53 protein-coding genes, 1 tRNA gene and 1 pseudogene (1 of these 55 running past the window's edge) are annotated in these 56777 nt (G+C 72.7%); 28 read left to right on the top strand and 27 right to left on the bottom strand.

What is annotated here, in order from left to right; genetic code table 11:
- Positions 1 to 543, bottom strand: the 5' portion of a protein-coding gene (locus Plo01_RS36590) for an MFS transporter (RefSeq protein WP_203895364.1). The gene continues 735 nt to the left of window position 1, outside the view; only the first 543 of its 1278 coding nucleotides appear in the window; the start codon lies at positions 541 to 543; its stop codon lies beyond the left edge, outside the window.
- A 75-nt stretch (positions 544 to 618) separates the two neighbouring features.
- Between Plo01_RS36590 and Plo01_RS36585 the strand changes: the two genes are divergently transcribed.
- On the top strand, positions 619 to 1185 hold the full coding sequence (locus Plo01_RS36585; protein WP_203895363.1) for an ArsR/SmtB family transcription factor: 567 nt from the start codon (positions 619 to 621) through the stop codon (positions 1183 to 1185).
- A 64-nt stretch (positions 1186 to 1249) separates the two neighbouring features.
- The gene (locus tag Plo01_RS36580) at positions 1250 to 1654 is read left to right on the top strand and encodes a RidA family protein (protein WP_203895362.1); all 405 of its coding nucleotides are present in this window, start codon (positions 1250 to 1252) and stop codon (positions 1652 to 1654) included.
- Between the two features lie 5 nt (positions 1655 to 1659).
- On the opposite strand, the gene Plo01_RS36575 is transcribed toward Plo01_RS36580, so the two are convergent.
- The 5 genes from Plo01_RS36575 to Plo01_RS36555 all read right to left on the bottom strand — a co-directional run bounded on the left by Plo01_RS36575 (position 1660) and on the right by Plo01_RS36555 (position 7087).
- A complete protein-coding gene (locus Plo01_RS36575) occupies positions 1660 to 3108 on the bottom strand; it encodes an NADH-quinone oxidoreductase subunit NuoF family protein (RefSeq protein ID WP_203895361.1) in 1449 nt (482 codons plus the stop codon).
- Positions 3109 to 3151: 43 nt separating this feature from the next.
- On the bottom strand, positions 3152 to 4036 hold the full coding sequence (locus Plo01_RS36570; RefSeq protein ID WP_203895360.1) for a hypothetical protein: 885 nt from the start codon (positions 4034 to 4036) through the stop codon (positions 3152 to 3154).
- 567 nt (positions 4037 to 4603) lie between these two features.
- A complete protein-coding gene (locus Plo01_RS36565) occupies positions 4604 to 5818 on the bottom strand; it encodes a DUF1996 domain-containing protein (protein WP_203895359.1) in 1215 nt (404 codons plus the stop codon).
- A 29-nt stretch (positions 5819 to 5847) separates the two neighbouring features.
- On the bottom strand, positions 5848 to 6507 hold the full coding sequence (locus Plo01_RS36560) for a DUF4142 domain-containing protein (RefSeq protein WP_203895358.1): 660 nt from the start codon (positions 6505 to 6507) through the stop codon (positions 5848 to 5850).
- A gap of 13 nt (positions 6508 to 6520) precedes the next feature.
- Complete coding sequence (locus tag Plo01_RS36555; protein ID WP_203895357.1) at positions 6521 to 7087, bottom strand: COG4315 family predicted lipoprotein; 567 nt, start codon at positions 7085 to 7087, stop codon at positions 6521 to 6523.
- Positions 7088 to 7200: 113 nt separating this feature from the next.
- Between Plo01_RS36555 and Plo01_RS36550 the strand changes: the two genes are divergently transcribed.
- Together Plo01_RS36550 and Plo01_RS36545 are read left to right on the top strand one after the other, a co-directional pair.
- Positions 7201 to 7794 (top strand): sigma-70 family RNA polymerase sigma factor, encoded by a 594-nt coding sequence (locus Plo01_RS36550; RefSeq protein WP_239317788.1) that lies wholly within the window; start codon positions 7201 to 7203, stop codon positions 7792 to 7794.
- A 32-nt stretch (positions 7795 to 7826) separates the two neighbouring features.
- Entirely contained in the window at positions 7827 to 8018 is a 192-nt protein-coding gene (locus tag Plo01_RS36545) for a zf-HC2 domain-containing protein (RefSeq protein ID WP_239317786.1), read from the top strand.
- 104 nt (positions 8019 to 8122) lie between these two features.
- Here Plo01_RS36545 and Plo01_RS36540 read toward each other — a convergent pair whose 3' ends face one another.
- The 5 genes from Plo01_RS36540 to Plo01_RS36520 all read right to left on the bottom strand — a co-directional run bounded on the left by Plo01_RS36540 (position 8123) and on the right by Plo01_RS36520 (position 14333).
- Positions 8123 to 8941: an SDR family oxidoreductase gene (locus tag Plo01_RS36540; protein ID WP_203895355.1), complete on the bottom strand. Its 819-nt coding sequence runs from the start codon at positions 8939 to 8941 to the stop codon at positions 8123 to 8125.
- 93 nt (positions 8942 to 9034) lie between these two features.
- Entirely contained in the window at positions 9035 to 10432 is a 1398-nt protein-coding gene (locus tag Plo01_RS36535) for a phosphoribosyltransferase family protein (RefSeq protein ID WP_203895354.1), read from the bottom strand.
- A gap of 66 nt (positions 10433 to 10498) precedes the next feature.
- The gene (locus Plo01_RS36530; protein WP_203895353.1) at positions 10499 to 11974 is read right to left on the bottom strand and encodes a nitrilase-related carbon-nitrogen hydrolase; all 1476 of its coding nucleotides are present in this window, start codon (positions 11972 to 11974) and stop codon (positions 10499 to 10501) included.
- Positions 11975 to 12325: 351 nt separating this feature from the next.
- A complete protein-coding gene (locus Plo01_RS36525; RefSeq protein ID WP_203895352.1) occupies positions 12326 to 12991 on the bottom strand; it encodes a response regulator in 666 nt (221 codons plus the stop codon).
- Positions 12966 to 14333: a sensor histidine kinase gene (locus Plo01_RS36520; RefSeq protein WP_203895351.1), complete on the bottom strand. Its 1368-nt coding sequence runs from the start codon at positions 14331 to 14333 to the stop codon at positions 12966 to 12968. Before Plo01_RS36520 ends, Plo01_RS36525 begins: the two co-directional genes overlap by 26 nt.
- A 500-nt stretch (positions 14334 to 14833) precedes the next feature.
- Between Plo01_RS36520 and Plo01_RS36515 the strand changes: the two genes are divergently transcribed.
- The 6 genes from Plo01_RS36515 to Plo01_RS36490 all read left to right on the top strand — a co-directional run bounded on the left by Plo01_RS36515 (position 14834) and on the right by Plo01_RS36490 (position 19834).
- Entirely contained in the window at positions 14834 to 15427 is a 594-nt protein-coding gene (locus tag Plo01_RS36515) for a TetR/AcrR family transcriptional regulator (RefSeq protein ID WP_239317784.1), read from the top strand.
- A gap of 5 nt (positions 15428 to 15432) precedes the next feature.
- On the top strand, positions 15433 to 16683 hold the full coding sequence (locus tag Plo01_RS36510) for a cytochrome P450 (protein ID WP_203895349.1): 1251 nt from the start codon (positions 15433 to 15435) through the stop codon (positions 16681 to 16683).
- Positions 16684 to 16740: 57 nt separating this feature from the next.
- Positions 16741 to 17568 carry an SDR family oxidoreductase gene (locus tag Plo01_RS36505; protein WP_203895348.1) on the top strand — a complete coding sequence of 276 codons (828 nt, stop codon included), beginning with the start codon at positions 16741 to 16743 and terminating at the stop codon, positions 17566 to 17568.
- The gene (cyp51, locus tag Plo01_RS36500; protein ID WP_203895347.1) at positions 17565 to 18902 is read left to right on the top strand and encodes a lanosterol 14-alpha demethylase; all 1338 of its coding nucleotides are present in this window, start codon (positions 17565 to 17567) and stop codon (positions 18900 to 18902) included. The genes Plo01_RS36505 and cyp51 overlap by 4 nt, the downstream gene beginning before the upstream one ends.
- Before the next feature lie 37 nt (positions 18903 to 18939).
- A complete protein-coding gene (locus Plo01_RS36495; RefSeq protein ID WP_203895346.1) occupies positions 18940 to 19143 on the top strand; it encodes a ferredoxin in 204 nt (67 codons plus the stop codon).
- 139 nt (positions 19144 to 19282) lie between these two features.
- Positions 19283 to 19834 carry a Cif family virulence factor gene (locus tag Plo01_RS36490; RefSeq protein ID WP_239317782.1) on the top strand — a complete coding sequence of 184 codons (552 nt, stop codon included), beginning with the start codon at positions 19283 to 19285 and terminating at the stop codon, positions 19832 to 19834.
- A gap of 99 nt (positions 19835 to 19933) precedes the next feature.
- Here the strand turns inward: Plo01_RS36490 and Plo01_RS36485 are convergent, their stop codons facing one another.
- Positions 19934 to 20605, bottom strand: a complete 672-nt coding sequence (locus tag Plo01_RS36485; protein ID WP_203895345.1) for a hypothetical protein — start codon at positions 20603 to 20605, stop codon at positions 19934 to 19936.
- A 23-nt stretch (positions 20606 to 20628) separates the two neighbouring features.
- On the opposite strand from Plo01_RS36485, the gene Plo01_RS36480 reads away from it, so the two are divergent.
- From Plo01_RS36480 to Plo01_RS36445, 8 genes are all read left to right on the top strand, one after another.
- Entirely contained in the window at positions 20629 to 22125 is a 1497-nt protein-coding gene (locus Plo01_RS36480; RefSeq protein ID WP_239317780.1) for an aldehyde dehydrogenase, read from the top strand.
- The gene (locus tag Plo01_RS36475; protein ID WP_203895344.1) at positions 22122 to 22871 is read left to right on the top strand and encodes an SDR family oxidoreductase; all 750 of its coding nucleotides are present in this window, start codon (positions 22122 to 22124) and stop codon (positions 22869 to 22871) included. The genes Plo01_RS36480 and Plo01_RS36475 overlap by 4 nt, the downstream gene beginning before the upstream one ends.
- Positions 22868 to 23806 (top strand): NAD(P)-dependent oxidoreductase, encoded by a 939-nt coding sequence (locus Plo01_RS36470; RefSeq protein WP_203895343.1) that lies wholly within the window; start codon positions 22868 to 22870, stop codon positions 23804 to 23806. The genes Plo01_RS36475 and Plo01_RS36470 overlap by 4 nt, the downstream gene beginning before the upstream one ends.
- Positions 23799 to 24164, top strand: coding sequence for a carboxymuconolactone decarboxylase family protein (locus tag Plo01_RS36465; protein WP_239317778.1), 366 nt, complete (start codon positions 23799 to 23801; stop codon positions 24162 to 24164). The genes Plo01_RS36470 and Plo01_RS36465 overlap by 8 nt, the downstream gene beginning before the upstream one ends.
- A gap of 319 nt (positions 24165 to 24483) precedes the next feature.
- Positions 24484 to 25464, top strand: a complete 981-nt coding sequence (locus Plo01_RS36460) for a lysozyme (protein WP_239317776.1) — start codon at positions 24484 to 24486, stop codon at positions 25462 to 25464.
- A 112-nt stretch (positions 25465 to 25576) separates the two neighbouring features.
- Positions 25577 to 26173 carry a TetR/AcrR family transcriptional regulator gene (locus Plo01_RS36455; protein ID WP_203895341.1) on the top strand — a complete coding sequence of 199 codons (597 nt, stop codon included), beginning with the start codon at positions 25577 to 25579 and terminating at the stop codon, positions 26171 to 26173.
- 120 nt (positions 26174 to 26293) lie between these two features.
- Complete coding sequence (locus Plo01_RS36450; RefSeq protein ID WP_203895340.1) at positions 26294 to 26536, top strand: putative antibiotic biosynthesis monooxygenase; 243 nt, start codon at positions 26294 to 26296, stop codon at positions 26534 to 26536.
- Positions 26533 to 27126, top strand: a complete 594-nt coding sequence (locus Plo01_RS36445; protein WP_203895339.1) for an alpha/beta fold hydrolase — start codon at positions 26533 to 26535, stop codon at positions 27124 to 27126. Before Plo01_RS36450 ends, Plo01_RS36445 begins: the two co-directional genes overlap by 4 nt.
- A gap of 97 nt (positions 27127 to 27223) precedes the next feature.
- Here the strand turns inward: Plo01_RS36445 and Plo01_RS36440 are convergent, their stop codons facing one another.
- Complete coding sequence (locus tag Plo01_RS36440; RefSeq protein ID WP_203895338.1) at positions 27224 to 27967, bottom strand: SAM-dependent methyltransferase; 744 nt, start codon at positions 27965 to 27967, stop codon at positions 27224 to 27226.
- 233 nt (positions 27968 to 28200) lie between these two features.
- Between Plo01_RS36440 and Plo01_RS36435 the strand changes: the two genes are divergently transcribed.
- Positions 28201 to 29616: a S28 family serine protease gene (locus tag Plo01_RS36435; protein ID WP_203895337.1), complete on the top strand. Its 1416-nt coding sequence runs from the start codon at positions 28201 to 28203 to the stop codon at positions 29614 to 29616.
- Between the two features lie 129 nt (positions 29617 to 29745).
- Here Plo01_RS36435 and Plo01_RS36430 read toward each other — a convergent pair whose 3' ends face one another.
- Positions 29746 to 31521 (bottom strand): serine/threonine protein kinase, encoded by a 1776-nt coding sequence (locus tag Plo01_RS36430; RefSeq protein ID WP_203895336.1) that lies wholly within the window; start codon positions 31519 to 31521, stop codon positions 29746 to 29748.
- 178 nt (positions 31522 to 31699) lie between these two features.
- On the opposite strand from Plo01_RS36430, the gene Plo01_RS36425 reads away from it, so the two are divergent.
- Entirely contained in the window at positions 31700 to 32212 is a 513-nt protein-coding gene (locus tag Plo01_RS36425; protein WP_203895335.1) for an O-acetyl-ADP-ribose deacetylase, read from the top strand.
- Between the two features lies 1 nt (position 32213).
- Here the strand turns inward: Plo01_RS36425 and Plo01_RS40730 are convergent, their stop codons facing one another.
- On the bottom strand, positions 32214 to 32582 hold the full coding sequence (locus tag Plo01_RS40730) for a hypothetical protein (protein ID WP_239317774.1): 369 nt from the start codon (positions 32580 to 32582) through the stop codon (positions 32214 to 32216).
- A 356-nt stretch (positions 32583 to 32938) separates the two neighbouring features.
- Between Plo01_RS40730 and Plo01_RS40725 the strand changes: the two genes are divergently transcribed.
- The gene (locus tag Plo01_RS40725; protein ID WP_239317772.1) at positions 32939 to 33406 is read left to right on the top strand and encodes a hypothetical protein; all 468 of its coding nucleotides are present in this window, start codon (positions 32939 to 32941) and stop codon (positions 33404 to 33406) included.
- Between the two features lie 197 nt (positions 33407 to 33603).
- Here the strand turns inward: Plo01_RS40725 and Plo01_RS41465 are convergent.
- Positions 33604 to 34275: pseudogene (locus Plo01_RS41465) on the bottom strand (M48 family metalloprotease); the annotation flags it as partial.
- A 302-nt stretch (positions 34276 to 34577) separates the two neighbouring features.
- Entirely contained in the window at positions 34578 to 35006 is a 429-nt protein-coding gene (locus Plo01_RS36415; protein ID WP_203895333.1) for a hypothetical protein, read from the bottom strand.
- Between the two features lie 419 nt (positions 35007 to 35425).
- Here Plo01_RS36415 and Plo01_RS36410 point away from each other — a divergent pair.
- The 4 genes from Plo01_RS36410 to Plo01_RS36395 all read left to right on the top strand — a co-directional run bounded on the left by Plo01_RS36410 (position 35426) and on the right by Plo01_RS36395 (position 40881).
- Positions 35426 to 35498 (top strand) — tRNA-Pro (locus Plo01_RS36410).
- A 2-nt stretch (positions 35499 to 35500) separates the two neighbouring features.
- Positions 35501 to 37876: a transcriptional regulator gene (locus Plo01_RS36405; protein WP_203895332.1), complete on the top strand. Its 2376-nt coding sequence runs from the start codon at positions 35501 to 35503 to the stop codon at positions 37874 to 37876.
- Positions 37873 to 38508 (top strand): mycothiol-dependent nitroreductase Rv2466c family protein, encoded by a 636-nt coding sequence (locus Plo01_RS36400; protein WP_203895331.1) that lies wholly within the window; start codon positions 37873 to 37875, stop codon positions 38506 to 38508. The genes Plo01_RS36405 and Plo01_RS36400 overlap by 4 nt, the downstream gene beginning before the upstream one ends.
- A gap of 153 nt (positions 38509 to 38661) precedes the next feature.
- Entirely contained in the window at positions 38662 to 40881 is a 2220-nt protein-coding gene (locus Plo01_RS36395) for a DEAD/DEAH box helicase (protein ID WP_203895330.1), read from the top strand.
- A 111-nt stretch (positions 40882 to 40992) separates the two neighbouring features.
- On the opposite strand, the gene Plo01_RS36390 is transcribed toward Plo01_RS36395, so the two are convergent.
- Positions 40993 to 42171 (bottom strand): hypothetical protein, encoded by a 1179-nt coding sequence (locus Plo01_RS36390; protein ID WP_203895329.1) that lies wholly within the window; start codon positions 42169 to 42171, stop codon positions 40993 to 40995.
- A 173-nt stretch (positions 42172 to 42344) separates the two neighbouring features.
- Entirely contained in the window at positions 42345 to 43760 is a 1416-nt protein-coding gene (locus tag Plo01_RS36385) for a type I glutamate--ammonia ligase (protein ID WP_203895328.1), read from the bottom strand.
- 204 nt (positions 43761 to 43964) lie between these two features.
- On the opposite strand from Plo01_RS36385, the gene Plo01_RS36380 reads away from it, so the two are divergent.
- Entirely contained in the window at positions 43965 to 45119 is a 1155-nt protein-coding gene (locus Plo01_RS36380; protein WP_203895327.1) for an amidohydrolase family protein, read from the top strand.
- A gap of 254 nt (positions 45120 to 45373) precedes the next feature.
- Here the strand turns inward: Plo01_RS36380 and Plo01_RS36375 are convergent, their stop codons facing one another.
- A complete protein-coding gene (locus Plo01_RS36375) occupies positions 45374 to 46120 on the bottom strand; it encodes a restriction endonuclease (RefSeq protein ID WP_203895326.1) in 747 nt (248 codons plus the stop codon).
- A 225-nt stretch (positions 46121 to 46345) separates the two neighbouring features.
- On the opposite strand from Plo01_RS36375, the gene Plo01_RS36370 reads away from it, so the two are divergent.
- Positions 46346 to 47509 (top strand): DUF418 domain-containing protein, encoded by a 1164-nt coding sequence (locus Plo01_RS36370; protein ID WP_203895325.1) that lies wholly within the window; start codon positions 46346 to 46348, stop codon positions 47507 to 47509.
- Positions 47510 to 47705: 196 nt separating this feature from the next.
- Here the strand turns inward: Plo01_RS36370 and tsaA are convergent, their stop codons facing one another.
- The 5 genes from tsaA to Plo01_RS36345 all read right to left on the bottom strand — a co-directional run bounded on the left by tsaA (position 47706) and on the right by Plo01_RS36345 (position 54081).
- Entirely contained in the window at positions 47706 to 48107 is a 402-nt protein-coding gene (gene tsaA, locus Plo01_RS36365; protein ID WP_203895324.1) for a tRNA (N6-threonylcarbamoyladenosine(37)-N6)-methyltransferase TrmO, read from the bottom strand.
- Between the two features lie 75 nt (positions 48108 to 48182).
- Positions 48183 to 48533 (bottom strand): hypothetical protein, encoded by a 351-nt coding sequence (locus tag Plo01_RS36360; RefSeq protein ID WP_203895323.1) that lies wholly within the window; start codon positions 48531 to 48533, stop codon positions 48183 to 48185.
- Between the two features lie 110 nt (positions 48534 to 48643).
- Positions 48644 to 49030: an alpha-amylase inhibitor gene (locus Plo01_RS36355; protein WP_203895322.1), complete on the bottom strand. Its 387-nt coding sequence runs from the start codon at positions 49028 to 49030 to the stop codon at positions 48644 to 48646.
- A 168-nt stretch (positions 49031 to 49198) separates the two neighbouring features.
- Entirely contained in the window at positions 49199 to 53125 is a 3927-nt protein-coding gene (locus Plo01_RS36350; RefSeq protein WP_203895321.1) for a non-ribosomal peptide synthetase, read from the bottom strand.
- Positions 53126 to 53493: 368 nt separating this feature from the next.
- Positions 53494 to 54081 carry a YciI family protein gene (locus Plo01_RS36345; protein WP_239317769.1) on the bottom strand — a complete coding sequence of 196 codons (588 nt, stop codon included), beginning with the start codon at positions 54079 to 54081 and terminating at the stop codon, positions 53494 to 53496.
- 151 nt (positions 54082 to 54232) lie between these two features.
- Between Plo01_RS36345 and Plo01_RS36340 the strand changes: the two genes are divergently transcribed.
- A protein-coding gene (locus Plo01_RS36340) for an IS3 family transposase (RefSeq protein WP_373871760.1) occupies positions 54233 to 55349 on the top strand; the annotation gives its coding sequence in 2 pieces (ribosomal slippage) (positions 54233 to 54438 and positions 54437 to 55349; 1119 coding nt in all).
- Positions 55350 to 55421: 72 nt separating this feature from the next.
- Here the strand turns inward: Plo01_RS36340 and Plo01_RS36335 are convergent.
- Both Plo01_RS36335 and Plo01_RS36330 read right to left on the bottom strand, forming a co-directional pair.
- Positions 55422 to 55766, bottom strand: coding sequence for a hypothetical protein (locus tag Plo01_RS36335; RefSeq protein WP_203895319.1), 345 nt, complete (start codon positions 55764 to 55766; stop codon positions 55422 to 55424).
- A gap of 575 nt (positions 55767 to 56341) precedes the next feature.
- Positions 56342 to 56509: a hypothetical protein gene (locus Plo01_RS36330; RefSeq protein WP_203895318.1), complete on the bottom strand. Its 168-nt coding sequence runs from the start codon at positions 56507 to 56509 to the stop codon at positions 56342 to 56344.
- Positions 56510 to 56777: the final 268 nt, after the last annotated feature.

Here is a 56777-nt window from a genome sequence, read left to right as displayed (position 1 = left end):
GCCCGCCGCCACCAGGAAACCGCCCACGGGCGGGCCGACGAACTCGTTGGCGGTCAGCTCGGCGGCGTGCAGGCGCCCGTTGGCCCGCGAGAGCCGGTCACGCGGGACGACCTGCGGCAGGATCGACTGCGCCGAGGTGTCGTAGATCGTCTCGGTGACGCCGGCGCAGACCGCGACGGCGTAGAGCACCCAGATCGAGCCGGCGCCGGTCACGACGGCCAGCGTGAGCACCGCCAGCAGCACGGCCCGGACGACGTTGGCGCCCAGCATCGCGCGGCGGCGGTCGAGCCGGTCGGCCAGCGCTCCGGCGGGCAGCGCGAAGACCAGCCACGGGAGCGTCAGTGCGAAGGTCAGCCCCGCGATCAGGGCGGGAGAGTCCGTGAAGCGGATGGCCACCAGGGGCAGGGCCACCTTGAAGATGCCGTCGGCCAGGTTGGACAGGGCGGAGGAGGTCCACAGGCGCCAGAAGGCGGCCCCCAGTGGAGGCGGATCGGCACCGGACGCCTGCCGGTCGTCCGCCTGGAGACGGTCGTCGGTTGCCATGAATCGAGAGTTTCAGAGCGATTTAGAAAAATCAATCGATGTGACAGATATGAATCAGCCTCTTACGCTGTACCCATGAGCGAGCAGGGTGCCGGGCAGGAATCACCGGAGGCCGCCTCCCCCCACCCGCGGCAGCGGCGGGCGGCGACGGTCAAGGAGGCCAAGGCCCTCGCGCATCCGCTGCGCGTGCGCATCCTGCGGCTGTGCGCCCAGCGGGAGATGACGAACAAGCAGCTGGCCGACCGGCTCGGCAGCGACCCGGGCACGGTCTTCTACCACGTCCGCCAGCTGGTGGAGGCGGGCCTGCTGCACCAGGCGCCGGTGCGGACCGGCGAGAGCGGCGCCCTGGAGAAGCCCTACCGGTCCACGGGCCGCTCGTGGTGGCTGGACGACCCGCTGTCCGGCGAGGGGCCCGAGGCGTCCTTCGCGCCGATCCAGGCGTTCCAGGACGAGCTGCGCGAGGCGGGCCCGGAGTCCGTGCGGATGTTCAGCCGGTTCATGCTCCACCTGTCACCCGAGGAGATCGAGGAGCTGGACCGCCGCATCCTCGCGATCCTCGACGAGTACATCGAGACCGACGACCAGCGTCCCGACCGGCCCGCGTACGGCGGCATGGTCATCCTCCACCGGCTGGCGGAGTGAGGCCCGGCCGGCGAGCGGGTTGCGGGAGGGACCGACGCCCGACGGGCATCCGGAAGGAAGATCCATGAGCTCCATCGACTTCGGCACGCCCTCGACGCTGCCCCCGCCCAACGGCTACAGCCACGTCGCCAGCGTCCCTCCGGGCAGCAGGCTCGTCTGGACCTCGGGCCAGGTCCCGATCGCCGCCGACGGCACCCCGGCCCCCGCCGGCGACTGGGAGGCCCAGACGCGCCTGGTCATGCGGAACGTCGGGGCGGCGCTGGAGGCGGCCGGCGCGACGTGGGACGACGTGTTCAAGCTCACGATCTTCGTCGTCGACACCTCGGCCCTGCCCGTCGTCCGGGCGGTGCGCGACGAGTTCGTCAACCTGGAGCGGCCGCCGACCAGCTCGCTCGTCCAGGTCGCGGGCCTGTTCCGGCCGGACATCCTGATCGAGGTCGAGGCGGTCGCCGCGGTCCCCGCGGACTGACGGCCTCACGCCATCCGCAGGGCCAGGGCCGGGCACATCTCCACGGCCCGGCGGGCCAGGCGCCGCAGCTGCGGGGGTACGGCGTCGCGGGCGAAGACCGGGTAGCCGTGCTCGTCGAGGTGGACGAGGTCGGGGGCGAGCTTCGCGCACAGGCCGTGCCCCTGGCAGCGGGTCCAGTCGACGGTCAGACGGACCTCGGGCTCCGGCTCCCGCTCCGGGACGGGCAGCACGCCCAGGACCGGACGGCCGCAGCTCCCGCGGAGCAGGTGCTCCTGGATGTCGTCGGGGAACGCCGCCAGCGCCGACAGCACGAACCCGGACGTCCCGTCGGGATGGGAGCACGCGCCCCTGCCCCTGACCCCGGCCGCCCGGCGGCGCAGGCCGTCCAGGGCGGTGGCCGAACCCTCGACGAGGTCCGCCAGGGTGCGGGCGACGTCCGGCAACCCCAGCCGGCAGGGCCCGCACTGCCCCGACGACTGCGCGGCGAGATAGCGCGCCACCCTGAGCGTCTCGCCCAGCGGGCAGGTCTCACCGTCGAGCGGCAGCACGATCCCGGCGCCGAGCCGCCCGCCCGCCTCCTCGATCCCCTGCCGGGAGACCGGCGCGACGGCCGCGGCTCCGGGGTGGATCCACGCGCCGTGGTACCCGCCGACCAGCACGCCCTCGCCCGGCGACGCCCGGCACGCCTCCAGTACGGCGGGCAGCGGCGTCCCGGTCTCCACCTCCACCACCGCCGGAGCGACCGCCGAGCCGCCCACGGTGAGCAGGACGGTCCCGGGCTCCCGCGCGGTCCCGACGTCGGCGTAGTGCTCGGGCCCCAGGGTCGCGAGCACCGCGAGCTGGGCGAAGGTCTCGGCGTTCGACAACAGCGTGGGCAGGCCGTCCACCCCGCTGTCGCTGGCCCTGACCTTGCGGCCCGGCGGTGCGCCGCCGCGCCCGTTCACCGCCCTGACCAGCGCGCCGCCCTCGCCCGAGATGAACCGTTCGGGGATGGCCGCCACGCGGATCCGGTCCCCCGCCCCCCGCTCCTCGACCGCGGCGACCGCCGACGCGTGCCCCATCCCGCCCTCGGCGGCGGCGATCACGATCCGCCGCGCGCCGAGCGCGCCCGCGGCGAGCAGCGCGCCCTCGATGACCAGGTGCGGCGTCCTGGTGAGCAGCATCGTGTCCTTGCCGCTGGCCGGTTCGCCCTCGGCCGCGTTGACCAGGACGGCGCTCTCCGAACGGTGGGCGGCCACCGCCCGCAGCTTGCGGGCGAAGGGGAACGCCGCGCCGCCCCGGCCCCGCAGGTCCACGGCGTCCGCCAGCTCGGCCAGCTCCCGGGCGTCCAGCTTCGGCGCGGTGCCGTGCATGGCGCGATGCGCGGACAGGTCCATCCGGCGAGAGGCGTCCAGCCCGGCGGTGAGCCTGGCCGGTCCTACCCGTCTGACCTGGGGGACCCGGTAGGGGATCATCCCGTGCCTCCTGCCTGTTCGACCTGGGGGACCCGGTGAGAGCTCATCCCATGCCTCCGATCCGCCGGCGGGCCACCCGGCCCTCGGTGCCCGTCTGTCCTTCCGGACCGGCCCCGCTGTCCGTGCCGGTCCGGCTCCCCCGGGCCCGGCGCGGGACGCGGCCGACGATGCTCGTGAGCGAGGCCGGATCCGCCGCATTCGCCGTATTCATCGCCGTATTCATCGCTGTGTTCGCCGCTGTATTCGTCCGCGCCGCCGTACCGGATCGATCCGCGGTGGCACGCGCGACCGCGGGCTCGGCCGCGGGCTCGGCTCCGGCCGCGGCACGCCTGGTCTGCAGTACGGAGAGGACCCTGATCAGCAGTGCCGCGCCCACCGCCACCAGGCAGGCCACGTAGCTCCAGCTCACCCAGGAGGCGGGCGATCGGCCCGCGCTCAGCCCGTGCATGATCGCCGTAGGCCAGGCGAGGTAGGCGGAGCCGTGCAGCAACCGCCACACCCACGGCTTGCCGCTGTCCGCGAACCCGGCTCGGGCGATCCCGGTGGCGAAGATCAGCACCATCACGTCGGACGCGACCACGCCGAACCCGATCGCCATGGTCGGCGCGGACGTCGGGACCACCGCGGCCGCCGCGGGGGCCCGGCCTTCGGAGATCTTCATCAGGATGTGCGTGGCCAGGAACGCCATGCCGACCAGCGCCGCCGACCGGTGCAGGAGCTGGGTGCGGATCCTGCCCAGGGCCGGGAGGACGACCCGGTCGGCGGAGAACAGCCCGAGCGCGACGGTGGCGGTCAGCGCGACGAGCGCCAGCACACCGGAGAAGAAGGAGAGGAATCCCCACGCCGCCGCGGAGGCCCGCAGTCCCGCCTCGGTCCTGCCCATCATCAGCATGCCGACGGTGACCACCGTGATCCCCGCCCCGAGCATGACCCGGTTGGATCTCCGGTCGAGCCCCGACGCCTCCTGCCGGGAGTGCCGCGCCTGTCCGCGCCGCGGCCTGTCCGCGTCGCGTTCGCGCTCGTCCGGGACATCGGACTGTTCTCCCAGGACACGTTCCAGCCGGGTGCGTTCACTTCGGCTGTGTTCTACCGCGGCGTGTCCCACCTGGACGCGTTCACTCGCGAGGTGTGTTCCCGGGGCGTATCCCACCTGGACGCGTTCATTCCGGGGGTGTTCTGCCGGGCCCCGTTCACCCGGGAGGTGTTCTCTTCGAGCGCGTCCTCCCGCGGGATGCTCTCCCGGGGCGCCCGGCGGTTCGCCGATCCTGTGGACCGGCGTCCCCGTGTGTCGCACCGGCTCGTCGGGTCGTGCCGGTTCGTCCGGGCCGAGCGGCGGACCCTCCGGTTCGGCGACCGGCTCGCCCAGCCGGCGCGCCGGCCCGCCCAGGTAGTACACCGGAGCGTTCGTTCCGCGGGCCGCGTTCCAATCGGTGTCGTCCACTGTGCCTCCTCATCGTCCGAGCGGAGAGGGTGCCGCTCCGGGACGGGTACGAGGTCAGCAGCGACGGCCTTGGTTGATGCAGTTCACTACGGACCGCATGAGCCGGTCCGGCATCACGTTCGCGAAGTCGGCGTGATCGGTGACCGGGTTGTGCAGTTGCTCGGGGAAGGCGTCCAGCGCGAAGGAGGGGGTGGACGGCGCGGCGTAGGCCAGGGTCATCCGCAGCTGCGGAACGGCCCGCGTCCCGGCGGGACAGGCGCCGCTCTCATCGGGGAACAGGACGTGCGTGCGGTGGTTGGCGCTGTCGGTGTTCTGCCCGTCCCAGCAGCTCGGGAAGTCCAGGATCCGCATGACCAGGCTGCCCCGGGGACAGAGCGGATACTTGTCGGTCAGCACCCGGTTGGTGAACCCGCTGCAGGTCCACTGGGCCCGGGCGTTCGCACCGCCGTTGGTCGCGGCCTTGGCGTCACCGGTGATCAGCCTGAGGAACCGCGGCATCGCGGTGACCTTGGCCACCGGGTTCCCCCGGAACTGCATGATCGCCACGCGGGGGGTCAGGATGCGTCCCACGTTGCCGTCCGGGTCCTGGGTGTTGGCATCGACCGTACGGTCCCGCAGGACCGGCCAGAAGTAGGTCGAGCGGTCGCCGAACGCGCACGTCGTCCCCGCCGCCGCCAGGCTGGCGTCGGTGGAGAAGGCGTCGGTGGACAGGTTGCCGACGTAGTCGTGCACGTGGTGGGCGCCGTTGGTCACGCCCGGGGCGACGATGAAGTTGTCCGAGTTGCGGTGGCCGTTCTGGTTGCGGCCGCAGCGGGAGACGAAGCTCCCGGCGGAGCCTCCGCGCCGTGTCCGGGGCGTCTGGACGTTCGGCTGCGTCTGCCGGATGTCGACGAAATCCTGCGGGAACGGACCGAGATCCGCACAGTCCTCCGCCTGCCCGTCCTGCCCGTCCTGCCCGTCCTGCGGGTCCTGCGGATCCTCTGGACTCTGCTGGTTCTGCGAGCCCTGCTGGTTCTGCCGGCCGCTCTGACCCTGCCGGCCGTCCTGATCCTGCTGTTGCCGCTGGTCATTTTGGCCCTGCTGGCCGTCCTGGTCCTGCTGACCGTTCCGGCCTGACCGGTTGTCCTGGTTCTGCTGGCTGTCCTGGCCCTGTTCCGCGGGGTCGCAGTGGTCGGCGGCGGCTGGGCCCGTGGTGGCGGTCAGCGCCCCGGCCGCCAGGGCGAGCGCGGACAGCGGCACGTACAGGCGTCTCATGCGTTTGCGTTTCATGGGGTTCTCTCCTCACTGTGGCGCGGGAGTCACTTTGGCGCGGGAGGTTCGGGCAGGGCGGTGTAGTCGACCAGCCCCGTGCTCTCCAGCAGGGTCATGTGCTTCATGACCACCTCCACCGCCCGCTGGGCGAAGGATCGGATGAGATCGTTACGAGTGCCGGACCGTACGGCGGCAACCGCTGTGAAGACCTTCCCGTGAGCTTGGCGGAGCCGGTTGGCGAAGATCCGGTCGTATTCGGCGCCGAAGGCGGACGACAGCTCCCCCATCCAGCGCTGCTGGTCCGCGCTCGCCTGGCTGGGCAGCACCACGCCGAGCTGGCCGGCGACCGAGAGGACCTGGGCGTCGAGCTTGAGGTGGTCGGTCATCAGGTGCATGCCGACCTCCTTGACCCGCTTGCTGTCGGCGCGCTGCTGGGCCTGCTGCCCGGTGGGGATCTCCCAGAGGCCCGCCTGGCGGACCTTGACCAGGAAGTCGCGGTCGGCCGGGCTCAGCGGGCCGTACGGGGTGGAGACCCAGCCCTGGGGGGTGCCGCCCTCCGAGGCCGCGGGCAGCCCGCCGGACGGTGTGACCAGCACGACCGCCACCGCGGCGACCGCGAGGAAGGTCCCGAACAGCAGCAGCTCTCCGCTTCCGAAAGCGCCGGACCGGCCGGGACGGCGGGAGCGGCGCAACAGCGACCTGAACATGGCGTCGCCCGGGTCAGTAGTCGTCCGGAGCCTGCGTCCGCGCGGCATCCGGATCTTGTCTCCGCGCGGTGTCCGGAGCCTGCGTCGGGGCGCCGTCCGGGGACTGCGCCCGCTTCCCGTCCGGGGAGCTCGCGAACCACGTGCCACCGGCGCCGTGCCCTTTGAGGTCTCCCGGGATCTCGTCCCCGGAGAACCGGTAGAGCGGCCAGCCGCCGAGGGTCACCTGCAGGGTGCCGTCCTGCCGCTCGGCCGTGCCGACGAGGCCCTGGTCGATGCCCTCGACCATGACGTCGCCCGCGGTGACGACGGGCGGCCACGTGGCCGCGCACTCCCCGTCGCAGCTCGGCGCCGAGGGCTTGTCCTCGTCGAAGCGGTAGAGGGTCTGCCCCTGGGCGTCGACGACGACGCCCACCGCCGAGACCTTCAGGAAAGCGTGGCCGGCGTGCTCGTTCACCGCCTCCGACGTCGCGTAGGCCTGTCCGGAGTAGTCCTGCCCGGAGGCGCCGCCTCCGGCGCATCCGGACAGGGCCACGAGGGTGACAACAACCCCGGCCGGCCATAGGACGTGCCGTGTTGCCATGGTCGTTCCTTTCCGCAAGGGCCCGCCGATGCGGGCGCACTTGGTCGGAGGTACGCGACTGTCCGGAAGGCGGTTCACGGAAAGTAAGGAGATAGTCAGAAATAACTGGAGTTGTGGAAGTTGCATACGGGGCTGATAACGAAGGTGTAAAGATGTTGCCCGTGCCTCGTCATCTCGACAGCCGGTTCGAGAGCGCGGAAACCGACGATGACGTCCTGGTTGAGGTGCTGTACCAGGAGTTCGGCCCTTCCCTGCTCCGCCATGTACGCAAGGCCACCGGCAACGATCTGCAGTGGGCCGAGGACGTCGTTCAGGAGACGATCCTCCGGGCCTGGCGAAACGCGGGGAGGTTGCACCGCGAGCCGGGCCTGCTGTGGGCCTGGCTCCTCACCGTCGCCCGCCGCATCGTCATCGACGGCCGGCGTAAGCGAGGAGCTCGCCCTCAGGAGGTCGAGCCCGCCGACGCGGACGCCGTGTCCGTCCCCGACGCGTCGGAGCAGGCGCTGGAAACGATGATCGTCACCGACGCGCTCCGAGACCTGTCCGAAGAACACCGGGAAGTCATAGAGCACACTTACCTACGGGACCGTACGATTAGTGAAGCGGCGGAGATCCTGGGGATCCCGCCCGGCACGGTCAAGTCCCGGCTCTACTACGGGATCCGCGCCCTGCGCAGGATCCTGAAGGAGAGAGGTGTCGCGAGCTGATGTCCCCCTCCTCACGCGGTGCGCATGAAGACGTGACGGCCTATGCCCTCGGCGTGCTGGACGAAGAGGACCACCAGGCGTTCGAAAGCCACCTCATGTCGTGTGAGGAGTGCCAGGCCGAGCTCCGGGAACTGAGTGAGGTTCCCGGCCTGCTCGACGCGGTCCGGCGGGACCGCTCCACTTCCCTCACCGGTCCCCTCGACGACGACCGCACACCGCTCTGACCAGCGGGCCGCGGTCTCTCCCCGCGGGCCGCGGCTCCAGCCCCGGCGCCTCGTTCCCGGCCCGCCGCCGATCCGGCGCCCCGCCCCCGGCGCGCCCCGGCCTCTCACCCCTGACGCCACTCCCCCGATTCGAGGGCCCCCGCCGCCTGCGGGCCCATCAGCCCCAGCCCCCCGTCCACGAACAGGCTCGCCCCCGTCACGTACGACGAGGCCGGGCCCGCGAGGAAGGCGATGACCGCGGCCACCTCCCGGGCGTCGCCGGGCCGGTCGATCGGGTAGCCGGGGCGGCTGCCGGGTCGCGGCGGCTGATCCTCCTGGCCGGTCATCGGGGTGGCGATCTCGCCCGGGGCGACGGTGTTCACCGTGATCCCGTACGGCGCCAGCTCCAGCGCCAGCACCCGGCTCAGCATCCGCAGGCCCCCCTTGGCCGCGCAGTACGGCCCGGCCCCGACCCTGGGATGCTCCTCGTGGACGCTGGTCACGTTGACGACGCGGCCGCCCCCGCCTGCGGCGATCATGCGCCGGACCGCCCGCTGGGCGCACAGGAACGCGCCGTCGAGGTCCACCGCGAGCACCGACCGCCACTGCTCGAAGCCCATCTCCAGCAGCGGCGTGCTGCTCCCGGTCCCGGCGTTGTTGACCAGGACGCCGACGCCGCCCAGCTCGTCGGCCAGCTCGTCCACCACCGTGGCGGCCTTCTCCGGGTCGGTCAGGTCGTGCCGGCGCACCGCCGCCGCGCGGCCCCTCTCGCGCACCAGCCGCGCCGTCTCCTCGGCCCCCTCCCGGTCGCTGTGGAAGGTGACGCCTACGTCGAACCCGTGCCCGGCCAGGGTCACGGCGGTCGCCTTGCCGATGCCGGAGTCCGCTCCGGTGATGATCGCGATCCGGTCGTATCCGGAGCCGGAGATCGGCGCCTCGCTCATGCCCGTCCTGCCTTCCCGGTCCTCCCGAACCGAACGCGGCCCTTCCCGGAGGGGTCCCTCCCCCGGAGGGTCCCCCGCCCCGGAGGGGACCGGTCACCCGTCCCCGCGCAGATGGCGGGTAAACCAGTCGCGGGCCAGCGCCGCCGCGGTCTCCAGCGTTCCGGCCTCCTCGAACAGATGGGTGGCCCCGGGGACGACCTCCAGGCGGTTCTCGCAGCGGAGCCGTCCCCGCGCGGACTCGTTCAGTTCGAGCACCTGCTCGTCCCGGCCGCCCACGATGAGCAGGGTGGGGGCGGAGACCTCGGCCAGCCGGGGTCCCGCGAGGTCCGGCCGCCCGCCCCGGGACACGACGGCGGCGACGCCTCCCCTGCCATCCGCGCCGCCCTCCCCGCCTCGCCGCCCGTCCATGCCGCCCTCCCCGCCCTCTCCCCGCCCGTCCATGCCGTTCTCCCGGCCGTCTCCCCGCCCCGCCGCGGCCCACAGCGCCGCGGCGGCGCCGGTGCTGGCCCCGAAGTACCCGACGCGGAGGCCCGGCAGGTGCTCGCGCACCCAACCGGTGGCCTGCGCGAGCCGCTCGGCGAGCAGGGGGACGTCGAAGACGTTGGCCCGGTCGTCCTCCTCGGCGGGGGTGAGCAGGTCGAACAGAAGAGTGCCCAGCCCGGCTCCGTTGAGGACCTCGGCCACGTAACGGTTGCGCGGGCTGTGCCGGCCGCTCCCGCTGCCGTGCGCGAACACGACGATCCCGGGGGCGCCCGCGGGAACGGCGAGCGTCCCCGGCAGCTCCGCTTTCCCCAGGTCCATCAGGACCTCTCGCGACACTCCCCGCGCGGTCCCGGCGCCCGCCCCCGGCCCGCTCCGCGCCGTCCCGGCCCGGCTCAGCAGGTCGGTGACCTCCGCGTCGTCGACCTGGGTGAAGTCCTCGTACCACTGGCCGATGGCGCCCAGGGATTCGGGGGCCACGAGACAGACGATCTCGTCGGCGTCGTCTCCCAGGCGCGCCTCCACGTCCGGCGCGCACACGGGGGCGGCCAGGACGATCCGGCCGGCGCCGTGGGCCCGGGCGACCCTGCAGGCGGCGCGGGCCGTGGAGCCGGTGGCGATCCCGTCGTCCACGACGACGGCGGTCCTGCCCTCCAGGGAGACGCCCGGCCGCCCCGCGCGGAACCGCTCCGCCCGCCGCGCGAGCACCTCGCGTTCGTGCTCCTCCACCGGCGCCATGTCCTCCGGACGCAGGCCCGCCATCCGGACCACTCCCGGGTCCACGACGCGCACCCCGCCCTCCCCGATGGCGCCGAAGCCCAGCTCCGGCTGGACGGGCACGCCCAGCTTGCGCACCAGGATGACGTCCAGCGGCGCGTCCAGCTCCCTGGCCACCTCGAAGGCGATCGGGACTCCTCCCCGCGGCAGGCCGAGGACGACGACGTCCTGGCCGCGAAGGTGCCCGAGCCGTACGGCCAGGCGCCGTCCCGCCTCCGTGCGATCGGTGAACACCGCGGTCCACCCCCGATCCTCGTCTTTCGCCCCCCGACGGTCACGTCTTACCCGGCCCCGTCACCGTCATGCGGTCCCGCGCCCCGGCGACCGCCCGGCGGGACCGTCCGCGGGGGCCCGTCCCCGCTCCCGGCGGCCGTGCCTTCCCTGGACCGCCCGCCCGGCGAGGGCGACGGCCGCGGCCAGGCAGGACCAGGCGAACCAGTCGCCCCACCTGGTGTAGGGAGTGCCGGCGCCGCCTGCGGGGACGGCCGCCGTGAGGGTCACGACGGCACGGTCTCCGGTCGCCCGCTCGGCGAGGACGCGCCCGTACGGGTCGCTGACCGTCAGGTTGCCGTCCGCCGCGCCGCGCACGACCGCGAAGCCGTTCTCCACGCCGCGCGTCACCGCGATCCGGGAATGCTGCCAGGCGTCGAGCCCGAAGTCCCAGGAGGGCACGAACATGACCGTGGCGCCGATCCGGCGGTTCTCCCGGGCCAGGCCGGGGAAGTCCAGGTCCTTGCAGATCGCCACTCCCACGTCACCGGCGACGAGAGCCCGCCCGCCCGGCTCGTACGGCTCGACGCCGGGCACCATGTGCCGCTTGCGGTAGATCCGCGGCTCACCTCCCCGGGCGGGGAAGAACACGGCCGTGTTGTGACCGGCGTCGGTGACGATCACCCCGGCGACGATGTCCATCCGGCGCTCGCGGGCCAGCGCGGCCAGCGGATCGGTGATCCGGGGCAGGTGCGCCGCGGTGGTGACGAAGGCGCCCTCCGCCAGCACGGCCGCGTCGGTCTCCCGGGGCAGGGCGCGCAGGCGCGCCAGCGTGTCGCGGAGTTTCTCCGTCCCCCGGGGCGTGTCCACCGGGGCCCAGTCCCCGTGCTGTCCGGCGGCCAGCAGCGCCACGTTCCGGTGCGGGCCCGCGGGGGGCGCGGCGAGCCGTACGGTCCCGTACCCCGCCACCGCGGCGAGCAGGGCGAGCGTCGTGAGGCCCACGCCCAGGCGCGCGCGTCCCGCCGTCCCCGGGGCGAGGATCACCGCGACGGCCGCCGGGACCGCCATCAGCGCGAATGTGACGCCCCACACGCCGGTGAGCGAGGCGAGCTGCAGCACCGGCAGCACATCGGCCTGCGTGTAGGCCAGGCTCCACAGCGCCCCGTCCGGGCCGAGGACCGAGACCAGATACTCGCCGCTCACCCACACCGCGGGCACGGCCACCGCGGCCGCCACCGGCCTGCCCCGCCGCGCCAGGAGCCGGAAGAGCAGCACGGCCGCGACCGCCAGCAGGGCCGGGAGCACCACGCTGAGCAGCGCGACCGGGAGCGGGACCTCCAGCCGGTCACGCTGCAGGTCCCACAGGTTCAGCCCGCCGACCCCCCAGGCCGTGAACGCCGCGGCGGACGCGACGGGGGCGGAGACCCGGGGCGCGAGCAGCAGCACCGGCAGGGGCGCCAGCCAGGTGAGCCACGGCAGCGGGGTCAGCCCGGTGCCGGAGAACAGCAGGAGGGCGGTGGCGGCGGTGGCGGTGACCGTGGCGGCGAGAACGGCCGGCAGACGCACGACGGGCGGCGCAGCGCCGGATGTGGAGGGCATGGCGGGCGGAACGGCATCGGACACGGGTGGCGTGGCCGAAGGACCGGGGGACGTGGCAGGGGGGACGGACGGCGGGTGCATCTCGGCGCTCTCCTCGGAGTGGATCTCGGGCCCGGGCCCCTCGGAGAGGTGAGTCCCAGGCCGGGACGGGCTTCGAATGCTCCCCGCGAGAAGGGCTCGGGGGATCGCCGCGAAGAGTGAATGCCTCCTCATTCCCAGGAGTGAGCCGCTCCCGGAGGTGGGCCGTTCCCAGGAGCGCGCACCTCCCAGCTTCAGGAGCGCGCTCTTCCCGGGAGTGAGCCGTTCCCGGGAAGAGCGCTACTCCCAGAGGTGCGTTCCCGCCACGACCAGCCCCGACTCGTAGGCGAAGACCACCGCCTGCGCCCGGTCGCGCAGCCCGAGCTTGGCCAGCAGGTTGCTGACGTGCGTCTTGACGGTGTGCTCGCTCACGTGCAGCGCCGCGGCGATCTCCGCGTTGGACATGCCCCGTGCCACCCGCTCCAGCGTCTCCCGCTCCCTGGCGGTCAACTCGCCGAGCCGGGCCTTCAGGCGGGGTACGGCGCCGCCCCGCCGTACCAGATCGGAGATCAGCCGCCGGGTGACCGTCGGAGCCAGGAGCGCCTCCCCCGCGGCGACCACCCGGACGGCGGCGACCAGCTCGTCCCGGTGGGCGTCCTTCAGCAGGAACCCGCTGGCGCCGGCCCGCAGCACGGCGTAGACGTACTCGTCGAGGTCGAACATGGTCAGCGCCAGGACCCTGGCGTCGGTGCGCTCGCAGATCCGGGCCGTCGCCTCGACCCCGTCGACGTCCGGCATCCGGATGTCCATCAGAACCACGTCGGGGCGGAGCTCCACCGCCCTGCGGACGGCCTCGGCCCCGCCGGCGGCCTCCCCGACGACGGAGATGTCGGGCTGGGCGTCGAGGATCATCGAGAAGCCGCCGCGGAACAGATCCTGGTCATCGACGACGAGTACGCGCACCATCGGCGGACCGCTCCTGTTCGATAGGCGGCGTCGTGACGGCCGCGGACCTTTCCCGTCCGACTGCCGGATACTCACCCCGCGGCATCCCAACCGGCGGAGACTCGGCCTGTGGCGCCTCGACCGGCGGAAACTCAACCGGCGGAGACTCCGCCTGCGATGTCCCGAGCGGCAGGGTCGCGGTGACGGTGAACCCGCCGCCCGCCCTCTCGCCCTGCTCGGGACCGCCCCGCCCCGGGCCCGTCCGCAGCGTGCCCCCGCACGCCTCGACCCGTTCCCGCATGCCGATCAGGCCGTGTCCCGCCGCGTTCCCGCCCGGGGCCGGGCCGCGGCCGTCATCGGTCACCTCGATCCGCAGGGCATCCGGCGACCAGCTCAGCCGTACCCGCACGGCGGTGGCCCCCGCGTGCCGGAGCGTGTTCGTCAGCGACTCCTGGACGAGCCGGTAGGCCGCCATGCCGACGTCGGCGGGCACCGGTCCGGCCTCGCCCAGGACCTCGACGGCCACCTCCAGCCCGGTCTCCCGGACCTGCCCGACCAGGCGCTCCACCTCACCGAGCCCAGGCGGCGGCGCGAGCCCGGCGCCGTCACCCGACCGCAGCGCGCCCAGGACGCGGCGGAGCTGGCCGACCGCCTCCCGCCCGGTCCGGGCGATCGCCTCGAGCGCGGCCTCGGCCCGGTCCGGATCGGCCCGCACCGCCAGCGAGCCCGCGTCCGCCTGGACGACCATGACGCCGACCGAGTGGGTCAGGACGTCGTGCATGTCGCGCGCGATGCGCATGCGCTCCTGCGCGGCGATCGCCGTCCTCTCCTCCTCCAGCCTCCGGGTGCGCTCCTCCAGCGCGGCGATCTCCGCTCGGCGCGCCCGCGCTCCGGTCCCCAGCGCGCAGGCGGCGACGAACGCCATCCCGACGTAACCGAAGGAGTCCGGCGACTCGCCCGGCACCGCGAGGGACATCGCCAGCAGCACCGCACCGGCGGCCCCGCCCAGCAACCGCTCCCGCCGGGCGCTGAACGCCGCCACCGTGTACACCGCCACCAGCGCGCCGTACGGCAGCGGCGGCAGCGCGTGGGCCAGCGCGAGGCCGGTCGTCGCGGCGCACACCGCCGAGGCCGTCGGCACGGGCGCCTTCCTCCGCCACAGCAGCGGGACCGACGCCCCCAGGGCCAGCACCGCCACCCACGGTCCCCCGCCTGCCCACCTCAGCCCGGACCAGAGGGTGGCGGCGGCCACCGCACCGGCGATCACGGCGTCGACGACGACCGGCGGGACACCGCGCAGCCTGACGATCCGCTCTCGCGCGGACACGACGGGCCGCGCGGACACGGTCGGGGGGACCCGCAACGTGCACCTCCTGAGGCGAGATCCACCACCAGTATCCGATGATGCGGAGCAGGCCGTGCCGATCGGTGCCGGGGCGCAGCAGCGCGCGTGCGGTCCAGGCGGCCAAGCAGGTGAGGGCCTCGCCGGGCCGTACGGTCCGGGAGTAGACGTCGAGGAAGGCGGTCATCCAGGCGTAGCAGCAGGCCCGCCCGCCCGGGGCGGACAGGTACGGCGGGCCCGCGCCGGCGAGCCGGGCCACGGTGGAACGCCGCCCGTCGGCCCCGACGACCACCGGGGTGTGGATCTCGTACGTCCGCCCGTCCCGTTCCCTGGCGACGACCCCGGCGACCCTGCCGCGGATCCTCACGGGCATCCTCCCTCTGGTCATCGAGGACCCCGGAACCGATGACCACTCCCCCGGCCCAGGCCGTACGGCCACCGGAACGCCCCACCCGGACACGCGGCAGTCCTCCCTAGCAACCGCTTGTGCGGGAGGATGGTCTGAACTAATGTCTGGACATGTGTCCGGAAAGTTGGTTGCAGAGCCCACCCGCCGGCGGCTGACCGAGCGTCAGGCGGACACCGTGCGGCGGCTGACCGAGGCGGCCGTCGAGGAGATCCGGGAGACCGGCTTCGACGGGCTGACCGTCCGCAACGTCGCCCGCCGGGCCGGGGTCGCGCCCGCGACGGCGTACACCTACTTCGCCTCCAAGAACCACCTCGTCACCGAGGTGTTCTGGCGGCGGCTGAGCGCCCTGCCACCGCTGGACGACCCGGTGGACGATCCGGTGGACACCGCGGCCGGGGCGCGTGAGCGCGTGGTCGCCGTGCTCCGCGAGATCACCCTGCTGGTCTCGGACGAGCCCCGGCTCGCCGCGGCCTGCACGACCGCGATGCTCGGCACCGATCCGGACGTCCAGGAACTGCGCGCCCGCATCGGCCTGGCCATCCGCCGCCGCCTGCGGGCCGCGCTCGGCTCGCGGGCCGACCACCGGATGCTGAACGCGCTGGAGTTCGCCTACGCGGGCGCGCTCCTGCATGCCGGGATGGGCTACACCTCCTACGGGGAGATGGCCGACCGCCTCGCCGACATCGCCGAGCTGATCGTGAGGTAACCGCCGTGGACTCCTCCCTCCAGAGCACACGCGACAGCAGTGCGCACAACCAGAGCACGCACGACCGGGTCACCTACAACCCCTACGACTACGCGATCCACGAGGATCCCTACCCGACGTACGCGCGCCTGCGGGAGGAGGCCCCGCTCTACCGCGACGAGACCCTCGGCTTCTGGGCCCTGTCGCGCCACGCCGACGTGGCCGCCGCCTTCCGGGACCACGAGCGCTTCTCCAACGCCAACGGCGTCTCCCTCGACCCGAGCGCCTGGGGCCCGCACGCGCACCGCACGATGTCCTTCCTCGGCATGGACCCGCCCGAGCACACCCGGATGCGGTCCCTGGTCTCCAAGGGCTTCACCCCCCGCCGGGTCCGCGAGCTGGAGGGCGACATCCTGCGTCTGACCCGCCTCCACCTCGATCCCGCCCTGGAGAAGGGAGAGTTCGACTTCGTCGCCGACGTCGCGGGCAAGCTCCCGATGGACGTCGTCTGCGAGCTGATGGGCGTGCCCGAGGCCGACCGGGACGAGCTGCGGCGCCTGGCCGACCTGGTCGTCCACCGCGAGGAGGGGCTCAACGACGTCCCGCCCGCCGGGATGGAGGCGTCCCTCACCCTCGTCGGCTACTACCAGGACCTCGTGGCCGAGCGCCGCCGTGCGCCCGGCGCCGACCTCCCCTCCGCGCTGCTGACCGCCCGGGAGGGCCGCGACCGGCTGAGCGAGGAGGAGGTCATCGCCTTCCTCTTCCTCATGGTGGTGGCGGGCAACGAGACCACCACCAAGCTGCTGGCCAACGCGCTCCACTGGGGCCGGCGCAACCCCGTCCAGCTGGCCAAGCCCATGGACGACCCGGCCCGGGTCGGTGACTGGGTGGAGGAGACGCTCCGCTACGACGCCTCCAGCCAGATGCTCGCCCGCACCGTCACCGAGGACATCGAGCTGTACGGCCATGCGGTCCCGGCCGGGGACCGCATGCTGCTGCTGGTCGGCGCGGCCAACCGCGACCCCCGGGTCTTCCCCGACCCGGACGCCTACGACCTCGACCGCGACACCTCCCAGATGATCAGTTTCGGCGGCGGGCGGCACTTCTGCCTGGGCGCCAGTCTGGCGCGGCTGGAGGCGCGCGTCGCGCTGACCGAGTTCGTCCGGCGGGTCCGGGACTACGAGGTGGACGAGGGCGACTCCGTCCGCGTGCACTCGGTCAACGTCCGCGGCTTCGCCTCCCTGCCCGTCTCCGTCACCCTCCGCACCCCGTCCTGACCACTCCCCCGTCCGGACCGCGCCGTGAACCACATCCAGTGTCTGGAGAGCGCGTACATGCCCCGATTCGAACCCCACCCGCACCGCCGCCCCGCACTGATCGCCGGGGCGTCCTCCGGGATCGGCGCCGCCACCGCCGCGTTGCTGGCCGCCGCCGGTCACCCGGTCGCCCTCGGCGCGCGCCGGACGGACCGGTGCGAGGAACTCGCCGAGACCATCCGCAAGGACGGCGGCGAGGCGTTCGCCCATCCCCTGGACGTCGCCGACTCCGGCTCGGTCGCGCGCTTCGTCTCGGCCGCCGCCGCGGCGCTCGGCGACCCCGAGATCGTCGTGTCGGGGGCCGGGGACCTCGGCGCCGAGCGTGTCCACGAGCTGGACTCCGAGGATTTCGCCGCCCAGGTCCAGGTCCACCTGGTGGGCGCGCACCGCCTGGTCTCCCATGTCGTGCCCGGCATGGTCGCGCGCGGCCGGGGTGACGTCGTCCTCGTCTCCTCCGACGTCGTCCGGGCCCCGCGCACCCGCATGGGCGCGTACGTCGCGGCCAAGAACGGCGTGGAGGGAATGGCCAGGGCCCTGCAGATGGAGCTGGAGGGCACCGGCGTCCGGGCCTCGGTGGTCCGTCCCGGCCCGACCATGACCGGCATGGGCATGGGCTGGGACGCGGAGACGACCGGGGAGGTCCTGGACGAGTGGGTGCGGTGGGGGCTCGCCCGTCATCCGTACTTCCTGCGGGCCGAGGACGTCGCCGCGGTGATCGCCGCCGTCGTCGCGACGCCGCGCGGCACCCACCTGACGCTCGTCGAGGTCCAGCCGGAGGCGGCCGTCACGAAACCCGCGACAGCCGCAGAGTCCACAGCCGTCTCCGGAGGGGAGGAGGGGCGATGAAACAGCCCGCCGTCGTCTCGGGAGGTCCCGACCACCTCGAGGAGCTGCGCACCGATCCCATCGCCCTGATGCGGCGGGTCCGCCAGGAGTGCGGGGACGTCGGGGAGTTCCGGCTGGCCGGCCGCCCCGTGGTGCTGCTGTCGGGCGCGGAGGCCAACGAGTTCTTCTTCCGCGCCCCCGACGAGGAGCTCGACCAAGCCGAGGCCTACCCCTTCATGACGCCGATCTTCGGTGAGGGCGTCGTCTTCGACGCCACCCCCGAGCAGCGCCGGGAGGCTCTGCACAACCAGGCGCTCAAGGGATCCTTCCTGAAGGGCCACGCCGCCACGATCGCCGCGGAGGTGGACCGGATGGTCGCCGCGTGGGGGGACGAGGGTGAGATCGACCTGCTCGACTGGTTCGCCGAGCTGACCATCTACACCTCCTCGGCGTGCCTGATCGGCAGGCGCTTCCGCGAGCAGCTCGACCACCGCTTCGCCGAGCTCTACCACGACCTGGAACGGGGCACCGACGCGCTCGCCTACGTCGATCCGTACGCCGACATCGAGAGCTTCCGCCGCCGCGACGCCGCCCGCGTCCAGCTGGTCGCCCTCGTGCAGGGGATCATGGACGGCCGGGCCGCCGGGCCGCGCCCGCCGCGGGAGGAGCGGGACCTCCTCGACGTCCTGATGTCGATCCGCGAGGAGGACGGCTCGCCGCGGTTCTCGGCGGACCAGGTCACCGGGATGTTCATCTCGATGATGTTCGCCGGGCACCACACCAGCTCCGGCACCGCGGCCTGGACCCTGATCGAGCTGCTGCGCCATCCCGGGGTGCTGGACGGGGTCGTCGAGGAGCTCGACGAGCTCTACGCCGACGGCTCGGAGATCAGCTTCCAGGCCCTCCGCGAGATCCCGCGGCTCGAATCGGCGGTCAAGGAGGCGCTGCGCCTGCACCCGCCGCTCATCCTCCTGCTGCGCGTGGCCAAGTCCGACCAGGAGGTGCTGGGATACCGGATCCCGGCGGGGACGATGGTCGGCTGCAGCCTGGCGGTCTCCAACCGGATCGCCGCGGACTTCCCCGACCCCGACGCCTTCGATCCCGCGCGCTACGCCGTGCCCCGCGAGGAGGACGTCCTCAACCGGTGGACGTGGGTGCCGTTCGGCGCCGGGCGGCACCGCTGCGTGGGCGCGAACTTCGCGATGATCCAGCTCAAGGCGATCTTCTCGGTGCTCCTGCGCGACTGGGAGTTCTCCCTCGCGCAGGACCCGGACTCCTACCGCAACGACCACTCGAAGATGGTGGTGCAGCTGGCCCGGCCGTGCGCGGTGCGCTACCGCAGGCGGCGGCCGTGACGGGCCGCGGCAGGCGAGGCGGACGGGGGAGGCGGCCGTGAGGGTGGAGGCCGATCTCGACCTGTGCCAGGGGCACGCGATGTGCGAGCTGGAGGCGCCCGACGTCTTCGAGGTCCCCCGGAAGGGGAAGGTGCGGATCCTGGACCCCGAGCCCCCCGAGTCGCTGCGCCGCGAGGTCGAGGCGGCCGTCCGCCACTGCCCGACCGGGGCGCTCCGGCTGACCTCCGGGCCCGGCCCGTGAGCCTGCGGACCTCCCGCGCCGTCGTCCCGGACCCCGATCCCCGCCGTGAGTCCTGGCCCTCGCCGTGAGCCCTGATCCCCGTACGTCCCAGACCCCGACCGCTGGGCCGAGAGCCCTGAACCCGTGGAGAGGAGATCCCGTGCCCGCCTTCGACCGCGACGAGCTGGACGAGATGGTGAACCGGTGGCTGGAGGCCAACCGGCGCTGCGAGGAGGCGGGCGACTGGCGCCCGCTGGCCGAGCTGTACACCGAGGACGCCACCTACGGCTGGAACGTCGGCCCAGGCCAGGACTTCATGGCGGTGGGCCGCGACGAGATCCGCGACCTGGCCCTCGGCTCGGAGATGGGCGGCCTGGACGGCTGGTCGTACCCGTACCAGAGCATCCTCGTCGACGACCGCAACGGCGAGGTGGTCGGCTTCTGGAAGCAGATCGCCGACGCCAGGCGCCCCGACGGGAGCGCCTACGAGGTGGCGGGCATCGGGGGCAGCTGGTTCCGGTACGGCGGCGGCTTCCGGTGGTCCTGGCAGCGCGACTGGTTCGACCTGGGGAACGTCACCTCGCTGTTCGTGGAGATGATGAAGGCCGGTGTCCTGTCGGACGGCATGAAGCGCCGCCTCGACAGGGCCGCCTCGGGCCGGCCGGTCCCCGGCTACTACCGGCGCGGCGAGACCCCGGTCCCCATCTGGTGACCTCCTGACCTCCTGACCTCACGGCCCGCCCGGAAGGCGGGCGGGCCGTACGGCGGGCGTCGTGGCGGGCGCCGTACGGCGGGGACGCGCGGGGCGCCGTCAGGCGGGGATGTGCGGAGTGCCGTCGCGCATCGGCGGGAAGCGGAAGCGGGCGGCCGTGGTGCCCCGGGTCATCCGGGTGATCTCGGCCTCCCCGACCGGCTCGGTCTCCTCGTCGATGATGATCTCCCAGCGGCAGTGCGGGACCCGCCCGGCCGGCTCCCGGGGCGGGCGGTGGACCGGGCGGATGCGGGCACGCGGGTTGACCGCCTGGGCGGTCCAGTCGAAGGTGCCGTCCTCGATGTGGTGGCACATGCCCCGGATGGAGCGCTCGCCGAAGGGTTCGACGTCCAGCAGCGCCCCGCAGGAGCGGAGCTGGAAGAAGCCGTGGGTCTCGGAGACGAGCTCGTACTCCACGTCCATGTAGTGCTGGGCGAAGCCGGGGTCGAGCTGGAGGCACTTGAAGATCGCCGAGACCCCGTTCCCCTCGATCTTCATGATCTCGCGGATCCGGTCCGTGTAGATCGGGCTGGCGCCGCGCCACTCCTCGATGGCGATCTCCTCGACCGCCTTCTGCCCGTACCGCAGGCCCACCGCGGTGAGGGCCGCGCGGTCGAGCAGGTGGACGATCAGGCCGTACTCCCGGACGAGCCGGACCAGGGCCTCTTTCGACAGGTCCTCGAAGCGGAAGCCTGGAGCGAATTCTCCGGAATAGTCCTTGCGTTCCGTCATGGGGTGAACTGTAGTCTGGACATGTGTCCAGAACAACCGATCGCTTGCTCGGCAGTTCTTCACCTCTCCTGATCGACGGGGAGCTCCTCCCCGGCCCCCGCCGCTTCGAGACGGTCGACCCGGCGACCGAGGAGGTCCTGGGCGAGGCCGCCGACGCCGCCCCCGCCGACATGGACCGCGCGATCGCCGCCGCCCGGCGCGCCTTCGACTCCTCCGGCTGGGCCGCCGACCCCGGCCTGCGGGTGCGCTGCCTGCGCCAGCTGTCCGAGGCGCTCACCCGCCGCTCCGACGAGCTGCGCGAGCTCACCGTCTCCGAGGCCGGCGCCCCGCGGTTCCTGACGTACGGCGCGCAGCTCGACGCCCCCGTCGCCGACCTCGCCTGGTTCGCCGACCTCGCCGAGCGCTACGAGTGGGAGCACGACCTCGGCCGGGCCGCGCCCATGGGCATGGCCAGCGACCGCCGCGTCGTGCGCGAGCCGGTGGGCGTGGTCGGCGCGGTCACCCCCTGGAACTTCCCGCACCAGATCAACCTGGCCAAGCTCGGCCCGGCGCTCGCCGCGGGGAACACGGTCGTGCTCAAGCCCGCCCCCGACACGCCCTGGTGCGCGGCCGTGCTCGGCGTGCTCATCGCCGAGGAGACCGACATCCCGCCCGGCGTGGTCAACATCGTCACCGGCGCCGACCACGCCCTCGGCGCGATGCTCTCCGCCGACCCCCGGGTCGACCTGGTCTCCTTCACCGGGTCCACGGCGACCGGGCGGGCCGTCATGCGCGACGCCGCGGAGACGGTCAAGCGGGTCTTCCTGGAGCTGGGCGGCAAGTCGGCCTTCATCGTGCTCGACGACGCCGACCTGCGCGGCGCCTGCTCGTACGCGGCCTTCGCCGGGATCACCCACGCCGGGCAGGGCTGCGCGATCACCACCCGGCTGCTCGTCCCCCGCGCCCGGCACGACGAGGCCGTGGAGATCACCGCCGCCACGATGGCGAAGCTCGGCGCCCGGGACCCGCGCGACGACCGCACGGTCTGCGGGCCGGTCATCTCCGCCCGGCAGCGCGACCGGATCGAGGGCTACCTGGAGCTCGCGCGCGCCGAGGGCGGCGCGTTCGCGACCGGGGGCGGGCGGCCGGAGGGCCGGGACAAGGGCTTCTGGATCGAGCCGACCCTCATCACCGGGCTGGACAACACCGCCCGCGCCGCGCGGGAGGAGATCTTCGGCCCGGTGCTGGTGATCATGCCGCACGACGGCGACGACGACGCCGTGCGGATCGCGAACGACTCGCCGTACGGGCTCTCGGGCGCGGTGCACGGCGGCGACCCGGAACGGGCGCGGGCGGTGGCCCGGCGGCTGCGGGCCGGGACCGTCAGCGTCAACGGCGGGGTCTGGTACGGCGCCGACGTGCCGTTCGGCGGCTACAAGCAGTCGGGGATCGGCCGGGAGATGGGCGTGGCCGGGTTCGAGGAGTACCTGGAGACCAAGGCGATCGCCGAGATCGCGCGGACCGGGGAGGGAGCCGGATGAGCCGCTTCGAGGGCCGTTTCGAGAACAGGGTCGCGATCGTCACCGGCGCCGCGCAGGGCATCGGCGAGGCGTACGCGCGGGCGCTGGCGGCCGAGGGCGCGAGCGTCGTGGTCGCCGACGTCAGCGAGAAGGGCGCGGCCGTCGCCGAGGAGGTCAAGGGCCTGTACGTCCGCACCGACGTGTCCGACCCCGCGTCGGTCGAGGCCATGGCCGCCGCGGCGGCGGACCGCTTCGGCGGGATCGACTACCTGGTCAACAACGCGGCGATCTTCGGGACCATGCGGCTGGACTTCCTGTTCACCGTGGACTGGGACTACTACAAGCGCTTCATGGCGGTGAACATGGACGGCGCGCTGCTGTGCGCCCGCGCCGTCCGGCCGTACATGGAGGAGCGCGGCGGCGGGGCGATCGTCAACCAGTCGTCCACCGCCGCCTGGCAGTACTCCGGCTTCTACGGCCTGGCCAAGGCCGGGGTCAACGGCATCACCCAGCAGCTCGCCCACGAGCTGGGCGGGATGGGCATCCGGGTCAACGCGATCGCGCCCGGCCCGATCGACACCGAGGCCAACCGCACCGTCGTGCCCGAGGGCATGGTCAGGAAGATCGTGCGCGACAAACTGGCGATCAAGCGGACGGGCACCCCGCAGGATCTGGCCGGCATGTGCCTGTTCCTGCTCTCGGACGAGGCCGCCTGGATCACCGGGCAGATCTTCAACGTCGACGGCGGCGAGGTGTTCCGCTCATGACCGCCGTCCCCACGCCGCGCGAACCGGCGCAATCCCACGAGCCGCCGGACTCGCGCGACGAGCCGCCGGGCCCGTACGGCTTCATCGGGCTGGGCCAGATGGGCGCCCCCATGGCGGCGCACCTGGCCGGTCGCGGTCTCGTCGTGTACGACGCCCGGCCGGAGGCCATGGCCCCGCTGGTGGACAAGGGCGCCCGGGCCGCGGCGGGCCCCGCCGAGGTGGCCGCCGGCTGCCGGATCATCTCGCTCATGGTCCGCGACGACGCCCAGGTGGAGGAGGTCATGGCCGGGATCCTCCCCGCGGCGGCCCCCGGCACGATCGTCGCGATCCACTCCACCATCCACGCCGCGACCGCGGTACGGCTCGCCGAGCGGGCGTCGCCGTACCGGATCGACATCGTGGACGCGCCGGTCAGCGGCGGCTTCATGGGCGCCCAGGCGGGTACCCTCGCGGTCATGGTCGGCGGCGCCGAGGACGCCTTCGCCCGCTGCCGGGAGCCCTTCGGGACCTGGGCCGATCTCGTCCTGCACATGGGGCCGGTCGGCGCGGGCACCCGGGCCAAGCTCGCCCGCAACCTGCTGCACTTCACCGCCTTCGCCGCCGTGGCCGAGGCGCAGCGGCTGGCGGAGGCGGCCGGAGTCCCGCTGCGCCGGCTCGCCCGGGTCGTCCGGCACTCCGACGCCGTCACCGGCGGGCCCGGATCGATCATGCTCCGCTCCACCACCGCGCCCCTCGATCCCGGCGACCCGCTCTACGGGATCATGGAGAACGTGCTCGCGCTCGGCGAGAAGGACCTGTCCCTCGCCCTCGACCTGGCCGCCGAGCACGGCGTCGACACGCCCCTGGCCCGGCTCGCGCTCGACCGCCTCGCCGAGGGCCTCGGCCTTCCCCCTCGGATTTCCCCTTCGGACTCCCCCAGGAGGCACGGTGAGTGACGACCGGCGCGAGCGCGGCCTGGAGATGATGCGCCAGGTGTACGGCTGGGAGATCGGCGACGCCCCCGGCGACTTCTTCGGCGTCACCGTGGACCATCTCTTCGCGGAGATCTGGACCCGTCCCGGCCTGTCGATGCGCGACCGGCGGCTGCTGCTCGTCGGCGCGCTGGCCGGGCAGGGACTCAACGACGTCCTCGACATCCAGATCCCGGCCGCCCTGGCCAACGCCGAGCTCTCCCCCGACGAGCTCCGCGAGATCGCCATCTTCCTCACCCACTACATCGGCTGGCCGCTCGGCGCCCGGCTGAGCGTCCAGATCGACAAGCTGATCGCCAAGCACGGGCGGGCCACCTCCTGACCCTCGCCCTCCCGACTCCCGTGCCCTCTGAGTCTTCCTCCGTGTGCCATGAGTCACATTCCCGCTGACCTCTCATCCCTCATGCGGCCCCCGGACCGGCCGATCGGGAGGGGAAAGGTCGACGCCGCACGGCGTCCTGCGAGGGATGGGGCGAATGAAACGACGGTCCGGGCTTCTCCTCGGCGGCTTGATGATCGCCTCCATCACGTCCACGGCGGTCCCCGGCGCCGCGCTGGCCGCGTCGACGGCGACGGCGACAGCGACGGCGACAGCGACAGCGACAGCGACAGCGACAGCGACAGCGACAGCGACGACGGACGTGCGGGGACTGGACGTCAGCTCCCACCAGCCGAACGTGTCCTGGCCGTCGGTGTACGGCGCGGGCGGCCGGTTCGCCTACGTCAAGGCCACCGAGTCGACGACCTACCGCAACCCCTACTTCGCCGCGCAGTACGGCGGCGCCCGGCAGGCCGGCCTGATCCGGGGCGCCTACCACTTCGCGCTCCCGCACAAGTCCTCCGGCGCCGCCCAGGCCGAGTACTTCGTCCGCAACGGCGGCGGCTGGACGGCCGACGGCTGGACCCTCCCGGGCGCGCTCGACATCGAGTTCAACCCGTACACCTCCTCCAACGGCCTCAACACGTGCTACGGGCTCTCACCCGCCCAGATGACCGCCTGGGTCCGCGCCTTCAGCGACCGCTACCTCCAGCTCACCGGCAGGCGGCCCACCATCTACACCAACACCTACTGGTGGCAGACCTGCACCGGCGGCAGCGCCGCCTTCGGCGACCACCCGCTCTGGCTGGCCCGTTACTCCTCGTCCGTCGGCACCCTCCCGTCGGGCTGGACCCGGCACGCCATCTGGCAGTACGCCAGCTCCGGCACCTTCCCCGGCGACCAGAACCTCTTCAACGGCACCTACGAGCAGCTCAAGCAGCTGGCCACCGGACAGGGAACCGGCACGGCGGCCAAGAGCACGTCCAAGGCCACCACCCGCATCTCCTTCGTGAACACCGTGCGGGAGCCGGTCCGGCGCGGCCGGAGCCTGAAGATCGTCGGCACGCTGAGCCAGTACGCCTCCGGCACCCGCAAGGCCGCCGCCGGGCAGCGGGTCACCGTCCGGTTCAAGCCCCGCGGATCGTCGGCCTGGCGGACCGCGGGCACCGCCACGACCGCCTCCAACGGCACGTTCGGCAAGACGTTCAAGGCGAGCAAGGACGGCTCCTGGCAGGTCGTCTACTCCGGGGACTCCCGGCGCCTGCCCGCCAGGAGCGGCACCGACTACATCGACATCCGCTGACGCGAGGGCGACGGGGGCGCGGCGGGAAGCGGCCACCCGGCACGGTGGCCGCCGCGCGTCACCGGCCTTGATAGGTTCGTCGGAGCCTGTTCACCGCTCACCGGGGGTGTGGATGTCCGCAGCCGCAGGCGCCGGGCCGCGCGGGCCGGGACGGCCGCGCAGCCGCGAGTCCTGGTCGGCGATCCTGGACGTGGCCGCCGAGTTGCTGGAGCGGGACGGATATCTCAAGCTCAGCCTCGACACCGTGGCCGCCAGGGCGGGAGTGAGCAAGCGGACGATCTACCGCTGGTGGCCGTCCAAGGGAGCGCTGGCCATCGAGGCGTACCTCGCCGTGGCGGCCGACCGGCTCACGGTCCCGGACACCGGCTCGCTCCGCGAGGACCTCGAACGGTACGCGCGCGACTTCGTCGGCCTGCTCACCGAGACCGCCACCGCCCGCACCGTCGCCGGGCTGGTGGCGGCGAGCTTCGACGACCCCGAGCTGGCCAGGGCCTTCCGGGAGGACTTCCTGGGCGGCCGCCGCGCCGCCGCCGGAGAGATCTTCGAGCGTGCCCGCGAGCGGGGCGAGCTCCGCGCGGACGCGGACATCGGCGCCGCCCTCGACGACTTCTTCGCGCCGCTGTGGTACCGCGCGCTGTTCACCGGCGCGGCGCTGGACGGCCCGTACGCCGCCGACCTGGCCGACCGGCTGACGGCCGCTTACTCCTGACCGATCCCGCCCCCTCCCCGGCATGCGGGACGCCCGCACCGCACCGCACCGCACCGCACCGCACCGAAAAAAAGATCTCCACTCCGGAATATGGAAACGATCCGGTTCGTTTCTACCACCGTGACGTTCGATACCGCACCACCCCGCTGGAAAGCGGCCGTCTCCGCGTGGCTGGGGCTCTTCCCCCTGCTCGCGCTGGCCGAGTTCCTCCTGGTCCCGCGCCTGGGCGCGGTCCCTCCCGTCCTGCGCCTCGCGCTGCTCTCCGCCGCCCTGGTCGCCGCGATGACCTATGTCGTCTCACCGGTCACCGGCCGGCTCCTCCACCCGTGGCTGACCCGATCCCCTGAAACGGAGTCCTCATGAGCACGATCATCCTCGCGCACGCCGTCGAGACCGGCCCCGAGAGCCTCTGGTACCCGTACCTGCGCACCGCGCTGGACGGGCGGGCCGAAGTGAGGATCCCCGCGCTGCCCGCGCCCGGCGCGCCCGATCCCGAGGCATGGCTGACGGCGCTCACCGCGGCCGCCCGGGACACCGACCCCGCCGACACCGTGCTGGTCGGGCACAGCCTGGGCGGCGTCACCCTGCTGCGCCTGCTGGAGCGGCACGACACCGACCGCCACGGCCCGTACGCCGGGGCCGTTCTGGTCGCCACCCCCTACAAGGAGGTCGGCTACGAGGCGCTGAACCCGTTCTTCGCCCCCCGGTTCGACTGGGCGCGCATCCGCCGGGCGGCCCGGGCGTTCCAGGTGCTCGTCGCGGCCGACGACCCCGTGCTCACCCCCGACCCGTTCGATCACGCCAGGCACTATGTGACCGAGCTGGGGGCCACGGCCACCGTCCGGGCCGCCGGAGGCCACTTCCCGATCTGGAGTCCCGACGACGTCCCGACCGGCCTGGCCTTTCCGGAGGTGACCCCGCTGGTGACGGGACTGCTCCCCGCCGCCTCCTGACACCGGGCGGCCGGCCCCGCCGATCCCGACGAAGGGGCCGCCGTCTTCGGCGAGATCCTCCCCCGGAGACCGCGGCCCCGTCCCCGCCGCCCGGCCGTCAGCCGGTGCGGCGGAGCAGGAGCGTGACGAAGCCGAGGACGCCCCGGTAGCCGTTCAGCCACATGTCCCGGTGCTCCAGGGCGGCGGCCAGGGCCGCCTCGCCGTCGGGGCCGGGGTGGTCGAGGGCCCACCGGGTCAGGCTGCCGGTCCAGGACCACTCGTACTCGTCCCACTCGGCGAGCTCGCTGGTGTGCCCGTACACGACCCGGAAACCGGCCTCCTCGGCGACGGCGACCGTACCGGGGAGGTCGGCGAACTCGTCGGGGGTCGCTTCCAGCTCGGCCAGCGCCTCCGGGGTGGGCGGCGCCTCCCAGAAGCCCTCCCCGACGAGGGCGAGGCCGCCGGGCCGCAGGAACCGGCGCACGCCCTCCACGGTCGCGGCGAGCCCGCCGAAGGCGTGCGTGGCCCCCACGCAGAGCACCAGGTCGTACGGCTCGGCGGCGGTGAAGCCGGCGGCCGGCGTCTCGTGCAGCCCGATCCGGTCGGCGAGCCCGCGCGCCCCGGCGCCCTTCGCGGCGGCGGCCAGGGCGCGCGCGGAGATGTCCACCCCGTCGGCCGTCGCGTCCGGGTAGAGCTCGAGCGCCCGGAGCGTCCAGGCGGCCTCGCCGCAGCCCAGGTCGAGGATGCGCGCCCCGGCTCCGAGCTTCGCCCGGGTGAGCAGCCGCTCCAGGTGGGTCTCGCTGACGGGGGCGGCGATCGGGTGGTCGGTGTGCGCGACGGCGCTGATCAGCTGACGGTCCATGGGCGACCACCCTGTCCCATGCCCGGACGTTTCTCCACCGGATAACCGGATATACGCGGTGTCCGGGTATCACGGAGTACGGCCACCGGAAAGATCTCCTCAAACGCGACGGACGTCACTAGGGTGACAGCGAGGCGCTCATCTCTCAGACGTCACCGGACCACGCACTCCCTCCCCGACCGGGCCCGGGATCCCTCGCGTCGTCCGGCGGCGCGACCCCCAGGAGGCTGATCGTGCGAACCCGGGTGATCCCCGCCCTCGTCCTCGCCCTGCTCACCGCCGGTTCCGTCGCCCTGCCCGCCGGGGCGGAGACGGGACCGCCCGCCCCGGCCGCCGTGACGGCCGAGGACCCCCTGCTGGCCAGGCTCAAGGCCATCCCCGGCCTGAGCGTGGTCTCGGAGACCCAGCCGGCCGGCTACCGGTTCTTCGTCCTCGCCTTCACCCAGCCGGTGGACCACCGCGATCCCGGCAAGGGCACCTACCAGCAGCGGCTCACCCTGCTGCACCGCTCCGAGACCGCTCCGACGGTCCTGTTCACCGGCGGGTACGGCCTGCCGGTGAACCCCGCCCCCTCCCGGACCGAGCCGACCCGGCTGCTGGACGGCAACCAGGTCTCGGTCGAGCACCGGTTCTTCCGCTCGTCCCGGCCGGACCCGGCGGACTGGCGCGACCTCACCATCTGGCAGGAGGCCAGTGACGAGCACCGCATCGTCCAGGCGCTCAAGACGGTCTACTCCGGCAAGTGGATCCAGACGGGCGCGAGCAAGGGCGGCATGACCTCGGTCTACCACCGGCGCTTCTACCCCGGTGACGTGGACGGGGTGGTGGCCTACGTCGCCCCGAACGACCGGGTCAACCCCCTCGACGGCGCCTACGACAGGTTCTTCGCCACCGTCGGCGACGCCGCCTGCCGCACCGCGCTGGACACCGTGCAGAAGGAGGCGCTCAAGCGCCGCGACCGGCTGGTGCCCAGGCTGGAGGCGTACGCCGCGCAGAACGGCTACACCTTCACCCGGACGCTGGGCAGCGCCGACCGGTCGTTCGAGATGACGGTGCTCGACACGGTGTGGGCGTTCTGGCAGTACTCCACCGCGGCCGACTGCGCGGACGTGCCGCCCGCCACGGCCTCCGACGACGAGCTCTACGCCTGGATCGACTCCGTCGCGGGCTGGTCGTTCTACACCGACCAGGGCATCGAGTACTACACGCCGTACTACTACCAGGCGGCCACCCAGCTCGGCTGGCCCGAGCTGAGGTTCCGGCACCTGCGCGGCCTGACCCGCCACCCCGGCCTCTACCAGCCCAACTCGGTCCTCCCCGCCGAGCTGCGCTCCCGGCACGACCCGTGGCCGATGCTGGACGTGGACCACTGGGTGCGCTCGCGGTCGAGCCGGATGATGTTCGTCTACGGCGAGAACGACCCGTGGGGAGCCGAGCGGTTCACGCCCAGCAGGAACGACTCCCACCTGTACGTCGCGCCGGGAGCCAACCACGGGGCCAACGTCTCCGCCCTGGCCGAGGCCGACCGCGAGGCGGCGACGGCGACCCTGCGGCGCTGGGCCGGGGTGACCGACGCGCCGCCGGTCACGCGGAGCGCGCCGCCGTCCGTGCCCGACGACGACATGCTCCCCGACCGCCGGACGTTCTGAGCGGGCCCCGCGGCGGGCCGTGCGGCCGCACGCCGTACGGCCCGCCGCGCGGGAGCCGCGCGCCCCGGCCGCGGAACGGCTCCGGAACGGCTTCGGAACCGGCTCCGAGGCCGGTCCCGCGCCCGACCGTCAGCCGGCCGGGGCGAACCGCCATTTCTGCCCGCGGCTGGCGGTCAGGCACTCCCACTGGATCGCCTGGACGCCCGGCTCCACGGCGCTGCGCGGCAGGGCCAGGCACTTCCCGCTGTTGCGGTTGACGATCTCCTTGCCGCGGAACCCCCATTTCTGCCCGCGGCTGGCGGGCAGACACTCCCACTGGATCGCCAGAGCGCCGTCGTCCGTACTGCTGCGCGGCATGGCCAGGCACTTCCCGCTGCGGCCGTTGACGATCGCGCCGTCGCCGAAAACGGACCAGGTCTGACCGGCGCCCCCGGTGCAGGGCGACTGCACGATCCGCGCGCCGTCGTCCCCGCTGCCGCCGCGGACGTGCAGGCACAGGCCGCTGTTCCTGTTGATGATCCGGTACACCCCTCCTCCCTGATCCGGGACGTTCCGGAGTTCCCCCGGTCCGGCGGAAGGCGGCGGCGTGCCGGGGTCGGGCTCGGGATCGGGCGACACGTCCCGCGTGGGCTCGGGCGCCGCGCTGCGCGTGGACGTCGGTGTGGGCTTGGGCTTGGGCTCCGTGCTGCGTGTGGGCTCCGGTTCCGCGCTGCGCGTGCGCCTGGGCTTCGGCACGGACGCGGGCGAGGTGGCGGACCGGGTCCCGGCGGTCCCGGTGGGGGTCTCGCCGGGCTGTCGTCCGCCGGTCTCGCCCGGGGAGGACGGGAGGAGGCTGGGCGCGGGATTCTCCGAGGCGGCCGCGGACGGCCGCGGACCGGCCAGGGCGGCGCCGCCGGCCGTCGAGCCGGGCGGCCACAACCGCACTCCGGCGATCACGGCGACGGCGACCGCACCCGCCAGCAGGGCGGAGAGCAGCGGCCTGTACCCGCGCCTCCGCCCCCCGGCCGCCGGATCCGGAGCCCCGCCGGAGGAGGGGACCGGGGCGGCGGGCCGTTCCGCTCCGTACGCGGGCGCCTCGGCGGGAACGACGGGCACCGCGCCGGCGGCGCCCCGTCCCAGCAGGTCGAGGAGGAGGTCGGCGGCCTGCGGGCGGGCGGCGGGATCCTTGCTCAGGCAGGAGAGCAGAATCCGCCGGAGCGGGTCGGCGATGTCGCCGAGGTCGGGATCCGCGTTCAGAACGCGGTAGCTGATGGCGGGAAGGCTGTCGCTGCCGAAGGCGGGCCTGCCGGTGTTGGCGAAGACCATCAGCACGGCCCAGGCGAAGATGTCGGCTGCGGGACCGATGCGGGCGCCGGAGAACTGCTCGGGCGCCATGTAGGCGGGCGTGCCGACGATCCTGCTGGCCGTGGCCGACGTGCTCTCCAGGGCGCGGGCGACACCGAAGTCGATCACACGCGGGCCGTCCGGGCCGAGCAGGACGTTGGCGGGCTTGAGGTCGCGGTGGACGACGCCGGCCTCGTGGATGGCGGCCAGCGCGGTCATCGTGGCGACCGCGAGCCGGTGCAGGTCCTGGCCGCCGTAGGGGCCGTGGTCGGCGACGGCCTGCTGGAGGGTGGGGCCGTGGACGTACTCGGTGACGATGTAGGGATGATCACCGGTCAGGTCGTCGTCGAGAACCTGGGCGATGCAGAAGGGGGACACGCGCTTGGCGGCCTGCACTTCCTCCGCGAACAGGGCGAGCACCCCGGCGTCCTCGGCGATATGCTCCCTGAGCACTTTCACCGCGACCGGCGTTCCGTCCGGAGAATGCGCGAAATAGACGATTCCCTGCCCGCCGCCGCCGAGGCGTCCCGTGATTCGGTACGGCCCCAGCTGTCGCGGATCCCCCGGCCGTAACGGTGTCATGTCCCACACTCCCCGTAAGATCACCACCAGGGTCGTACCTTATTGGCGATAAGGCCTATTTCGCGAGCGCAGAATGCGCAGGACGTTTCCAGCGTCCCGCCTGCCCCTCCAGCCCGGACGCCTTCCGGCGGCCCGCCGGACGCCCTTCCCGGCGGGACGTGCTGGCAGACTCGGCGGCATGCGCATCACCCTGTTCCACGGAGACATCACCGCGCAGCGCGTCGACGCCGTCGTCAACGCCGCGAACTCCTCCCTGCTGGGAGGCGGCGGGGTCGACGGGGCGATCCACCGGCGCGGCGGCCCCGCGATCCTCGAGGAGTGCCGGAGACTGCGGGCCTCGCACTACGGCCGGGGGCTGCCGACCGGCCAGGCCGTGGCGACCACGGCCGGCGAGCTCCCGGCCCGCTGGGTCATCCACACCGTCGGTCCCGTCCACTCCGCCGGGGAGGACCGCTCGGAGCTGCTCGCCTCCTGCTACCGGGAGTCCCTCCGGGTCGCCGACGAACTGGGCGCGGCCACCGTCGCCTTCCCCGCGGTGTCCACCGGGATCTTCGGCTGGCCGATGGACGACGCCGCCCGGATCGCGGTCGGCGCCGTGCGCGCCGCGCCGTCACGGGTCGAGGAGGCCCGGTTCGTGCTGTTCACCGCGGACGCGTACGCCGCCTTCGAACGGGCCCTCGGCCCCGGCTGACTCACCGGCCGACCCTGCCCGCCTTCATCGTCTCCAGCAGCTGTTCCAGTAGAGAGATCATGGACTGCGGCACCGTGACCAGGCGATCCTCCACCGCCCTGAAAGCGCCCAGGTCACCGCGTCCCAGCGCGTCCAGTCCCGCGGTCGACTCCCGTTTCAGGGTCGCGAGAATCTCGGCCCACTGCTGCTGCTCCCGGCTGTCGGGAATGGGGAAGTAGCGCACGGCGCGGTCGACGTCGGCGGAGAGGGCCTTGAGCGCCTCGCCGACGCGGCCCGCCTCGCCGAGCTTCTCCGCGCCGTCCGGCACCTCCGCCTGCACGGCCTCGGTGAGGGACCCGACGTCCCGGGCGAGGCGGTCGAGAATGTCCATACCACCGCTGATGAACCACGCGCTTATCTGAAAGGCTCGTACCTCCGCCGAGGGAGAAGTACGACGGAGGTAATCCGTCAGCTTCAGTTCCGTCGCCTGCCTCGACATTCCCGGCTGCTCCGTCTGGTCCGGGAGGGAGGACCGGGAGCGTTGACTCCCGAGCGAGACCAGCGCCACAGCCGCGCAGAGAAAGACCGCGATCACGCTCCGGGAGACGGAAGACCGGCGGGCGGCCGACTCCCGGGGGTGTCGTGCGGCCCACCGTCCCGCTCCGCGCAGACGCTTCCCCCACGGGCCGACGAGCAGGACCGCGAGACCGGCGGCCGGTACGGCCAGGGCGAGAGTTCATGTACGCCATGACCGCCGCCAGCGCCACCCAGCCGAGCACGCTCGCCACCGCGGCGAGCGCGGGGAGCACCGCTCCTCCCGGCTCGGCGGGACCCCCCAGGGCCTGGAACCAGCCGAGTATGACCGGGGTGGGAGACCAGGCGTCGACCAGCAGGCGTCCCATGTCCTTCCACCACGTCAGCCAGGCGAAGACGACGACTCCGGTCGCGACGGTCCCGGCCAGCAGCACCGGCAGCATCGGACGGGCGGGGCGCATCCTGATCCACAGCTCTGCGGCGTCGGTGACCCACCAGCAGGTGACGACGGCCGCGACCGGGAGGAAGAGCATGACGGCGGGCCTGGCGGGCAGCCAGCCGGTGGAGGCGATCTGGTTGAGCACGAGCTCGGCGCCGAGCAGCCCCGCGCCGAACCACAACCCGGCCCGCAACCCGGACGGCGCCGGCCGCCCGGCGGCCACCGCGTGGGCGGTCGCCTGACCGAGCGCCGTCACGATGACGCCCGCGGCGAGACCGGCGACGAGAGGAAGCATGACCCCCCGCTCCAGCACCGTCGGCAACTCGAACATGCGCAGGAGGGAGGGCAGCTCCGCCGCGGTGAAAAGGGTGGCCGCCCCGGTCAGCAGCATCGGCAGAGCCGGGAACGCGTCGAAGAGCGCGGAGGGGTCGTGGAGCGAGCGGACGCGCCGTTCCCAGCTCGGATGCGTCCGCCACGGATCAGTGATCGCCCGCCACGGTCCGCGCGCACGGTCTCCGGCGGCGCGTCCGATCCACACCGCCGGGGACGCGCCCCAGCGGACGGCCGCGTTGTCGGCGTACAACTCCCGGTTGCGCAGCAGATCGGCCCGGGCGAGGGTGAGCAGGGCCGTCAGGACGAGCACCTGGGCGAGACCGAACCACTGCGACGGGAGATCCGCATCCCGGAACACCTCGGGGCGGTCGACCAGATCGAAAAGGATCTTGACCTTCAGCACGGCGTAAGGCAGCAGCACGCCCGCGAGGAAGACACGCCACAGGGCGGTCGTCGCGTAGGCGAACCGGACGTCGCCACTGCGCACGTGCGCCAGTTCGTGCAGGACCACGGCCTCGAATCCGGCCGGGTCCGAGAACCTCCGCGCCAGCAGTCCGCCGTACAGGCACACCACGTAGCGGCCGGGGCGGCCGAAGGCCACCGCACCGGTCGACGCGGCGGCCGGGTCCACGGTGAAGCGCACGTTCCCGACCCCCGCCCGAGCGGCCAGCTCCGACAGCAGCGGTCCCAGCTCTCCGTCCACCGCCTCGACCGGCACGGCGCGGCCGCGGCGCGCCTTCCACCTGGGGAGGAGGAGGTACAGCGTCACGGCGGCCATGAGTATGGAAACGGTCCATACCGCCGCTTCCCACTCAGGCGTCCTCACTCCGAACCGGTCGTAGCACTCCTCAAGCGCCTCAAGGTTCGCGTAAGCCGACGAATAGACGAACACCCCTTCGGCCGAGGGGTCCGCTCCGGCCGCGAGCCTGCACCGGCTCCTGCCGGCCACGTTCTCCACGAACGCGGGCAGGATGGTGTCGACGGCCATCGAGGCCGTGCCGGCCAGCATGAGCATGCCCAGCAGGAGGAAGCGCAGCGTGGTGCCGGAAGGGCCGGGGTCCGCCCCGGCCCCTGACGGCGTCACTCCTCCTCGCCCTTCGGGGGCTCCAGGGCGAGCCGGGTGATGAGACTGTCGGCGATCTGGGCGGCTCGTTTTTCCGAGATCCCCAGCTTGACGGCCGACTCCCGGACCCGCGCGTGCACCACGGCCAGCTGTTCCCTGGTCAGCGGCGGGATCGAGGGATCGGGATCCCGCCTGCCCAGGATGGCCCGCGTGCGTTTCACCATCCGCTGCCGCGCCGTTTCCACCGCCGCCCCGACGGCCCCCTTCAGGGCTTCGTCGAGGGCGATCCAGACGACGGCGGTGACGAGGGCGGTGATCTCCTCAAGCCCGAATCCCAGCGGCTCCTTCCGGGACGTCATACGGCGCAGCCGCCGTACCGCCGTCTCGTGGTCGATTCCCTGCAGTCCCGCGACCAGAGGCAATTCCTCGGGCGCCACGTCGGTCACGACGCCACGAACGACATCCCGCACCGTGGGCCGGCTCTCCGGCTCCACTCGCCGATTCGGGGTTACGCTCACACCACCCTGCCTTCTCCACACCAGATAGACGCCCTTGATCCCTTGATCCCTTGATAAATGGCGATCTTCCGTTTAGCGCATTTTGTCCTCTGACAGCAAGGGCTCGCGACAATCAAGCCGTCATGGCCGAGGACCGCAAAGGCGAGACGGTCTCCGCATAGCGGGATAACCAGTCGATCATCCATTAGAACAGTGCAATTATTGAATTTCCGGTCATCCGAGAAGGACCGGCAGACCGCTGCCGGTGCCGCCCCGGAAGCGGTGCTATATCGGTGGGAATCGATGGTGCTGCGGGGTATCGTCGGCCGCGTGATCGCCGCGGCGCCCGTGCCGCCGTGGGCGCACGACAGCGTGTAGCTCAGTCAGAAGAGCGCCGGGCTTGGGACCCGGAGGGCGCGGGGGCGGAACCCGCCACGCTGGCTATGGAGAACAACGAACCGGCCGCGGAGGACCGCGGGCCCCGGATCCAGGCCGGGACCGGATATCCGATCGGGCAGCTGGCCACGGCGTTCGTCACGGCGCTGATCCACGCGGACGAGGAGACCCGGCGGCGGGCCGAGGGACGGCTGCGCCGCTGGGAGTCCGTGCTGCGCGGCATGGTCTCCGGCACGCTGTCGATCGGGTCCCGCAAGCCTGTCGCCGGCCTCCCGGTCTGGGCGACGCCCCAGGTGGTGCGGGGCGGGTTCGCCACCGGCGAGGCGGCCGCGGGAGGGCCGCTGCGCCCGCACGAGGAGGAGACCGTACGGCGGGCCGGGCTGGCGCGCGACCGCCGGTCGGTCTTCGCCCACCACCTCACCGAACCGGGCCTGACCGAGCTGGACGCCCTCCTGGACGGCGGCGGCTACCGGATGGAGGTCCCGGAGGAGGCCGCCCTGCCCGTGGTGGCCTGGCTGGTGCGGGCCGGGGACGTCCCGGCCGCGCTGGCCCTGCTGGAGGAGATCGGCCCGTACGCCGACCGGCTCCGCTTCGCCCCCGCCCCGGCCGACGTTCCCAGGCTCGCCCCGGACGTCGTGTGGCGGGAGACGGCCGGAGACGCGCGTGACGCCCTCGCCCGGCGCGGGCCGAACGACCGGATCGAGACGATGCGCGAGGCGCTGACGGTCTGGAACCCGCTCGCCGACGAGATGCTCGCGCTCTGGCTGGAGACCGCCGAGGACGGCCGGGTCGCCCGCGTGATCGGGGACGAGTGGCTCGGCCGCGCCGCGGCCCTGCTCGACCGGTACCGCGCGCTCGCCGCCGCCCACCCGCGCTGCGCCAAGCACCGCAAGCCGAAGGAGAACCTCGCGATCCTCCGCTCCTCGCTGGAGGAGGTCGTGGCCGGCCGTGCGCTCTCCCCGCGTGCCCGGGGGCTGCTCCAGCACGCCGTCGACGCGATGCTCCGCCGCCGCGGTCGTCCCGGCTCGGCCCCGCACTCCGCGCTGCGCCGGCGGCAGGCGGACGACGCCTCCGTCCCCGCCCACCACACGCTGGCCCGGATCGTCGTGGGCCGCCTGGCCGACCTGCCGCAGGACCGCGGCGTGCGCTCCGCCGACGCGCTGACCGGGCCCGTCACCGCCGAGGAGGCGGCGGCCACCGGGGTTCCCGCGGGAGCGGCGGTGCCCGAGGCGATCCGGCACGTCGTGCGCCGCTCGCTCGCCGGCACGGTCGAGGAGCTCATCGCCGCCGGCGTCGTCCCCTCCGCCGAGGTGCTGGCCCGGCTCATACCGCAGATCGCCGCGGCGGTGACCGCCGCCGCCTATCCCGACGACGCCCTGCGGTCGCTGATGGCCGCGAATTACCGGGCCTTCCGCAACCGGCGGTCGCTGCTCCTGCTCGACCTGGAGCGGCAGGTCCAGATCGAGGAGCTGCCCTGGGTGCGGGCGGTGAGCGCCTACCGGGACTCCGGCGGGGAGCCGGGCGAGGAAACGAGCCGGGAGACCGGCCGGGAGACGAGGCAGGAGACGAGCCGGGACTCCAGGCGTCGTGACGCCGGCACGGCCCTGCGGCGCCTGGGCGAGCTGGCGCTCGACGGCTTCCCCGGCACGCTCCCGCCCAACCCGCTGATCCGCGAGCTGGCCGCGCTGGGCCGGGAGGCGGGCCAGGACCTGCCGTGGGTGGAGGAGCTGGCCGCCGACATCTTCACGGGGTCCTTCTCCGCCAAGTTCCCCGCCGCCGCGAAGGTCGCCGGTGAGCTGCTCGGCGGCAGCCTGTACGAGCGTTACTACGGCATCGACTACCGCGCGGTGCGGGCCATCGCCGACACGCGGCCGCACGACCGGTACGCAGCGCGGACCTCCCGCACGTTCGACGGGCTCTGCCTGTCCAGGTCCGGCGCTCCGCAGGGCTCGTACTCGGTGGCCGCCAACGGCATGGTCATCGAGCAGGCGCAGATCCTGACCACGCACAACCTGGCCACCCTGGTCCACCGGGTGGGCGTACGGCCCGCGGCGGGCTGGCGGGCGCTCGCCGACCGGGCGTTCACCGTCGCGGCCAGGCTCACCTCGCAGCTGGAGCACAACCCCCGGCCGCTGTCCACCATCAAGGACGTCGCCTACGCCTGGCGCCACATGGTCTTCTTCATGTCCCTGCCCGGCGCCGGGGATCCGCGCGGTACGGCGGGCCTGCTCTCGGCGCGCCTCAGCGAGCAGCCGCCCGGCGTCCGCGACCGGCTCGCCCCCGCGCTCGCCGGCCTGGTGCACGTCGCCGCCGGCGGTTCCTTCGCCCCCGGCGGCACGGCGGACGGCGGCGGCCGCCGTCTGCTGGGCTGGTCGGCCGGCGCCCACTGGCTGCGCCCTGCGACGATCCGGAGGAACGGGTGACGACGGCCGAGACGACCGGGACGACCAGGACGATCGCGGACTTCTGGTTCGACCCCGCCTGCCCGTACACCTGGATCACCTCCCGGTGGCTGCTGGAGGTGGAGAAGGTCAGGCCGGTCGAGGTGCGCTGGCACGTGATGAGCCTGTCCGTGCTCAACGAGGGGCGGGACGACGATCCGGAGGGCGACCCCGAGGGGTACCTGTGGGTGCCGGTGCGCGTCTGCGCCGCCGTACGGCATCACCACGGGCAGGAGGCGCTCGGCAGGTTCTACACCGCGATGTGGACGGTCGACCGCGAGCACGGCGACTGGATCGGCCCGCTGCACGACGCGCTGGCGGCCGCCGGACTCCCGGTGGAGCTGGCCGGGGCGGGCATGTCGACGGAGTACGACGAGCTGGTGCGCGCCTCGCACGCCGAGGGCATCGCCCTGGTCGGCACGCACGTCGGCACCCCGGTGGTCGCCGCCACCGACGCCGGCGGCGGGCGCGTGGCGTTCTTCGGGCCCGTCATGTCCCGGATCCCCCGGGGCGAGCAGGCCGGTCGCCTCTGGGACGGGACGCTGCTGGTGGCCGGGGTGCCGGGCTTCCACGAACTGAAGGGATCCCCGCACGGGGAGCCCCGGCTCGGCTGATCCGGCCCGCCCGCGGAGCCGTGAGGATCGGGCGATCATCTCCCCTCGGGGGGAGATCCATGCGCATACTGCTGTATCCGCTTTACACAACCCAAGCCTTCACGACATAAAGGGCAGCTCGACCGTCGATCCGGCTCGGAGGAGGACGAGAACGTGAGCGTGGCCGGACCGGAGGGCAGGGAGTTCACGACCAAGGAGGCGAACGCCCTCTGCCGGAACGCGGAACGCCTGCTGTCCGACGCGCGGACCCTCCTGCAGGAGCACGCCCTGGTCCACCAGGTGGTCAAGCAGGTGCTCGGCGCGCTCCGCTCCGAACTGGCCCGGGCCGAACTGGACGCGATCCCCCTCACCCGGCTCAAGGACGTGACCGGCGGGCGGCTCCGCGTCGGCGCCCTGGAGCGCGCCGGTTACACCACGGTCCTGCAGGTCCTGGACGCCTCGCCGTACCAGCTCCAGCTGCTTCCGGGGGTCGGCGCGCAGACGGTGAAACGGGTGCACGCCGCGGCCCGCCAGATCGCCCGGGCGGTCGAGGAGACCGTCGGCATCCGCCTCGACGCCGAGGAACGCGGCCGCGAGACCACGGACCTGGTGATCGCGCTGCACCGGCTGGTGAACGTCGGCCCCGACCTGCCGGTCGCCCGTGAGGCCGCGCGTGACCTCGCCAGGCGGCTCGGGCCGCTGCTGACGGCCGCGCGCCCGGCGCGAAGCCGCCTGCGGCTGGTGTTCACCGGTCGCGGACGCCGCCGCCGCGCCGGGGAGGCGCTGGCGGAACTCGCGGGCCTGCTGGACGGCGCCCGCGAGACCCGGCTCCTGCTCGCCCAGGTCACCAGCGACCTGCTCCGGCCCCCGGTCTCGGAGTTCGAGGCGTGGACCGACTTCGAGTTCCGGGCGTCGGACTACTACAGCCTCCTCGCCGAGCTGGCCGGCGAGCCCGGCGAACCCGGCGCGGCGGCGCGGGGCCTGCTCCCCGACGACCTGGTCGCGAAGGTCGGCGCGCAGGCGCTCGACGAGACCCACCTGCGGGTCTCCCTGCGCGGCTACCAGGACTTCGGCGCCCGCTTCGCCCTCGCCCAGCGCCGGGTGATCCTCGGCGACGAGATGGGGCTGGGCAAGTCGATCGAGGCCATCGCCGCCCTGGCACATCTCAAGGCGGAGGGGAACGACCACTTCATGGTGGTCTGCCCCACGAGCGTGCTGATCAACTGGGTGCGGGAGATCCACGCGCGCAGCACCCTGGACGCCTACCCGCTGCACGGGAGCACGCGCCTGGCGGCCCAGGAGGAGTGGGTACGGCGCGGCGGCGTCGCCGTGGTCACCCTGGACAGCCTGCACCGGCTGAAGCTCCCGCCCCGCGTCCAGGTCGGCATGCTCGTCGTGGACGAGGCGCACTACGTCAAGAACCGTCAGGCCAGGCGGTCCAGGGCCGTCGCCCGCTGGTGCAAGCGCGTCGAGCGGGTGCTCTTCATGACCGGCACGCCGATGGAGAACCGGGCCGAGGAGTTCCGCGCCCTGGTCTCCTATCTCGATCTCAACCTGTCCGTGAACCTGCGCCGCCACGACGACGTCATCGTCGGGGCGGAGGCGTTCCGCAAGGCCGTCGCCCCCGTCTACCTGCGCCGCAACCAGGAGGACGTGCTCACCGAGCTGCCCGACCTGGTCCAGGCCGAGGACTGGGTGGAGTTCAGCGGCGCCGACCTCGCCGCCTACCGGGAGGCCGTCGCGGCGGGGAACTTCATGGCCATGCGCCGCGCCGCCTACGCCGTCCCCGGCACCTCGGCCAAGCTGAAGCGCCTGCTCGAACTGGTCGACAAGGCGGAGGCCAGCGGGCTCAAAGTGGTGATCTTCTCCTACTTCCGCGACGTGCTCGCGAGCGTGCGGACCGCCCTGGACGGCCGGGCGCACGGGCCGCTCTCCGGAGACGTCGCCCCGGCCCGCCGCCAGCAGATCGTGGACGAGTTCTCCCGCGCCGCGGGACACGCGGTCCTGCTCAGCCAGGTCCAGGCGGGCGGCGTGGGGCTCAACCTGCAGGCCGCCTCCGTGGTGATCATGTGTGAGCCGCAGGTCAAGCCGAGCATCGAGGCCCAGGTCGTGGCCCGCGCGCACCGGATGGGCCAGGTGCGCAAGGTGCAGGTGCACCGGCTCCTCGTGGCGGACACGATCGACCAGCGCATGCTCGACATCCTGAGATCCAAGACGAAGCTCTTCGACGCCTACGCCCGCCGGAGCGACCTGGCCGAGTCCACCGCCGAGGCCGTGGACGTCTCCGAGCGCGAACTGGCCCGCCGGATCGTCGAGGAGGAGCAGCGCCGCCTCGCCCTCGGCGCGTTCGCGACCGCACCCGGCGCTCCGGTGGGCGAGAGCTCTTCCGCGTGAACCGCCGAGCCCCCGCCGGCGGTCCGGCTCCCCGGCCCGTGAGCCTTTCGGTCTGCGAACCTTTCGATCGGTGAGCCCGTACGGCAATGAGCCCGTGAGCCCGTCATCCCTTCAGCTACGGCGCACGAAGTTGACCCGCTCAAGGTGGGGCCGGTAATCGGCGGGTCCGGCGACCAGCTTCTCCCGGATCAGATCGACGGCGTCGCCGCCGGAGAGATCGACGCGCTGGTAGATCCGGGTCCCGGCCCGCTCCCGCTGGACGATCGCGTGCTCGTCGTCGTACCAGCCGGCGAAGGCGCGGACGTCCCGGCCGAACCGGTGCACGATTTTCCCGGTCTCCGCGTCGACGATGCCGATCGGCCCTCCCCCGCCACTGTCCCGGGAATCGCCCAGGAGGGTGCCGAACAACCGTCCCGAGGGCGAGAAGGGCGTCGTCGTGTGCCATTCGTCGAGGGTGCCGACGCCGGTGTAGACCCGGCGCTGCCTGCCGTCCAGGTCGTAGACGGCGATGCGGCGCTTGCGCGGCCCGGCCTCCGGCCCGTTGCGCACGGCCAGCACCCGGTCCGCGGAACCGGCGAAGTAGAAGCGGTGGGAGCGCCCGATGCCCCAGTCGCTCACGCGGTGACGCGGTCCCGCATGCACCAGCCGGGCGGTGCGTTCGGCCGCGTCCACCGTGACGAAGCCGATTGTCGTGAGGCTGCCGTCACGGTGCGGCCGGTAGGCGGTGAGCAGGAGGGTACGGCCGTCCGCGGACCACTCGGGAGAGGTCACGGGCGCCGGCAGGGAGATCGTGTGCGTCCGCCCGCTGCGGCGGTCGATCAGGTCGATCTTCCGCTTCGCCAGCCACAGCCGGGAGTCCTCGATGCCGGCGACCCACCTGCCCCCGGGCGCCGCCAGCGCCTCCCGGTAGGGCGTCCTGACGAACCGGTCCCCCTCGCGCAGGTAGCCGTAGTGCTGCTGGCCCGCGTCGAAGACGAGGGAGTACGAGGCGAGCCGGACCGGCGCCCCCGCGGCCTCGTTGAGCTCGCCCCGGGTGCCCGCGAGTTTGATCCACCGTCCCTGCTCGACGGATCCGGTCTCCGCGCGGTGAGCCCACGACCCCGGTACGGCAGGCTCGATTCCCGCATGGTGAGCCCACGACCCCGGTACGGCAGGCCCGGTGCTCGCCGCGGACACGTCCGGCCTCGACGCCTCCGCCGCCCGGGCGCTCGCGGGCGGCGCCCCGGCCGCCGCGATGACCGCGGACGTGACTGCGGCGGTGACAGGACCGATGACGATTTTGAGTTTCATGACCATCCTCCCCGTTCACCCGTGAGATGCGCGATCTCCAGGATTGGTTCGGGGAGCCGGCACCGGCGCGTCCCGCAACGGCCCTCGCCGACAGCACCGGCAACCGCACCGACAACCGCACCGGCAACCGCAACCGCAGCCGAGACCGGCGAACCCGGTGATCACGACCGGGATCAGTAGCGCCAGCGGCTGCGTTCGACGACCTCTTCGGCACTCGCGCCGTCGAACAGGGCGAGCTCGCCCCGCCGTACCGTCGCGACGGTGTCCACGACCTGCGGCCCCAGCGCCGCGCCGAGGACCGGGTCGTTCTCGAACGCGGCGACGGCCTCGGCCAGCGAGTCCGGCAGGGCTGCGATCCCCAGCTTCCGCAGGCTCTCCTCGTCCATGCCGGCCGGGTCCTCCTCGACCGGTTCCGGCAGGCGCAGGCCCGCCTCGATCCCGGCGCGGCCGGCGGCCAGCAGCGCGGCGACCAGAAGGTACGGGTTGGCCGCCAGGTCGACGCACTTGACCTCGATGTTGGCCGCCCGATCACGCTCCCCCGCCGAGCCGGTGACCAGCCGCAGCGCCGCCTCCCGGTTCTCCCTCCCCCAGCAGGCGAACGCGCCGGCCCAGTGCGAGGGCACCAGACGCAGGTAGCTCGCGACCGCCGGAGCGCCGACGGCGAGCAGGGCGGGCAGCCGCTCCAGGATCCCGGCGGTGAAGCCCTCTCCCTCGGGGGTCAGGCCGTACCGGCCGGAACCGCCGGACATCAGGGCCGTCCCGTCGCGCCACAGGCTGAGATGCACGTGGCCGCCGTTGCCGACCCCGCCGGCGAGCACCTTCGGCGCGAAGGTGGCGCGCATCCCGTTCCGCGCCGTGACCGCGCGGACGGTCTCGCGCACCAGCACGGCGAGGTCCGCCGCGCCGACCGGATCCGCCGCGGCGACGGAGACCTCGTACTGGCCGGCGGCGTACTCGGGATGCACCTGCTCGACCGCGACCCCCTGCGCGGCCAGCGCGGCGAGGATCTCCCGCAGGTAACCGGCGAGCTCGGTGAGGCGGGCCATGCCGTACGCCGGGCCCCGGGACGCGGGGACGAACTCGTCGCCGGCGCCCGCGGAGACGCACCACTCGATCTCGAAGGCCGCGCGCACCGCGTAGCCGTCCCCGGCCAGCCGGGCGGCCTCACGCCCCGCCAGGAGCCGCGCGTCCAGCGGGTGCGGCACGCCGTCCTGGTCGTAGCGGTCGGCCGGCGCCCAGGCCCAGCCGGGGAGCGCGGCCAGCCGGGTGAGCCTGCTCAGGTCCGGATAGAGGCGCAGGTCCCCGACCGGGCCTCCGGCGTACCGCCCGGACACGATCGAGTCGTCGAGCAGGAACGCGTCGAACACCGGCGAGGCCCCGACGCCCCAGGCGGCCGCCTGCTCCAGGCGGGCCAGCGGCACCGCCTTGACCCGGGTGATGCCGCTGGTGTCCACCCAGGTCACCGCGGTGGCCTCGACGCCGTCGGCGGCCAGGCCGGCGGCGGCCGTACGGGCCTGTCCGGCGCGGCGGGCCCGCTCGGGAGCGGTCAGCGGCTGTGCTGTCGGCGATGTGGACGGTATCGGTGGCATCGGCGTGACCTCCACGGTTCCAGACTAGACATCGTCCGCCCTCGCGGCCCTGGTCGCTCGATACCTCGGCCCGGCCGCCGCGAATCCCGGCCGCCCGGCGCATCAGTCCGGCGACGGCGGGTCCCGGCCGCCCGGCATACCGGCCAGGCCACGGCGAGTCCTGGATCCTCGGCGCATCGGCCCGGCCGTGGTAAGTCTTGGACGATGCCGACCTCCGAACTCCTGCCCGCGGTCGCCGCGCTCCGGCTGATCGACCACCACTGCCACGGAGTCGTGCCGCGGGACCTGTCGCGCGCCGGGTTCGAGGCGATGCTGACCGAGGCCGAGAGCGCCTCCCCGCTGGGCGGGAGCCTGTTCGACACGCAGGCGGGGTTCGCCGTGCGCCGCTGGTGCGCGCCCGTGCTCGACCTGCCCCGGCATGCCGAGCCGGAGGAGTATCTCGCCCGCCGGGAGGAGCTCGGCCACGCCGAGGTGACCCGGCGGCTGCTGCGCGCGGCCGGGCTCGGCGCCCTGTGCGTGGACACCGGGCACAACCCCCGGTCGCTGCTCTCCCCCGGCGAGCTGGCCGAGGCAGCCGGGGCGCCCGGGTACGAGATCCTCCGTCTGGAGCACGTCGCCGAGGAGGTCGTCGAGTCCGGGACCTCCGCCCGGGGCTTCGCCGGCCGTTTCCGCGAGCGCCTCACCGAGCTGGCGGGCGCCGGGGAGGGCCGGGTGGTCGGGGCCAAGTCCGTCGCCGCCTACCGGGCCGGGCTGGCGCTGGCCCCGTACCGGCCCGGAGAGGGGGAGATCGCCGCGGCGGCGGGCCGGTGGCTGGCCTCCGCGCGGCCGGACGCCCCGGCCCGGCTGGCGGACGAGGTGCTGCACCGGTTCCTGGTGTACACGGCGCTCGACCTCGGCCTGCCGGTGCAGTTCCACGTCGGGTACGGCGACCCGGATGTGCACCTGTCCCGGGCGAACCCGGCGCTCCTGACCGATCTGCTCCGGGCGACCGCGCCGGCGGGGGTGCCGATCGTGCTGCTGCACAACTACCCGTACCACCGGGAGGCCGGATACCTCGCCCAGGTGTTCCCGCACGTCTTCGCCGACGTCAGCCTGGCCCTGCACAACGTGGGCCGGCGGGCCGGGGCGCTGCTCGCCGAGGCCCTGGAGCTGACCCCGTTCGGCAAGCTGCTCTACGCCTCCGACGCGTACGGCCTGCCCGAGCTGTACCACCTCGGTTCGGTTCTGTTCCGCGGCGCGCTGTCCGGGCTGCTCCGGGAAGGGCTGGCCGAGGACGCCTGGACGGAGCGGGACGCCGGCCGGATCGCCGGGATGATCGGCGCGGGCAACGCCCGCCGGGTCTACCGCCTCCCCGGCTGACGTCGTTCCGCGCGGACATCTCCCGCCGCGTCCGAAGAAGTACACGGGCCTGCTGGGAGGGTTCTCCATTCCCCCGGCGTAGCGACAGGTAGGCGCCGCGGTGTCCCTTGACGTCTCGCAGGGCGGGCAGGACCGACTCGGTGAAATGCCGCCGGTATGCCTCCGCGCCCTCAGGTGTCGCGGTCGCGCACCAAACCCACGCAATCATCATGTCTCCCTTCGTCCACGACCTCCCCGAACCGATCTCGCTCCGTTCACTCCGCGGCCGCGCCGCCCAGGCCGAGTTCGTCGGCCTGGGCGGACGACGGCGGGCGCAGCCGCTCTCGCGCCTGACGGCCGCTGCGCAGCCGGGCCAGCCAAACCGGTGGAGCTCCGCGGTCCGGGCCGAGACGGTAGGCGCCCAGCAGCCAGTCGGCCAGCCGGTCCCGATCGATGACGATCACGCCGTGCTCGCGGGCCGTGCGGGCGGCCTGCGCGCTGAGATAGTGCGAGGTCACGAAGACACCCTGGTGGCCGCGGTACGGCCGGGCCTGCAACGCGCCCACGAAGTCGCGCACCGCCCCGGGGCCGACCGGGCGCGTGTAGTGCTTGCACTGGATCGCGTACCCGCGGCCGTCCGGTGCGGCGCCGCGCACGTCCACGCCCCCGTCCCCGGCCCCTCCGACGACACGGACCCGGCCGAAGTCGTCGCGCCGCAGCAGCTCGGCCGTGAGCTTCTCGAACTGGCGCGCGTTCAGCCGGTCCAGCCCCGCACGCCGCAACGCCTCCCTGCGGTAGGCCGCCCCCATCCGGCGCACCACCAGGAAGACGGCGGACAGCAGGGCCGCGAGCACGGCGACCGCGCCGAGCAGCACCGGCCAGGAGGAGGCCAGGTCCTCCCAGAACGCGCGCCCCACCATGAAGACGGCCAGCGGGACGAGCAGCCACTCCCAGCCGATCCGGCTCTTCTTCCTGCCCCGGCGGGTGACGCGCTTCCCCGCCGGTGATCTGCGCTTCACCATCACGGCCTCCGGAAGGAGAAGGAGAGGGAGAACGGGAAGATGCGTCGAGTGTGAACCTCGCTCCCGACAAAATCCACCACCCGGCGCATGGCCTGAGCGTCCTTTCCTCCCCGCAGGTGACGGATTCATCCCCGAGTGCATCCGCGAGCGCTCCACCGACTTTGGTCGCGGCACGCGCCCCCAAAGTTCGATGTGCGTCATTCACCGGATTCCTAGCATCGGACCATGACCCAGGCCAGTGCCCCGGTTTCCCGGCGCATCCACGAAATCGACGCCGTACGCGGTTTCGCGCTGGGCGGCATCCTGATCGCCAACATCGGTTTCTTCGCCGACCCCGGATACGCCGTCGGCATGGGCGCCATGCCCATCAGCGAGGGCCCGGTCGCCCTCGCCGTCAGCACCCTGATCCTGACGAAGTTCTACGTCATCTTCTCCTTCCTGTTCGGCTACTCCTTCACCCTGCAGATGCGCTCGTGGGGCGGGAAGGTCAAGTCCCGCATGCTCCGCCGGTGCCTGGGCCTGTTCGTCCTGGGCGTGGCGCACGGCCTCCTGCTCTGGATCGGCGACATCCTCACCCTCTACGCCGTGCTCGGTCTCCTCCTGCTGGGGATGCGCGACATGCGGCCCAGGACCGCGGTCAAGGCCGGCTGCTGGATCATCGGCGTGACGTCGGCGATCTGGCTCCTGCTGGCCGGACTCACCCTGCTCGACCCGGGGGGCGCGGCGACCCCGGCCCTCGACGCGGCGGCGGCCGCCAGAGCCGAGGAACTGGTCACCGGAGGGCCGCTGAGCTTCCTCCGCTTCCAGGTGGAGACCTACCCGGTGCTCGCGGCGTTCGTGTGGATCGGCCAGGGGCCTATGGCGATGGCGCTGTTCCTGTTCGGCCTGGCGGCGGGCAAGTCCCGGCTGTTCGAGGAGCCGGAGCGCTGGGCCCGCCTGGTCCCCCGGATCCTGTGGCTGGGGTACGGCGTCGGCCTGCCCGCCGCGGTCTTCTTCACCTGGTCGGCCCAGGCGGACGGCACCACGCAACTGATCGGCATGGCGGTCAACAACGTGACCTCCCTGATGCTGGCCGCCGCCTACGTGGTCACCCTGCTCGAACTGATCAGACGCGTCCCGGCGGTCGGCGGCGTCCTGGCCCCCGCCGGCCGGGTCGCGGCCTCCAACTACATCGGCCAGTCGGTGCTGGCCTGCCTGGTCTTCACCGGGTACGGCCTGGCGCTGGCGGGCGAACTGGCCCCCGTCGCGGTGATGGGCGTGGCCGCGGCGATCTACGCGGTCCTCCTGACGTTGAGCGCCCGGTGGCTGCGTCACCACCGGCAGGGCCCGATCGAATGGCTCCTGAGGCGCTTCACCCTGCTCTCCGCGGCCCCGTCACGATCCCGTTGACCCCCGTCCGGCCCTCCGGCGATCCCGGCCGCCCGGCAGGCGGAGCGTCCGTACCGGCGAGCTCCAGGCATATCGGCACCCGCGGCGGGCCCCTGGAAGACAGCGGCTCCAGCGATTCGAGCGGCGCCGGGGACGGATGCCTTCGGGGAACGTCCCGCAGGCACGCTCCCCCGATGACGACGGTCACGGGAACCCGCTAGCGCGTTCCGTCCAGGACCGGTTTCACATCGACGATCGGGGTGCCGTCGACGGCCTCGAGGTCGGCCACCCGCACCCGGAGCCCGTCGATCGCGAGCACCCGGACCCGGTGCAGGCCGACGGGGTTGGGCCGGTCGGAGGAGCGGGTGCTGAAGACGCCGGTCAGCGGGTTCCGCGGATCGTCGCGTGGATGCACGGCCGTCACGGACCGGTCGGCGAGGTGCAGCCACGTGAGGACGAACACCTCGTCGCCGACCGCGAGATCACGGATGCCGTCGGCCATCGCGGGCTCGAACATCAGCCAGGCGTCGGGAGCGCCCTCCGCCCCCTGCTTCGGAGCGCTCTCGCGGTCCACCAAGGACGACCGGACGACTCCGATCGGATGAATCTCGTACGTCATGCCTCCTCCGTACCGCGGGCCGCCCCGATGCGCCAGATTCCGGGGCGGCCCGCGGCGGGGATCACGGCCAGGAGATCACAGCCAGGGGATCAGCAGGTCGAGGCGGTAGGTCTTGAAGGGGCCGATCTTGACCTTCCGTACACACCGGTAGGACTTGGCCAGCTTCTTCTTGAATGTGTAGAACTTGCCCTGCGCCTTGCACTGCCACTTCGTGGGGTAGTGCCCGTAGGTGACCCAGCGGTCCAGCGCGGCCCGGTCGAGGGCGGCGGCGCTCCCGGCGGAGGTCGAGACGGATGCCGAGACGGAGGTCGAGGCGGCGGAGGCCACGACCTCGGGAGCCGCGGCCTGAACCGCGGCGGGCGTGCTCACGCCGAGGGCGAGGGTGGCGAGAAATCCGGCCGTGGCGAGTTTCACCGTTCTGCTCATGACGTCCTCCTTCGATTGGGGTCGGATAGCGTGGACGCTCTCGGCTGCGCGGCCGAGAGCAATGAGGGGTCCGCGCGTGGAACGGGAGCGCGCGGGCGCGGGAGCGCGGGTCAGCAGACGACGGTCTTGTCGTAGCCGGAGTACGGGGTCCCCCACTTCCAGGCGCGGATGCTGCCCTTGCCCATGCCGAAGCAGGGACTGTCGGGCCCGCGCTTGATGATCACCTTGACGCGCATCTTCTTCTTGCACGTGTTGCGCAGGATGATCGCCTTGGAGGCCTGGCTGACGTAGCGCGCGACGCAGGCGGGGGCGGTTCCGGCGGCCGCGGCGAGACCGTCCGACGCCACCGCCACCGCCACCGCCACCGCCACAGCCGGCGCGGCGGACGCCGGCGGCGCGGCGGACGCGGCACCGGCCGTGCCCGGCGTCGCCCCCGCGATCGTCACGGAGGACACCGTCGCCGCGACCACGACGCCGATTTTCGTGAGGGTCTTCATATCCTCTCCTCATCCGATCGTCTGAACGCCTGGACCGTAGTGCGGGACGTGTTGAGACGATGTTGAGGATCCGTTGATCCCGTCGACGGGCACGACGGGTCCGGATGGGACGAGGCACCGCCCCTCCCCGCGCCCGGGCGCGGGGGAGGATGCTTCCGACCTGCTATTTCACGATGACACTTGAGTTTCCGACGCGCTGTCTCTCACATCGGCGTTGACGCCGTGGTCCATCCACTTCCTCATGGTGGCGGCCGTCTCCATGACCAGGGGCTCGTACAGGATCACCACGCGTTCCTCGGGGATCGGCACGACCTCCAGCGGGCCCTTGACGATCGCCTGCCAGCCCAGGGCGGACCCCGAGGGCCCGAACATCGCCACGGGCCCGTCGTAGGGATCGTGCTCGAACCGCCCGATCGCGTGGGCGTTGGCCCGGAACACCTCCAGGTAGCGGCGCGCCTGCTCCACATCCGCCGTGTCCGGCGGCAGCCGGTCGGCGGCCGCCGCCGCGCCCATCACCGCCAGCAGCCGCTGCTCCGGCTCCATCGCGCCGAGCTCCTCCCAGTCCACCTCCAGCGGTCCGCCGGCCAGCGCGTGGAACAGCAGCGCCCGCTCGTCATCCAGGGTGGCGGCGACGACCGGCTCGTCGGCGTCGGAGTACATGAGCACGACCAGCGGCACCTCCTCGCCGTCGGCGCGCAGGCGGCGGGCGACCTCGATCGCGATGTTGCCGCCGATGCAGAACCCGCCCAGCACGTAAGGCCCGTGCGGCCGTACCGCACGCAGGTGGCGCAGGTAGTCCTCGACCATCTCGGCGAAGGAGCGATGCGGCTGCTCGCCGGGCGCCAGCCCCTGCGCCTCCACGCCGTACACCGGCTGGTCGGCGCCGAGCCGGCGGGCCAGCGGGTGGTAGCGGAAGACCTGCCCGCCCAGCGCGTGGAAGAAGAAGATGGGCGTACGGTCCCCGTCGGGCTGCAGCGGCACGATCCGGCTCGCGCTGCCCATGTCGGCCGGTTGCCGCAGCACGTCGGCCAGCTTCGCCACGGTCGGCGCCGACAGGAACGCGGCCACCGGCAGCTCCCGGTCGAGCTCCTTGCGTATCCGCATCGCCAGCCGCAACGCGATCAGCGAATGCCCGCCGAGCTCGAAGAAGTCGTCGTGCACGCCGACCGCCGTCAGCTCGAGCGCCTCCTCCCACAGCTGGGCCAGGTGCGCCTCGACCGGGTCGCGCGGCGGCACGTAGGAGGCGGCCCGGGAAGAGGCGGGTTCGGGGAGCGCGGCGCGGTCCAGCTTGCCGTTGCGCGAGACCGGCAGCGCCTCCAGCCGGACGAGGTCCGAGGGCACCATGTAGCCGGGCAGCACCGCGGCCAGCCGGGCCCGCCAATCGATCTCTTCACCGCTCACCACGTAGGCGACCAGCCGCGGCCCGCCCGCGCCCGGCCTGGCCACCACCACGGCGGCCTTGACCTCCTCGAAGGCCAGCAACGCCGCCTCGATCTCGCCGAGCTCCACCCGCATGCCGCGGATCTTGACCTGGAAGTCGCTGCGCCCCAGGTATTCCACCTCGCCGTCCGGGCGCCAGCGGGCCAGGTCGCCGGTCCGGTACAGGCGTCCGCCGGAGCCGTAGGGGTCGGGGACGAACCGGTCGGCCGTCAGCCCCGGCTGCCCGAGGTAGCCGCGCGCGAGCTGGACACCCCCGATGTACAGCTCGCCCACCACGCCGATCGGGACCCGCTGCAGGGAGGCGTCCAGCACCTCCAGGCGGCTGTTGGCGATCGGCACCCCGATCGGGACCGTGGGCTCACCCGGTGCGCACCGGTGCCAGGAGACCTCCACCGTCGCCTCGGTCGGCCCGTACAGGTTGAGCAGCTCACCGCCGCGGAACCGGGCGGCCACGTCCGGCGGCAGCGCCTCGCCGCCGTTGACGACGCGCGGCAGCGGCGGCAGCCGATCGCCCAGCTCCAGGAAGGCCGCCAGCATCGAGGCGACGAAGTGCACGTAGGTGACGCGCTCGGTGGTGATGAGCTCGGCCAGGTAGTCCGGCTCCAGATGGCCGCCCGGCCGCGCCATCACCAGCCCGGCCCCGGCGATCAGCGGCGGGAACAGCTCCGACACCGAGATGTCGAAGCCGTACGGCGTCTTCTGCAGGACGCGGTCCTCCGGGCCGAAGGCGAAGGTCTCCTGCCCCCACAGCAGCCGGTTGACCACCGCGCGGTGCGAGACCCCCACCCCCTTCGGGCGTCCGGTGGTCCCGGAGGTGAAGAAGACATAGGCCAGCGCGTCAGGCGAAATATCCGGCACGTCACTCAGAGCGGGCCCGTCCTGGTCGACCAGGATCGCCGCCAGGCCGTCCGGCAGCCGGTCGGCCAGGTCCGCCGAGGTGACCACGTGCGTGGCGCCGACGTCCTGCATCATCAGCCGCAACCGCTCACGCGGATGGTCGACCTCGAGCGGGAGATAGGCGCCCCCGGCGGCCAGCACGCCCAGCAGGCCGGTGGGCAGATCGTGGCCGCGTTCCAGGAACACGCCCACCACCCGGTCCTGGCCGACGCCCGCCTCGCGCAGGACCCGCGCCAGCCGCAACACCCGTGAGGCGAGCTCGCCGTAGGTGCGCCACTCCCCCTCGAAGACGACCGCGGGCGCCTCGGGCGTGCGCAGCGCCTGGGCCAGCACCAGCTCGTGCACGGTCACCGGCGCGTACTGGCGCGCGGTGGCGTTCCAGCCGTCGATCAGCGCCGCGTCGCCGCCGAGGAAGTCGTCGGCCGGCCGCGGGTCGGCGCCCGGATCGGCGGCCAGGTGCGCCAGCGCGCGCAGGTAGTGCCCGGCGACGTCGCCGGCCTGGGCTTCGGAGAACTGGGTGCGGTCATACGACAGGACCAGCACCAGGGCGCCCGACGGCTCCCGCGAGAAGCCCACGGTCATCGGGATGTCGGTCTGCTCGAAGTGGTCCTGTCCCTCCAGCGTCACCTGACCGGCGTACGGAGCGCCCGTGCGACCGCCGGCCCGATCGGCCGCCGCGTCATCCCGCCGATCAGCGGTCCGGTCGTCCTCGGCACGGAGCCTGCCGTACACGTGGAAGTCGCGGTAGTCGAAGGTGACGTCCAGCAGGGGCGTGCGGCCGGCCATCCGCTGGATCTCGAACAGCGGGAAGCGCCGGTGCGGAAGCAACGCCACCTCGGCGGCGAACACCTCCTTGATCAGCTCACGCCAGGTGGGAGCGGTGAGGCTGTGCCGTACCGGAACGGTGTTGAGGAACAGGCCGAGCGCCTCCTCCGCGCCCTCGCTCTCCGTACGGCCGTGCACGAGCATCCCGCTCAGGACGTCGGCGCGGCCGGTGAGCAGCGACACCACCCGCAGGTGTACGGCCAGCAGCACGGTGCGCATGGGCACCTGCTCCTCGCGCGCCACCCGCTCCAGCCGTGCCACGAGCTCCCGGTCGAGCGGGACGGCGTGGCCCCGCACGTCGGTCACGCCGTCGCGCGGGTAGCCGGGCAGGCGAGGCAGGCGGCTGTCCGGAGCGTCGGCGACCTGCCGCTCCCAGAAGGCGCGCGCCTCCTCCGAGGCCAGGACGGTGCGCTCGAGCGCGATCAGGTCGCGGAAGGCGGCCGAGGGCGGCCGTACGGGCACGGTGAGGCCGCGGAGACGGGCGGAGTAGCGTTCGAGAAGCTCGGTGATGAGAGAGGCCAGGCTCCAGCCGTCCAGGATCGCGTGGTGGAAGCTCACGCTCAGCGCGAACCTGCCCGGCTCCAGCAGGTGCGCGCAGACCCGCAGCAGCGGCGGCCGGCTCCAGTCGAAGGGACGGCGCTTCTCGTCCTCGCGCCAGGCCGCCAGGCCCTCCCCCGACTCGACGACCTCCAGCGGGATCGTGGCGGCGTCGTGCACGAGTTGCAGCGGCTCGCTGAAGCCGGTGAGGTCGAAGCCGGTGCGCAGGATCGGGTGGCGCGCGGCGAGGTCGGACAGCGTCGCCTCCATGGCCTCCCGGTCGAAGCGGCCGCGCACGGTCAGCGTGGTCAGATCGTGGTAGGTGGAGGCGTCGAGCTCGCTGTGGAACAGCATCCCCGCCTGCAGCGCGGCCAGCGGATAGGCGTCTTCGATCATGGGCGGGCACCTCGCAACTCGGCGGCGTCGACAAGATCGAGCAAGGCAAACAGTCACGGCGCCGGCTCACAGCCGACCCTGAACATCGCCACCGTACTTCCCGATCTTCACAACCCGCCAGATGTTCACCCCCTTTCGTCCGCAACCACCCGCTCGCCCGATTGATGCCACCGTTGATCACACGAGGCCCTCACGCGACGCGCTCCCGCTCACCCCGTTCGATCTTCGGCCCGCCCCATGGTCCGGATCCTGCGGACGCCTCCTCTCCAAGCCGCACAGCACGCCGTACACAGCCAAGCAACCGAGCGTGGGCACAGCGGAGACGATGAAGCCTCGTTCCCCCCGCCTCGGCGACGATCATGTGCCTGTTACCGCCGCCCGCCGAACTCCCAGTCGTGGACCTCGATGCCGGCGTACCGGTCCAGGGTCAGGACGGCGCGCGCCGCATCCGGGTCCGGCGCCCGGACCAGCAGCGCCGTACCCAGCCAGGTGGCGCCGTCGTCGGACAGCAACGGTCCGTACGCGATCAGCTCGTCGCGGCCGGTCGGCGGGACGAGATCGACAGCCTGCCCGGAGCCGAGGCCCAGCACCAGATACCGGTTGCCGCCCTCTCTGCCGCCGGGGAAATCCCACATGGTGCGCCCCAGAACGTTGCGCCACCGACGCAACATCACATCCCGGTACACACCGGCCTGGTAGTTGGGCTCGTCGAAGACGAACGCGCGCGCGGCGGCGAGATCCGGCAGGTCGAGGATGTGCACACTCCCGGTGGCCGTGTCACCGCCCCGCTCGAAGGTCGGACCACGGGCGATCATCCCCTCCGCGTACCGGTCCATGTAGGACCAGTGCTCTTCCCGCAGCTCATCACGTAGCGCCGCAGATTCAGGCCGATCACGGTGATAACAGAAGAACTCCACACCGACAGTACCTACCATGAACCACAGCGATCGCTTCATGTCGCAATGGTCCGGCGACAGCCGTACACCTGAGGTGTCCTACAGATTCCGGACAGTTGGCTACATAAGCTGATAGAAGTCTGGAAGAGGTAAGTACGTGACGAGGCGTCGTAGGCAGTTCTCGCCCGAGTTCAAAGAAGAAGCCATCCGAATGGTGCTGGAGGGCGAGTGGACGGTCGCGTCGGTGGCGCGCGAGTTCGACATCAACGCCAGCACCCTGGGCAGCTGGGTGAACCGGCACCGGATCGTGCACGGCCAGGACGAGCCACCGGTCTCCGGGCCGGAGCGGGCCCGGATCCGGGAGCTGGAGCGGGAGAACGCCGAGCTGCGCGAGAAGCTGATCTTCCTGAAAAAGCGGCCGCCTTCTTCTCATCCGGGAATCGATGACGCTCGCCACGTACGAGCTGATCGACGCGGAGAAGGCGCACCATAAGATCGCCAAGATGTGCGCCTGGCTGGGCGTGTCGCGCCCGGGCTACTACGAGTGGCGCACTCGGCCGGCCTCGGCCACCGCGCAACGCCGCACGCTGCTGGCCGCCCTGGTCACCGAGATCTCCACCGGCTCCCATGAGACCTACGGATATCGGCGCGTGCACGCTGCCCTGGTCCGCCGCGGCGAGCACTGCTCGGCCGAACTGGTCCGCGCCCTGATGCGCGAGCAAGGCCTCATCCCCGCCCAGGTCAGGAAGTTCCGGCCGGCCACCACCGTCCAGGGTGACTATCGGGGCATCCCCGACCTGGTCGACCGCGACTTCATCGCCGCCCGACCGGGCATCAAGCTGGTCGGCGATATCACCTACATCCGCACCTGGAAGGGCTTCCTCTACCTGGCCACGGTGATCGACTGCCACAGCAAGGCGGTGCCGGGCTGGGCGATGGCCGACCACTACCGCACCGAGCTGATCATCGACGCGATCCGGATGGCCGCCGGCACCGGCCTGCTCCAGCCTGGCGCCGTCTTCCACGCCGACCGCGGCTCGAACGACACCTCACAGGAGTTCGGCCGCTTCCTGGCCGGCTCGGGCATCCGCCGCTCGGTCGGCCGCACCGGTGTCTACTGGGACAACGCGATGGCCGAATCGTTCTTCTCCGCGATCAAGAACGAGTGGCTGCACCGCTTCGTCCTCACCACCCGAGCCAAAGCACGACGGCAGGTCATCCGCTCCATCGAAGGGTTCTACAACCGGCGGCGCCTGCACTCGGCGCTCGGCTACCGGCCATCCCTGGAGGTATTGAACGAGGTCCTTTCACAACAAGCAGCCGCATAGGCTCTACGACCATAAGACGGCTATCCGGAATCTCCGAGGCCCCTCATGAACGGCTGCTGTGGGTGCTGCTGGTCAGCGGCTGATCGGCTCGTATCCCGGAATCGTCTGCGTCACCCGCCAGATCGGGTCAGGTCGGCGCCGCGGCCATTTTTTGTAGATGGCGTGTACGTATACCGGGCCACCGGCGGGATTGAACTTGGCCAACGCCCCGGCGATGAATCCCATCAACTGGACGCGGGCGTACAGCACATCCTGACGGGAGCAGGTCAACGCCACCATTCCCTGGCTTCCGTGGATGATGCCGGTACCTACAACGACCTGAGCCCACTTCTGATCGACAGCTAACATGCCTACCGCTGCGATCTGGTCCATGCGAACCAGCAGCCTCGTGTCCTCGCTCACCAACCAAGCGGTCATGCCGTCAGGGTGCAGCACAGGCGGGCTACTGACAAGGACGGGTGGATTACGGGGTACTCTCCTGGCCGGACCGCAATGGCTCGATTATCGAGCGACACTGACGATCTTGAGGGTATCGTTCATTGAGCAATCTTGATTCTTTCGAGAACTTCACATGAGGCCACATTTCCTCACACGTTGGAATTCTCTACATCATGGACCCGCAGCAGATCTTGACCCAGGCCGAGGAAGCCCTGACGGCCGCAGGTTTCGTCGTGCGAGACGACGGCAAGGACATCCCGCCTGACGCTCCTTTCCCTGGCGGAATCTGCCTGTTCATCCAGGAGGGGGAAGCGCGTCTATATCTCCACGGAGAGCAGCCCCTAGACGGAAGCCGCGCAGATGTAGCAGCTCGCGCTCTGATCGAAGCAGGTTTGCGGGCCATCGCAGTCGGCGCAGACCCAGCTCAGGCCGTAAGCAGCTCGCCCGACGTGCTCCTCACGGGAACCGGCAAGCTAGTGGAGGGACACGAACCCCTGCTGTAGCTGAGAACGCAAAGCGGCCCCGCCCATCCGAGAGGGGCGGGGCCGCACTCGCTAGAGCAGGATGACGATGCCGGTCTGCACCGGCATGCAGATCGTCGCAATAACGAGGATGATGATCCACAGGTCACGGAGCACGCGGTCACGCGGGAGCGGCAACGACAGGGTCAGGCTGACCCGCTCACGGCCGTTCGGGAGCTGTGACACGGTCAGTTTGAGCACGGCTTCTCCCCGGGTTGCAGTGGAATTTGAATCTGACCGGCCGCCATCCGGGTGACTGCTTGTGCACTGAGAGCGCTAATCACCGTGTCGGCGTCAGGAGTGACGGTCGGCCAGTAATTCGATCGCCCGGTTCCGCGGTTCTCTGCGGGATCAGGCAATCGTTGTAAAATGACTGCTCTGCTTGCCTGATGGGCGTTCGCTCTAGATCGTGTAGTTTCGGTCGGCTTCCGCCACGTCTTCAAGCGACGATTGAGGACTGCTGAGTTTT

Source organism: Planobispora longispora (assembly GCF_016863135.1).
Lineage (GTDB): Bacteria > Actinomycetota > Actinomycetes > Streptosporangiales > Streptosporangiaceae > Planobispora > Planobispora longispora.
This window is presented reverse-complemented; position numbering and strand designations above follow the sequence as displayed.

Bases quoted from the DNA above. Each gene is read 5' to 3' on its own strand.
- Plo01_RS36585 (WP_203895363.1), top strand. From the start codon at position 619: ATGAGCGAGCAGGGTGCCGGGCAGGAATCACCGGAGGCCGCCTCCCCC.
- Plo01_RS36580 (WP_203895362.1), top strand. From the start codon at position 1,250: ATGAGCTCCATCGACTTCGGCACGCCCTCGACGCTGCCCCCGCCCAAC.
- Plo01_RS36575 (WP_203895361.1), bottom strand. From the start codon at position 3,108: ATGATCCCCTACCGGGTCCCCCAGGTCAGACGGGTAGGACCGGCCAGG.
- Plo01_RS36570 (WP_203895360.1), bottom strand. From the start codon at position 4,036: ATGCTCGGGGCGGGGATCACGGTGGTCACCGTCGGCATGCTGATGATG.
- Plo01_RS36565 (WP_203895359.1), bottom strand. From the start codon at position 5,818: ATGAAACGCAAACGCATGAGACGCCTGTACGTGCCGCTGTCCGCGCTC.
- Plo01_RS36560 (WP_203895358.1), bottom strand. From the start codon at position 6,507: ATGTTCAGGTCGCTGTTGCGCCGCTCCCGCCGTCCCGGCCGGTCCGGC.
- Plo01_RS36555 (WP_203895357.1), bottom strand. From the start codon at position 7,087: ATGGCAACACGGCACGTCCTATGGCCGGCCGGGGTTGTTGTCACCCTC.
- Plo01_RS36540 (WP_203895355.1), bottom strand. From the start codon at position 8,941: ATGAGCGAGGCGCCGATCTCCGGCTCCGGATACGACCGGATCGCGATC.
- Plo01_RS36525 (WP_203895352.1), bottom strand. From the start codon at position 12,991: ATGGTGCGCGTACTCGTCGTCGATGACCAGGATCTGTTCCGCGGCGGC.
- Plo01_RS36505 (WP_203895348.1), top strand. From the start codon at position 16,741: ATGCCCCGATTCGAACCCCACCCGCACCGCCGCCCCGCACTGATCGCC.
- cyp51 (WP_203895347.1), top strand. From the start codon at position 17,565: ATGAAACAGCCCGCCGTCGTCTCGGGAGGTCCCGACCACCTCGAGGAG.
- Plo01_RS36485 (WP_203895345.1), bottom strand. From the start codon at position 20,605: ATGACGGAACGCAAGGACTATTCCGGAGAATTCGCTCCAGGCTTCCGC.
- Plo01_RS36475 (WP_203895344.1), top strand. From the start codon at position 22,122: ATGAGCCGCTTCGAGGGCCGTTTCGAGAACAGGGTCGCGATCGTCACC.
- Plo01_RS36470 (WP_203895343.1), top strand. From the start codon at position 22,868: ATGACCGCCGTCCCCACGCCGCGCGAACCGGCGCAATCCCACGAGCCG.
- Plo01_RS36455 (WP_203895341.1), top strand. From the start codon at position 25,577: ATGTCCGCAGCCGCAGGCGCCGGGCCGCGCGGGCCGGGACGGCCGCGC.
- Plo01_RS36445 (WP_203895339.1), top strand. From the start codon at position 26,533: ATGAGCACGATCATCCTCGCGCACGCCGTCGAGACCGGCCCCGAGAGC.
- Plo01_RS36440 (WP_203895338.1), bottom strand. From the start codon at position 27,967: ATGGACCGTCAGCTGATCAGCGCCGTCGCGCACACCGACCACCCGATC.
- Plo01_RS36430 (WP_203895336.1), bottom strand. From the start codon at position 31,521: ATGACACCGTTACGGCCGGGGGATCCGCGACAGCTGGGGCCGTACCGA.
- Plo01_RS36425 (WP_203895335.1), top strand. From the start codon at position 31,700: ATGCGCATCACCCTGTTCCACGGAGACATCACCGCGCAGCGCGTCGAC.
- Plo01_RS40730 (WP_239317774.1), bottom strand. From the start codon at position 32,582: ATGGACATTCTCGACCGCCTCGCCCGGGACGTCGGGTCCCTCACCGAG.
- Plo01_RS40725 (WP_239317772.1), top strand. From the start codon at position 32,939: ATGACCGCCGCCAGCGCCACCCAGCCGAGCACGCTCGCCACCGCGGCG.
- Plo01_RS36405 (WP_203895332.1), top strand. From the start codon at position 35,501: ATGGAGAACAACGAACCGGCCGCGGAGGACCGCGGGCCCCGGATCCAG.
- Plo01_RS36390 (WP_203895329.1), bottom strand. From the start codon at position 42,171: ATGAAACTCAAAATCGTCATCGGTCCTGTCACCGCCGCAGTCACGTCC.
- Plo01_RS36385 (WP_203895328.1), bottom strand. From the start codon at position 43,760: ATGCCACCGATACCGTCCACATCGCCGACAGCACAGCCGCTGACCGCT.
- Plo01_RS36380 (WP_203895327.1), top strand. From the start codon at position 43,965: ATGCCGACCTCCGAACTCCTGCCCGCGGTCGCCGCGCTCCGGCTGATC.
- Plo01_RS36375 (WP_203895326.1), bottom strand. From the start codon at position 46,120: ATGGTGAAGCGCAGATCACCGGCGGGGAAGCGCGTCACCCGCCGGGGC.
- Plo01_RS36370 (WP_203895325.1), top strand. From the start codon at position 46,346: ATGACCCAGGCCAGTGCCCCGGTTTCCCGGCGCATCCACGAAATCGAC.
- tsaA (WP_203895324.1), bottom strand. From the start codon at position 48,107: ATGACGTACGAGATTCATCCGATCGGAGTCGTCCGGTCGTCCTTGGTG.
- Plo01_RS36360 (WP_203895323.1), bottom strand. From the start codon at position 48,533: ATGAGCAGAACGGTGAAACTCGCCACGGCCGGATTTCTCGCCACCCTC.
- Plo01_RS36355 (WP_203895322.1), bottom strand. From the start codon at position 49,030: ATGAAGACCCTCACGAAAATCGGCGTCGTGGTCGCGGCGACGGTGTCC.
- Plo01_RS36350 (WP_203895321.1), bottom strand. From the start codon at position 53,125: ATGATCGAAGACGCCTATCCGCTGGCCGCGCTGCAGGCGGGGATGCTG.
- Plo01_RS36345 (WP_239317769.1), bottom strand. From the start codon at position 54,081: ATGAAGCGATCGCTGTGGTTCATGGTAGGTACTGTCGGTGTGGAGTTC.
- Plo01_RS36335 (WP_203895319.1), bottom strand. From the start codon at position 55,766: ATGACCGCTTGGTTGGTGAGCGAGGACACGAGGCTGCTGGTTCGCATG.